We start from the raw sequence: 57,671 nt of genomic DNA on the forward strand, positions 1-57,671 counted from the left end.
GCACCCGGTCCGGATCGGGTTCGGCGAGGAATTCGGTGGCGATATCGCGGGTCGCCTCGATCCACGCCTGCCTGGTGCGGGCGGATTCGTATAGTCGCGCGTTGTCCACCGCGATACCGGCCGCGGCGGCCAACGCCTGCACCAGCACCTCGTCGTCCTCGGTAAACGGTTGTCCGCCTGCCTTTTCCGTGAGATAGATGGCGCCGAACACCTCGTCGCGGATGCGCACCGGGACGCCGAGGAAACTGTGCATCGGCGGATGATGTGGCGGAAAGCCAACGGAGGCAGGGTGTTTCGTCAGGTCGTCGAGGCGCAGCAGCGTCGGCTCGTCGAAGACGACGCCGAGTACGCCGTGCCCCTGCGGCGCCGCGCCGATCCGCTCCCTGATCCGGTCGTCCATCCCCTCGTCGATGAACTGGACCACCTGCCGGTCGTGTCCGAGCACCGCGAGCGCGCCGTACCGCGCGTCGACCAAATTCGTTGCGGTGCGCACGATCGCGGTGAGCGTCTCGTCCAGATCCAGGCCGGAGGTGACCGTCAGCATCGCCTCGACGAGACCGGCCATCCGGTCGCGCGAATCGATGATGATCTCGACGCGTTCCTTGACCTCGGTGAGCAATTCGCGCAGACGCAGTTGCGAGAGCGTGTCGCGCACCGAGTAGGGACCGGTGTTGTACTCCTCGGTCATGTCGGATCCCCTGCATAGCCGGCGCTGAACAGCGCCTCCGCCAGTCTAGTTCGCCGATCGGGGACTTTCGGCCCTGTTCGCGGTGGCATTGCGGTGATGGCATGGGCGCATGATTTCGACGCGGACGCTGGAACCCGAACTAGCCGTCACCACCCGGGGCGCGGTGCCGCCGCGGGATGTCACCAGGGCGGTGCGCGCGATCGGGTTGATCCTGCGTCGTCACCGGCTCGACAGCTCGGTGCGGGTTCGCGTCACCGCATCCGAGGGCGCCGACGAACAGACCTTGGTACAGGCCAACATTCGCTTTCGCGGTGCGCCGAGCCGGGTGCAGGTGAGCGGTCCGCGCGGGTTCGCGGTGACCTTCGCCGCCGAACGGCTGGACCGGCAGATCGCCAGGCTGGCCACCAGGAAGTCGCGGGAGTGGCCGGATCCGGCGCGGCCGCCGCTGGCCAGGGTCACCGAACCGCGCCCGATCACCCGGCGCAAGACCTGTGCGCTGCTCACCGGAACGCCCGCCGAGGCCACTTCGGTGCTCGACGCGATGGATTACGACGCTTATCTGTTCACCGACGCCGAAACCGGTGAGGACGCCGTCGTGCACTGGGCGGATCCGTTGGGTGTGCGGCTGATCCGTCAGCGCGACACCTCGGCGCCGCGGGCGGTGCCGAATTCCCTTCCGGTGACGGTACATCCGGAATCGGCCCCGACACTGTCCGAGCGGTCCGCGGCGGAGCGCCTGTGCCGAGCGGGTCTGCCGTTCGTATTCTTCACCGACGCCGAGAGCGGCCGGGGCCGACTGCTGTACCGCCGCTACGACGGCGATCTGGCTGTCGTTACGGCGGGCCGCCACACCGTTCGATCATGAATCGCTAGGCCTCGCGGAGTTTGGAGGCCAGCACCGCGGCCTGGGTGCGCCGTTCCATGCCCAGTTTGGCCAGCAGGCGGGAGACATAGTTCTTGACGGTCTTTTCGGCCAGGAACATTCGCGCGGCGATCTGCCGGTTCGTCAGGCCCTCGCCGAGCAGGGCGAGCAGTCTGCGTTCTTGATCGGTGAGTCCGGCCAGGGCGCCGTCGCTCTCGGTGCTGCGGCGCAGCCGTTCCCGAAGTGTGATCGCGGCACGGGTATCCAATAACGACCGACCGGTACCAATTTGTTTGATTGCCTCGGCCAGTTCCATACCCTTGATATTTTTTACGACGTAACCGCTGGCGCCCGCCAGGATCGCGTCCATCATCGCCTGTTCGTCGGTATAAGAGGTCAGGATCAGGCAGCGCAGGCCATCGAATTCGGCCAGTAGATCCCGGCAGAGTTCGATGCCGTTGCCGTCGGGTAGTCGGACGTCCAATACGGCGACATCGGGACGCAGTGCGCGAATGCCGGTCATTGCCTGGGCGACATCCCCCGCTTGCCCGATCACATCGAGTTCCGGATCGCCGTCGAGCAGATCGATCAGGCCGCGTCGCACGATTTCATGGTCGTCCACCAGGAAAACACTGATCACGCCCGGCCTCCCGCCTTTTGTCTTTTCGCACGTCCGGCGGCCGACTTCGCCGCGCTGCATTGTTTTGCCGGACCGCACTCCGTTCAAAGTAGTCGTCGCGGGGTATCCGCACCACTGAAAAGTCCGGAAAACCGAAGCCGACCAGGAGGTTCCGAGTATGATTGCAATGAAGTCGATCAGAGAGGGCTTTGGGGCAGTGCGGCCAGACGGGCCCGTGAACGAGGTTCCTCCCATGAAGTATTCAGCTACTTTAGATTTCGGCGCGGTCTTCGGATTTTCGCAAATCTGTCCGGGTTGTGGATCCGCCGCCATTCGACGTTCTCCCTATCGGGAGTTGTTGCACTGCACCGTTTGCGGTGCGGAATGGGGTCCTCCGAGTGCGGTTTCGGAGGACGTCGACGACGAGCAACCCCGATGAGGATCGGGCTGATCGTCCCACCCTGGGTCCCGGTACCCCCGCCTGCCTACGGCGGTACCGAAGCGGTGGTTGGAAATCTGGCGGAGGGTTTGAAAACCCTCGGGCACGATGTACATCTCTTCACCGTCGGTGATTCCACCTGCCCGGTGCACCGGTATCACATCTTCGACCACCCGACGGCGCAAATCGGCGTCGGGGAGGCGGAATTGATGCATGTGCTCGCCGCCTACGACGCACTCGCGGATATGGACATCATTCACGACCACACCTCGCTCGGCCCGTTCATCGGGGCGGGCGCGGACGGTCCGCCGGTGGTGGTGACCAATCACGGGCCCTTTACACCGATGCGTCAGGAATTATTCCGGTCGATGGCGCGGACCGCGCATATCATCGCGATCTCCGAATCGCAACGACAGGCGGCGGGCACCGTGCCCATCTCGGCCGTCATCCATCACGGAATCGATTTGAACGCATACAGATACGGGCCCGGTGGCGGCGGCTACCTGGTGTTCGTCGGCCGGATGAATCCGGAGAAAGGGGTGCACCGAGCCGTGCAGGTGGCGCGGTTGGCGCGGCGGAAACTGGTGTTGATCACCAAGATCCGCGAACCCGCCGAGCGGGCCTACTACACTGAGCGCGTGCGTCCACTCATGGGACCTGACGACCCCGAACCCCGCGAACTGCCGCTGGAGCCACGCGTCGAGGTGGTGCGGCATGCCGATGCGCTGATCAACCCGATCGAATGGCCCGAACCATTCGGTCTGGTGATGGCGGAGTCATTGGCTTGCGGCACACCGGTACTCGCCTTCCCCAACGGCGCCGCGCCCGAGATCGTCGAGCACGGGCGCACCGGATTCCTGTGCCGCGACGCCGACGCCATGGTCGACGCGCTGGATCAGGTGCACCTGCTCGATCGGCGCGACTGCCGCGACGCGGCCGAACGCCGATTCGGGCGGCTGCGGATGGCGCGCGATCACGAACGGCTATACCGAACAATCCTGACGGGCGAACGGACGAGCCGGGCGGTCGAGCCCGCACCGGTTTCGTGACGCGGCCGTGGGGTGACGGCGCGGATACCGGGACACCGGCCGCGCTCGGCGGTGGCGTGACGCTGGTGGAGGGTTCCACCTTCTGCATCAGCGAAACCGGCGGCACCGTCAGCGCGGACCGGCCCGAGGGTCTGTTCGTGCGCGACACCAGGGTGCTTTCGCACTGGCGGTTGACGGTGGACGGTCAAGTGCCGCAAGCGCTTACCGTGCAATACGCCGCGCCGTACAGTGCGACCCTGCTGGCCAGGACCATGCCGAGGGCGGGCCGGGCCGACAGTACGGCGCTGGTCATCGTCGGACGGCACGTCGGCGACGGGATGCGCGAAGACTTGATCGTGCGCAACCTGTCCGCCGAGCCGATGCGCTCCACGGTGGTGCTCGCGGTGGACGCCGATTTCGCCGACCTGTTCGAGGTGAAGGAGGGTCGCGCGGGCGAAGGCGTGCACACCGACACCAGGAGCGGTGCGGGCGCGGTGCAGATCAGCAGGCCGGAGCTGCAGCTGGCGGTGACCGTCAGCGGCTCCGGCGCGCATGCGCACGACCGCGAATTGCGTTGGGAGATAGAGCTTCCCGGGCGCGGGGAGTGGACCGCCTGCATCGAGTACCTGCCCGCGTTCGACGCCGACGCGCAGGAGCCGCGCTATCCGTGCGGCTCCCCGGTGAGCCGCAGCGCACCCGCGCAACGACTGCGGGAGTGGTACGAGAATTCGCCCACCGTGCACACCGAGGACGAGACGCTGGCCGCGGTGCTGCAGCGCACCGTCGTCGACCTCGGCGCGCTGCGGATCTTCGATCCGGATCATCCGGAGCGCGCGGTGGTCGCCGCGGGCGCGCCGTGGTTCATGGCGCTGTTCGGCCGCGACTCGCTGCTCACCTCGTGGATGGTGCTGCCGCTGGACCGCCGGTTGGCGGTCGGCACGCTGCAGAGCCTCGCGGGCTTGCAGGGCAACAGGATTCGCACCGCCACCGAGGAGGAGCCGGGACGCATCCCGCACGAGGTGCGGTTCGGCCGGGCGGCGACGCTCCTGCTCGGCGGCGATACCGTGTACTACGGAACCGCCGATGCCACACCGCTTTTCGTCATGCTGCTCGGCGAGCTGCACCGCTGGGGCCTGGACGCGAAGACCCGCGACGAACTGCTCCCGCACGCCGACCGGGCGCTGGAATGGATCGAGAAGTACGGCGACGTGGACGGCGACGGATTCGTCGAATACGCCCGCGCCGCCGAACACGGGCTGGCCAATCAGGGCTGGAAGGATTCCTGGGACGGTGTGAATTTCGCGGACGGCGCCATCGCGACCGCGCCCATCGCCCTGGCCGAGGTGCAGGGTTACGTCTACGCCGCGTACATGGCGCGCGCGACGCTGGCCTCCGGCGTCGGCGATCACACGCTGGCCGAGCGGTGGCGGGCCAAGGCCGCCGCGCTGAAGACGGCGTTCAACGAAACCTTCTGGCTGCCGGAAAAGGGCTGGTACGCAATCGGTTTGGATCGCGACAAGCGGCCGATCGACGCGCTCACCTCGAATATCGGGCACTGCCTGTGGACCGGGATCGTCGACGGTGACAAGGCCGGACAGGTCGCCGACCGGCTGCTCTCCCCGGAAATGTTCAGCGGCTGGGGAATTCGCACACTGGCCACATCGATGGGCGCGTACAACCCGGTCAGCTACCACAACGGGTCGGTGTGGCCGCACGACAACGCGATCTGCGCCGCCGGGCTCATGCGCTACGGATACACCGAGCACGCCACCCGGGTGGTCGACGCGGTACTCGACGCCTCCACCCGATTCGGGTATCGGCTCCCGGAACTGTTCTGCGGTTTCGATCGCGCCGAATTCGACGTGCCGGTGCCATATCCCACCTCCTGTTCACCGCAGGCGTGGGCCGCCGCCGCGCCGCTGCTGTTCCTGCGGACGCTGCTGCGGCTGGAACCGAGCGTGCCCGAGGGGGTGCTGTCGGTCGCACCGGTGGTGCCGGAGCGGTATCTGCCGTTGAGCGTCAGCGGGTTGCGGGTCGGGTCGAACGCGTTGACGGTGTACGTGGATGCCGAGGGATGGCATGTGCGTGGGTTGTCCGGTGATCTGCGGCGCGCCGACCATTGAATTGGAGTGTCAGGACACGGCCGTGTCATCTGACGAGTAGCCGGTCGCGCCTGTCGTAGTGCTCCGATAGCCTCGTCGCATGGGGAAGGACGAGGAGTTCGAGGCGCGCATCAGCGCATTGGAAGGGGAGGTCGCGATGCTTCGGCGAGTGGAGGAGGAGATTCCGGCGCTGCGGCGGGAAACCGTGGAGGCCGTACGCAATGCGTCGGCGGCGCAAGTTTTGGCTCAGGCCGCCGATCGTGATGCGGCGGATGTGCGTGTCGTGTTGCGCGGTCAGCAGCGATTGCTGAACGCGTTGCGCGAGACACAGGTGGAACAGGGCCAGAAGATAGATGGGCTCTTATCGCGCATGGGTGACTTGGATGCGCGCGTCGATGGGCTGGAGCACGAGATGCGTGCCGGTTTCTCGATGACCCACACCGGCATGGCGCAGATCACGGCGATGTTGACCATCTTGATGAATCGTGAAGACGAAGGGCAACCGAACGAAGCCGGAGCAGAACGAGCGCAGGGAGGCGATTCAGCCGAATGAATCTGCGCTGGTAGAAAGCCCGTGACCACTTCGCCGGGCGTTGTGGCGGTCACCTCGTCGCGGCGCCCGGCGAAACTTGTCGGTGGGTCGGCCTAGCATGGCGCGCGGGGGACTGTCCGGACGATGAACACGATTGGGAAGGGACGGCCGGTGGCGGAACGCCTCACTGTGCGCGGAGCTCGGGAACACAACCTGAAGGGGGTCGATATCGATCTGCCCCGCGACAGCCTCATCGTGTTCACCGGGCTGTCCGGCTCGGGCAAATCCAGCCTCGCCTTCGACACGATCTTCGCCGAGGGGCAGCGCCGCTACGTCGAATCGCTGTCCGCGTACGCCCGCCAGTTCCTCGGTCAGATGGACAAGCCGGATGTCGACTTCATCGAGGGTCTCTCGCCCGCGGTCTCCATCGATCAGAAATCGACCAACCGGAACCCGCGCTCCACCGTCGGCACCATCACCGAGGTCTACGACTACCTGCGTCTGCTCTACGCGCGCGCGGGCACGCCGCATTGCCCGGTGTGCGGTGAGTTCATCGCCAAGCAAACCCCGCAGCAGATCGTCGACCAGGTGCTCGCCATGGAGGAGGGCATCAAGTTCCAGGTGCTCGCGCCGGTGGTGCGCACCCGCAAGGGCGAATTCGTCGATCTGTTCGATCAGCTGAATTCACAGGGTTATTCGCGCGTGCGGGTCGACGGCGTCGTCTACCCGCTGACCGATCCGCCCAAGCTGAAGAAGCAGGAGAAGCACGACGTCGAGGTGGTGGTGGACCGCCTCCAGGTGAAGCCGAATTCCAAACAGCGCCTGACGGATTCGATCGAAACGGCGCTGCGGCTCGCCGACGGCATCGTGGTGCTCGACTTCGTCGACCGCGACGAGCACGCACACGATCGGGAGCGCCGCTTCTCCGAGCGGCTGGCCTGCCCGAACGGCCATCCGCTCGATATCGAGGATCTGGAACCGCGTTCGTTCTCCTTCAACTCGCCATACGGCGCCTGCCCGGACTGCACCGGCCTCGGCATCCGCAAGGAGGTGGACCCGGATCTGGTGGTCCCCGATCCGGAGCTCAGCCTCAACGATGGCGCGATCGCGCCGTGGTCGCGCGGGCAGACCGCCGAATACTTCACCCGCCTGCTGTCCGGACTCGCCGAATCGATCGGGTTCTCCATGGATACGCCGTGGCAGGATTTGCCCGCCAAGGCGCGCAAGGCCGTGCTGGAGGGCAGCTCCGATCAGGTGCACGTCTCCTACACCAACCGCTACGGCCGGAAGCGTTCGTACTACGCCGATTTCGAGGGCGTGATGCCGTTCCTGCAGCGGCGCATGGAGAGCACCGAATCCGAGCAGATGAAGGAGCATTACGACGGGTACATGCGGGATATCCCGTGCCCCGTCTGCAAGGGTGCGCGGCTGCGGCCGGAGATCCTCGCGGTGACGCTGTCCGCCGACGGTGGCCGCAAATCCATTGCCGACGTGAGCGATCTGTCCATCGGCGACTGCTCGAAATTCCTCAACGCGCTCACCCTCGACGATCGGCAGGCCGCCATCGCGGGTCAGGTGCTCAAGGAGATCCAGGCCCGGCTCGGCTTCCTGCTCGACGTCGGCCTGGAATACCTGTCGCTGTCCCGCGCCGCCGCCACCCTGTCCGGCGGTGAGGCGCAACGCATCCGGTTGGCCACCCAAATCGGCTCGGGTTTGGTCGGTGTGCTGTATGTGCTGGACGAGCCGTCGATCGGCCTGCATCAGCGGGATAACCGCCGCCTCATCGAAACCCTCACCCGGCTGCGCAATCTCGGCAATACGCTGATCGTCGTCGAACACGACGAGGACACCATCCGCGCCTCCGACTGGGTGGTCGATATCGGCCCGCTGGCCGGCGAGCACGGCGGCCAGGTGGTGCACAGCGGCACGTACCAGGATCTGCTCACCCACCCGAATTCGCTTACCGGCGCCTATCTTTCGGGTCGTGAGCGGATCGAGGTGCCGCTGGTACGCCGCCCGGTGAACAAGAAGCGCCAGCTCACCGTCGTCGGCGCCAACGAGCACAACCTGCGGGGCATCGATATCTCGTTCCCGCTCGGCGTGCTCACCTCGGTCACCGGTGTTTCCGGCTCCGGTAAGTCGACGCTGGTCAACGACATCCTGGCCACCGTGCTGGCCAATCGGCTCAACGGCGCGCGTCAGGTGCCGGGGCGGCACACCAGGGTGAACGGCCTCGACCACCTGGACAAGCTGGTCCAGGTGGACCAGTCGCCGATCGGCCGCACCCCGCGCTCGAACCCGGCCACCTACACCGGCGTTTTCGACAAGATCCGCACCCTGTTCGCGGCCACCACCGAGGCCAAGGTGCGCGGCTATCAGCCGGGGCGGTTCTCGTTCAACGTGAAAGGTGGCCGCTGCGAGGCGTGTTCGGGTGACGGCACGCTGAAGATCGAGATGAACTTCCTGCCGGACGTCTACGTGCCGTGCGAGGTGTGCCACGGCGCCCGGTACAACCGGGAGACCCTCGAGGTGCACTACAAGGGTAAAACCATCGCCGAGGTGCTCGATATGCCCATCGAGGAGGCGGCCGAATTCTTCGAGCCGGTCACCTCGATCCATCGTTACCTCAAGACGCTGGTCGATGTCGGGCTCGGTTACGTCCGGCTCGGCCAGAGCGCGCCGACGCTGTCGGGCGGTGAGGCGCAGCGGGTGAAGTTGGCCGCGGAACTACAGAAGCGATCCACCGGACGCACCGTCTACATCCTCGACGAGCCGACCACCGGCCTGCACTTCGAGGACATCCGCAAACTGCTCACCGTGATCAACGGCCTGGTCGACAAGGGCAATACGGTCATCGTGATCGAACACAACCTGGACGTCATCAAGACCTCCGACTGGGTGATCGATATGGGGCCGGAGGGCGGATCCGGCGGCGGCACCGTGGTGGCCGAGGGCACCCCGGAGGATGTCGCCGAGAACGCGTCCAGCTACACCGGGCAGTTCCTGCGCGAGGTGCTGGCCCAGCCCGCCGCGCCGAAAAAGGTTGCGGCCAAGTCGGCTACGGCCAAGAAGACTGCGGCCAAGAAGGTTGCGTCCGCGGCCAAGGAGACGTCCGACGCCGCAGCCGCGGCCAAGGCGGCCAAGCGGGCATCGCGAAAGGCGGCCGCGCTGCGCTGATTCGGTTGACGGCGCCGTCCGGTGCGGGCGGCGCCACCGTATTTCTCAGCGGTTGGTGACCTGGTCGATCAGCTCGGCGAGCTCCTTCGGCCGGGAGAACTGCGGCCAGTGGCCGGTGGGCAGTTCGAGATAGTCGGCGTCGATCCGCCGCAATTCGTCGAACAGCCAGGAAGGTTCGCTCGATTGCAGTTCCCGCCGAACCTGTTCCGGGGTGAACGTGCAGCAGATGACCGTCGACGGGATCGTCAACCGGTCGGCGTGTTCGCTCAGCTTGAGCGGGACGGCCGCGATGGTGGCCGGTTCGGATATCGCGTTGGCGCGGAAGCGTTCGAGCATCGCCTCGTCGAGTCCATCGAGCACACCGGGCATTCGCTCGGTGAATTCGGCCCAGCTCGGCAGCTCCCATTCGCGTAGCGCCGGATCCAGCGCCGGATTCACCGCGAAACCCTCGTGCGCGGGCGCGGTGTCGACATAGACGACGCGCAGGAACCGCTCCGGGGCGATATCCGTTGCGAGATAACCGGTTACGGCCGCGCCACTGTGCAATACCAGGATCACCTGCTCGTCTTCGGACACCGCGTCGACGATGCCCTGCGCCTGCTCGTCCAGCGTGACGGTGAGCCGGTCCGGATCGGCCGGGTCCATACCGCGCGGGGTATGGGCGATCACCTCGTGCCCGCGGGCCCGCAGTTCGGCGGCCACCTCGTCCCATGCCCACGCGCCGAGCCAGAAACCTGGCACGAGCAGTATCCGAATTGTCATGATACCCCTGTCATTTCGGTTGATCCCTGCCTTGACCGGCTTATCTGCGGCGCCGAAATCGACGGGACGGGCGCGGTTCGCGGCCCACCGGGACACTTCGCGATGCACAACGAAACCTCAACCATGACACCGTTCATGGCGGACATCGTCGTCGCGGATAGCTCTCGAACCCACATATTTCCATCGATTGCCAAGTGCCGCAGGAATTTCGATGGACATAGCCGGTTGCTGTCCAAGGTATTTCGTGGCTACCGCGACCTCGGCGCGAACTGTTCGAAATGCGGGCTTATCAGTAGACGGGGCCGGTGTACTTCTCGCCGGGGCCCTTGCCGGGCTCGTCCGGATGCGCGGAGGCCTCGCGGAACGCGCGCTGCAGCGACTGCAGCCCCTCGCGGATGGGTCCGGCGTGCGGCCCGAGGTATTCCACCGACGCGGTGACCAGTCCGGCCAGTGCCGTGATGACCCGGCGGGCCTCGTCGAGATCGCGGTGCGGGCTGTTGTCCGGATCCGGATCGGCCAGGCCGAGCTTCTCCGCCGCCGAACTCATCAGCATCACCGCGGCCCGGCTGATCACCTCGACCGAGGGGATATCGGCAAGTTCGCGAACATCGGCGTCACTCATGTCCATGAGCATGGCAAAAGGATGCGCGGACGGCGTGGCCGGGCCGCCGATTCGGCGATAGCGGACGTGAATGTTAGACTATCCGGCGACGACCGCCCCAGGCTTGCTTGGGGCATATAAGTGGAGCCCGACTCCCACCGTTGCCGGCGAGCGATCGTACAGGTCAAACGGTCCGGTCACCCGCCCTTCCGGGGGCGGGTTTCTTGTGCGAGGGATTCTCGATGGAGATCCGCGACGCGCGAGGATCGCGAATGCGGTCGACCGGTCGACATCGGGCCCCGAGGCGGCGAAATACCGCACCGGGGCCTTTGTGTTGAACAAGGGGTTGCAGTTATTGCGTGCGGTCGTTAGACGACACCGCTTGACCTAGGAGGCCCCATCAGCACTGAGACCCGCATCAACGATCGCATCCGCGTTCCCGAGGTTCGACTCATCGGACCTGGCGGCGAGCAGGTTGGGATCGTGCGTGTTGAAGATGCACTACGCGTCGCCATGGAGGCGGATCTCGACCTGGTCGAGGTCGCTCCGGATGCACGTCCACCGGTCTGCAAGATCATGGACTACGGCAAGTTCAAGTACGAGACGGCGCAGAAGGCGCGCGAATCGCGAAAGAACCAGCAGCAGACCGTGATCAAGGAGCAGAAGCTCCGCCCGAAGATCGACGACCACGACTACGAGACCAAGAAGGGCCACGTACTGCGCTTCTTGGAGGCCGGGTCGAAGGTCAAGGTGACGATCATGTTCCGCGGTCGTGAGCAGTCCCGGCCCGAGCTCGGGTTCCGGTTGTTGCAGCGACTGGCCTCCGACGTCGCCGAACTGGGTTTCGTCGAAACTTCGGCCAAGCAGGACGGCCGAAATATGACCATGGTCCTCGCACCGCACAAGGGTGCGAAGACGCGGGTGAAGGCACAGCAGGCGGCCACGACCCGGCCGGGCTCCGCGCCCGCCGCGGCGGAGGCCCCGGCCACCGAGGCCGAGTCGGCCACCCCGCAGTAATACCGATCAGCACCGGCGGTCGGCGACGACCGCCGGCACGACAGATATGAGGAATCCATGCCGAAGATGAAGAGCCACAGCGGCGCCTCGAAGCGTTTCAAGGTTTCGGGCCGTGGCAAGCTGCTGCGCCAGCAGGCGAACCGTCGCCACCTGTTCGAGCACAAGCCAAGCCGCCGGACTCGTCGTCTGGACGGCACGGAGGTCGTCGCGAAGGCCGACGTCTCCCGCGTGAAGAAGCTGCTCGGTATCTGACGCGCACAGCGCGGCACCACCGAACAGCACACCGCGCCGGAACTTCCGGCATTCCCGACCAACTCTCGGGCGCCCAGCGCCCCCAGATCGACAGGACTGACCAGTGGCACGCGTCAAAAGGGCCGTGAACGCTCAGAAGAAGCGCCGTTCCATCCTCGAGGCCTCCAAGGGTTACCGCGGGCAGCGCTCGCGGCTGTACCGCAAGGCCAAGGAGCAGCAGCTGCACTCGCTCACCTACGCCTACCGGGACCGCCGGGCGCGCAAGGGTGACTTCCGCAAGCTGTGGATCGCCCGCATCAACGCGGCGGCCCGCGCCAACGACATCACCTACAACCGCTTCATCCAGGGCCTGAAGGCCGCGGGTGTCGAGGTCGACCGCAAGATCCTGGCCGAGCTCGCCGTCTCCGACGCCGAGGCGTTCGCCGGCCTGGTCGCGGTGGCCAAGGCGGCGCTGCCGCAGGACGTCAACGCGCCTGCCGCCTGATCCGGCCTGCGTGACGACAAAACATCCGGAACGACCCGCGGACGCGCTCTCCGAGCGCAATCCGCGGGTCGTTTCCGCTGTCAAGCTCCATCGTGCGGCGCAGCGCCGCAAGACCGGGCTCTTTCTCGCCGAGGGCGCGAATTCCGTTGCGGCGGCGCTGGATACCGAGCGGGTCGCGGAGCTGTTCTACACCGTCGGCGCCGCGGCGCGGGAGACCGAGCTGGTGGCGGGCGCCGCGGCGGCGGGGGTGCGCACCACGCTGGTGAGCGACCGGGCCGCGCAACAGCTGGGGGAGACGGTGACGCCGCCCGGGCTCGTCGCGGTCTGCCATCAGGTGGATGTGCCGCTGGCACAGGTACTTTCCGGTGCGCCGGGCATGCTGGCCGTGCCGGTCGAGATCGCCGATCCGGGTAACGCGGGCACGCTCATCCGGGTGGCCGACGCGGTCGGCGCGAACGGTGTGGTGCTGGCCGGTGATTCGGTGGATCCGCACAATGGGAAGTGCGTAAGGTCTTGTGCCGGAAGCCTTTTCCATGTTCCGGTGGCCCGGGAACGCGATATCGACGCGGTGCTGACCGGTCTGCGTTCGGCGGGGATCACCGTATTGGCCACCACCGCGAAAGGTGAAGTGGATCTCGACAATTCGGACGAGATCCTGCGCGGGCCGGTGGCCTGGCTGTTCGGCAACGAGGCGCACGGCCTCGACCCGGAGGTGGCCGCGCGCGCCGATCATCGAGTGCGGATCCCGATTCACGGGCGCGCCGAAAGTCTGAATCTGGCCGCCGCCGCGGCCATCTGCCTGTACGCGAGCGCACGGGTCCAGCACGCCGAATAGTTCCGCGGTTCGTTCGCGGGGTGCGGTGCCATGCCGACTATGTTGTGCGGATGGACAGGCGTCGCGTGTTCGGCATCGCCCGGGTCGGTGGGCATATGTGTTGGTGGGTCTTCGTGGTGGCGATGCTGATCGGCGGCGGGTTCACCTGGCTCGGCGCCGAGGCGCGGCGGGCCGGATTCGCCGGTGTGGGGAGTGAATGTGGTTGGCGGACAAGTGGGTTCGTGGCCGGTGTGCCGCGTCGATACGCCGACTACCTGCCCAATGATTCGATCAATGTGCTGACCGAGCCCGCCACCTACGGGTTGATCGCCTTCGGTCTCGTGGTGCTGGCGGCGGTGGTCGAAGCGGTGCTGTGCCGTCGACTGGTGGCCGGACTGGTCACGGTCGCGGTGCCATTGGTCTCCGGGGTGGGGATCGCCTTCGCCGCGCATGGATTGGGCGCGGGTCTGGAATTCACGCCGATCCTCACCTTGGTGATCGTGCTCGCGGCGGTCGCGCTGCGCGAGGTATGGATGAGGGCGTTCGCGCCTGCGGTCCCGATGCCAGGACCAGAGCGCAGCGGGGAGGGCGCGTAGGCGTACCGCCGATGACCTGCGGTGTCGCGGTGGATTGTGGCCCGGATACCGGTGATTTGGCGCGCCGTGGCGCGGCGCGAGGGTAATCGGTGTGAATCGGATACCGCCCATCCAATAGGATTCCACCAGCAGCAATGTGGGTCGGCGACACGGCCCGCGAACCGATCCCCAGGGGAGAGACGAACGATCGTGGCCGACAACGACGGAGCCGGAAACGGCGCAGCCGAGCAGAACGCGGTGCTGACCGAGTCGGCGCTGGCCGCCGCGGCGGCGGAGGCCGAGAAGGCGTTCGCGGCGGCCGCCGATCTGGACGCGCTCGCGGTCGCGAAGACCGAACATCTCGGCGGTAAGGCGCCGCTCGCGCTGGCCCAGCGCGCGCTCGGCGGCCTGCCCAAGGACCAGAAGGCCGACGCGGGCAAGCGGGTGAACGTGACGCGGGCCCGTATCTCCGAGGCCTTCGAGGCTCGCCGCGCCACGCTGCTCGCCGAGCGCGATGCCGCCGTGCTGGTGGCCGAGGCCATCGATGTGACGCTGCCCGCCCGGCGCACCGCCGTCGGCGCCCGCCATCCGATCACCGTCATCTCCGAGCAGATCGCCGACGTCTTCGTCGCGATGGGCTGGGAGGTCGCCGAGGGTCCCGAGGTGGAGACCGAGCACTTCAACTTCGACGCGCTCAACTTCCTGCCCGACCACCCGGCCCGCACCATGCAGGACACCTTCCACATCGCGCCGGAGGGTTCGCGGCAGGTGCTGCGCACGCACACCTCGCCGGTGCAGGTGCGCTCGATGCTGGAGCGGGAGCTGCCGATCTATGTGGTGTGCCCGGGGCGGACCTTCCGCACCGACGAGCTCGACGCCACCCACACCCCGGTATTCGCCCAGGTGGAGGGTTTGGCCGTGGACAAGGGCCTGACCATGGCGCATCTGCGCGGCACGTTGGACGCGTTCGCCCGCGCGCTGTTCGGGCCGGACACCCGTACCAGGATGCGCCCCAACTACTTTCCGTTCACCGAGCCGTCGGCCGAGGTCGATGTGTGGTTCCCGGACAAGAAGGGCGGCGCGGGCTGGGTCGAATGGGGCGGCTGCGGCATGGTGAACCCGAAGGTGCTGATCGCCAGCGGGATCGATCCCGAGGTGTACAGCGGGTTCGCGTTCGGCATGGGTCTGGAGCGCACGCTGCAGTTCCGCAACGGCATTCCGGACATGCGCGACATCGTCGAGGGTGACGTGCGGTTCACGCTGCCCTTCGGTATCCGGTCCTGACCTTCCTTCGATCGAGAGAGCGAAACGTCAAGTGCGAGTAGCGCAGTCCTGGCTGACCGAAATCATCCGGCGCACCACCCCCGACTGGTCGGTGACGCCGGAGGAACTCGACGCCGGCTTCGTCCGGGTCGGCCTGGAGGTCGAGGAGGTCGACAAGCTGCGGCGGGTGTCCGGCAGCATTCCGAAGCCGCTGGTGGTCGGCCGGGTCGCCGAGATCACCGAGCTGACCGAGTTCAAGAAGCCGATCCGGTTCTGCAAGGTGGATATCGGTAATCCGGAGCTGCAGGAAATCATTTGCGGCGCACGGAATTTCGCGGTCGGTGACCTGGTGATCGTGGTGCTGCCCGGCGGCGTGCTGCCCGGCGGGTTCGAGATCACCGCGCGCAAGACCTACGGGCATATCTCCAACGGCATGATCTGCTCGGTCGCCGAACTCGGTATCGGCAAGGACCATTCCGGCATCCTGGTGCTCGAGCCGGGCACCGCCGAACCGGGCGCCGACGCCAACGAACTGCTCGGCCTCGACGACACCGTCATCGAGCTGAACATCACCCCCGACCGCGGCTACTGCTTCTCGGTCCGCGGGCTGGCCCGCGAGCTGACCTGCGGATTCGATCTGGAATACCCCGATCCCGCCGTCCGCTCGCTGCCCGATGCGCAGGCCGAGGCCTGGCCGATCAAGGTCGAGCCCAGCTCGCGGTGCACCCGGTTCGGGGCCCGGCGGGTCACCGGCATCGATCCGAAGGCGGTGAGCCCCTGGTGGTTGCAGCGGCGGCTGCTGCTGTCCGGTGTGCGGCCGATCTCGCCCGCCGTCGACGTCACCAACTACGTCATGCTCGAACTGGGCCAGCCGCTGCACGCGTGGGACGCGGCCAAGGTGACCGGGACCCTGGTGGTGCGCACCGCGAACAAGGGGGAGACGCTGCGCACCCTCGACGAGGTCGAGCGCACGCTCGACGCCGAGGATGTGGTGATCGCCGACGATTCGGGCGTGGTCTCGCTGGCCGGTGTGATGGGCGGTGCGAGCACCGAGGTGAGCGCCGAAACCACCGATGTGCTGTTCGAGGCCGCCATCTGGAATCCGCTCGCGGTGTACCGCACCGCGCGCAGGCACAAGCTGGTTTCGGAGGCTGGTAAGCGCTACGAGCGCGTCGTCGATCCGGAGATCAATATCGCCGCACTCGATCGCGCCGCCACGCTGCTCGCCGAAATCGCCGGTGGCACCGTGGAATCCGAGCTCACCGATATCCGGCTGCCGCTGCCGCCGGTGGAGCCGATCCGGATCGATATCGATCTCGCGGACCGGGTCGCCGGGGTCACCTACCCGACCGGGACGTCGGCGCGGCGGCTGTCGCAGATCGGCTGTCATGTCGAGGTGGGGGTCAACGAGGAGACCGGGCACGGTCAGCTGGTCGTCACCCCGCCGAGCTGGCGACCCGATCTGGCCCAGCCCGCCGATCTGGTGGAGGAGGTGCTTCGGCTCGAGGGGCTGGAGCAGATTCCGTCGGTGATCCCGACGGCGCCCGCCGGGCGTGGTCTCACCGCGGCGCAACGCCGTCGCCGCGCGGTGAGCCGCGCGCTGGCCTTCTCCGGTGCGATCGAGGTGCCGCCGCCGGTGTTCCTGCCCGCCGGTGTCTTCGACGTATGGGGTCTGGACGCCGACGATTCGCGCCGCAACACCACCAAGGTGCTGAACCCGCTCGACGCCGAGCGGCCGGAGCTGGCCACCACGCTGCTGCCCGGTCTGCTGGAGGTGGCGCAGCGCAATATCTCCAGGGGCGCACGGGATCTCACCATCTACGGCATCGCCCAGGTGGTGCTGCCCGGTCCGAACACCCGCCCGGTCGCCGAACTGCCGGTGGACCGTCGCCCGACCGACGCCCAACTCGCCGAACTGTTCGACTCGCTGCCCGCGCAGCCCGTGCACGTCGGTGCGGTGCTCACCGGCCGCCGCGATCCGCGCGGACCGTGGGGGCCGGGCCGGGCCGCCGAGGCTGCCGACGCGTTCGCGCTGGCCGACGCGATCGCCGATGCGGCGGGCGTCGGCATCGAGCGCCGCCCCGCCGCGCACCTGCCGTGGCATCCGGGCCGCTGCGCCGAGCTGGTGGTGGACGGTGTCGTCGTCGGATATGCCGGTGAACTGCATCCGGCGGTGCTGGAACGGTCCGGTCTGCCGCCGCGCACCTGCGCGCTCGAACTCGATCTCGACGCGCTGCCGTTGCGCGAATCCCGGCCGGTCCCAACGGTTTCCCCGTTCCCGGCGGTGCTGCAGGACGTCTCGGTGAGCGTTCCGCGCACTATCCCGGCCGCATCGGTCGAATCGGCCCTGCGTTCCGGCGGCGGCGAACTCCTCGAGGACATCTCCCTCTTCGACGTCTACGAGGGCGCTCAGGTGGGCGAGGGTCGCAAGTCGCTCACCTACGCGCTGCGATTCCGCGCGACGGATCGCACGCTGACCGAGGACGAGGCGAGCGCCGCCCGCGACGCGGCGGTCGCCGCCGCGGCCGAATCCGTCGGGGCCGTACTGCGTTCCTGAAGGTTGAATCCGCCGTAGGCAGTTCGGCTTCCCGCGCAGGCTGTAAGCGTGTGCGGGAAGCCGAAGCGGTTCCGCGGAGTGCGGGTGATCGACCTACCGATACATCTGTCCGATGCGCGGGCGAATGTTACTGTCGGTTGTGTCAACGCCCGTTCACAGAATGTGAGTGCCCGTTGGGTCGGATCAACAGCATCTTGTGTGTGCTGGCGCTCGTGACAGGTGTTTGCGGCGGGGGCGCGGCTACGTCCACTGCCGCCCCGGCCAGCGAAACATTCACTCTCCCATTGGTTTCCGATGCGGCGAAGAGTCTCGCATCGGGGCTGCACCTGTCTGTGTCCATCGCCGGTGGTTCGGACAAGATCGTCGAGGTCGACACCGGGTCGCGGGGCGTGGTGGTGGCTCGCTCGGCGATCGGATCCCAAGCCGTCGATACCGGCCAGCAGGGTTGGCTCGAATACACCAGTGACGGGCTGATTCTTTCCGGAGAATACTTCCTCGCTCCGATCACATTCCATACCGCTCAATCGACGGTGGAGACGATTCCCGTACGCGTCCTGGGTGTCGAAACGAGCAGCTGCGACAGCAAATATCCACACTGTACCCCCGAAACGAATATCGACCGTATCGGGATGCTCGGCGTCGGCTACGGCGAGTACGCCAAGACCAGCGATACTCCGACGACCGAAGTCAATCCCTTCCTGGAGTTGCGGGCCATGCAGTCGGGCGCTGCCCGACGCGGCTATGTCATTACGCGCAACGGCATCACGCTCGGCCCAACGGCGGACGACCTGGCCTCGTTCAGACAGATCCCGCTGCCGAAGCCCGACGGGCCGTCGGCGGGTCCGGCGGGTTTGCCCGGCAGTTGGGGAGCGGCGCCGGGCTGCTTTGCCCTGCCCGAGAACGGCAACGAAACGCACTGCGGGACACTACTGTTCGATACCGGAATCGGCACGATGATCGTCGGCCTCGATGCCGCCCAGCGACCGTCGTCCCTGCACGACACCATTCCGAACGGCACGCGGATCCATATCGGCACACCGGATTTCACCGACCCCGCACTCGACTATTCGGTCACCACCGGCGCGGCCGACGATCCTCTCGCCCCACAGGGCAATCCGGCCGCCCGCTGGTCGCGATCGGGCCCCTTCGTCAATACCGGCCGACACCTGCTCGCCGGTTACGACTACCTTTTCGACGCCGACGCCGGACGCATCGGCTTCCGAAAAGATCCGGGCTGAGCCTGCTCGGTCCCGGCGCGGAAAGCGGTGCGTCCAGTTTCGTCCGGTAGCGTGGTCGAAGGGTTTCATTCCTGCGGCGTTGGAGGTTCGATGCGGGCGACGTGGCACGGCGTGGTGTCGGCCGAGAGCGATGACACCGTGGTGGTGGTCGCGTTCCGGCGCGGCGTCGTGATCGGCTAGCTCCGATGCGGCATCCGGCCAGCCCGATCCTGAACGCACTCACCTACCTGCCGGAAAAGCTGATCGTGCAGGATCCGTCGCTGCTCGGCATGGACTTTCGCGAGCTGAGCATGCGCACCACCGACGGGGAGATCGTGCACGGCTGGTGGTTACCCGCGCGAAATCCGGTGGGGCACATCCTGTTCGCACACGGTAACGCGGGCAATATCGGCGACCGGGTGCCGATCCTGGCGCTGCTGGTGCAGGCCGGATTCGATGTGCTCGCCTTCGACTACCGCGGCTACGGGCGCAGCACCGGCAGACCCACCGAGGCGGGCACCTATCTGGATTCCCGTGCGGCACTGCACACCCTGCGCGAGCGGCCGGGCGTCGATCCGAAACGCATTGTGTACCTGGGGAAATCGCTGGGCGGCGGAGTGATGACCGAATTGGCGGTCGCCGAACCGCCCGCCGCGCTGATCCTGATGTCCACCTTCACCGGCATCAGGGACGCCGCGCGCTCGGTGTATCCGTTCCTGCCTTCGCCGTTCGTGCCCGACGCCTATCCGAGCCTGCGCCGGATCCGGCGGCTGCGCGCACCGGTGCTGATCATGCACGGCGATCAGGACGAGCTGCTGCCGCTGCGCCACGCCGAACGGCTGTACGCCGCCGCCCCCGAGCCGAAGAAACTGGTGGTGTTCCCCGGCGCGGGCCACAACGACATCATCGCGACGGCGGCCTCGGCTTGGCTGGCGCTGATCCAGGACTGGACCGCGCAGTACCTCGGCAGGGCGTGACCGCGGGTCGGATATTTCGGCCGACCCCTCGATTTCCCGGTCTGGCAACGACTTTCATCTTCCGGTTAGGCTCCGTGCCGCAGCCTGGTCAACCCGGCTCGACGCGGTGGGCTGCGAATATGCCGAACGGGAGGGGATGGCGATGACCGAGATCAAGCGGTTCTGGTCGGGCGCCGCTGTGCTGGCAGTGGCAGTAGGAATTGCGGTTGCGACGGCGGCGTCCGCCGCGGCAGGTGTGACGGATCCGTTGGACCCACGGGTTCTGCCGCATGGGGTGCCCACAGGCGGCGTCTACGCCATCGGTTGCTGGACCGTGTTCGCCCCACCGAACCCCCAAGGCGGACGCCTGGAACACTTCTACGCGAACTGCGACCGGAACAGAGAAGTCCGCGTGTGCCCAGCTGTCGACTACCAAGGCCATCGCACCATCTATGCGGAAGAGGCCACGAGGACCGGCGCATACGATGGCGTCGCCGATGGCACAGACACCGTTGAATGGGTCTATAACGAGACTCTTCCAGCCGACGCCGTATATACGACCGTCTTCTGCTGACGTCTACAGCGCTGGCTGACGACCCGCCCACCGCTGCGTAGCTTGGAAGGGAACCGTGCGGCGATATCCGCACGGCCCGCAATCGAGCGGAACGAGGCAGGGGCATGAGTGATACCAGCGAGATAACCTCCCAGCTAGCCGCATTACCCGATGCCGAACTGGCGGCCGTGCTGTTCACCGTCACCTCGGGGCGTCCGGCGTTCTGGGCGGTGCGCGCCGCGCTGTCGGAATTGGCCGGTGTCGGCGGTCATGTGCACACGGGTGAGTATGTGACTCCGGACACGTCGAAGCCGCCGGGTGTCGCGCCGGAGCCGAATCCATCGGCATCGGGGCAGGTGGGTGGGGTCGTTCCGGTGGTCGGTGTGCCGACTTCCGAAGCGCTGGGCGGATATTCGGCGGGCGGTGTCCCTACTTTCGAGTCAGTTCGCGATAAGGTCGAGCGACGCTTCGGCACCGCGCAGGGAATGGGCGAGCTCGACCGGCAGACCCCCGTGGGCCGCAGTGCCGACGAACAGTGGCAGGCGCGGGAGCAGGCGGCCCGCGAGCGTCTGGAACAGATTCGGAAGTCGGTGCACGGCAAGGATATCGGCGCCACCGAACCGTAATCTGGCCGGGCGCGCCGGATTACGAGGTGGGATTTATGAGCACTGCATCGACGGGTGGGCGCGAACCCCGCGAGATTGCCGAACGGCTGCTGGACGCCCAGGTGGAGTTCATCATCGGCGAGGTCACCGGCGACCGCTTCGCCGAGGTGGTCGCCCGGGACGTGGCCCAGACCATCGAGGTGGCCGACACCCTGATCTTCCGCGATGTGGTGCGGGTGGATCAGGCCAAACAAACCGTGGCCACCATCATCGATCTGATCGGCGGCAGCCCGGTGCTCGCGGATATGGCCGGGGTCTTCGCCGACGCGATCTACGACAACATCGCGGCGAACAACGAGTACACCCTGGGCCAGGTGGTCGACCGGGAGCCGGTGGAGGCCTTGCTGGAGAAGATCTTCGGCATGCATCAGGCTCAGGAGCGGATTCTGGACCGGCTCACCGAGAGCCCGCTGGTCGCCACCGTCGCCTCGAAATTCGTCGATAAGCTGATCTCCGACTTCATGGAGGCGAACAAGCAGATCGCCGGCAAGATCCCGGGCGTATCGTCGCTGATCTCGATGGGGCAGAGCGCGGCGAAGACCGCGCGCAAGGCCACCGAGAGCACCTTCATCGGCGATATGGCCGGTAAGGGCGCGCTGTTCGCGCTCAAGCGCACCAATAATGCCATCCGGGAGATGTTGCGGGACGCGCCGGTGCACGACGCGGCGATGGAGTTCTGGGATCTGCACGCCGACGAGCCGGTGAGCGGCCTGCGGGACTACCTGTCCCAGCGCGATCTGCGTGAATTGGTGCTCATCTGCTATGAGATCGCCGTCACCACAAGGGAAAAGGAATTCCTCGGCGTGCTCGTCGACGAATGCGTCGAGGTGTTCTTCGCCAAGTACGGTGACTACACCCTCGGCGCCATGCTGCCCGAACTGGGGCTGACCGGCGAGGATATCGGTGCGGAGATCCTGCGCTACGGGCCCGCGGTGGTCGAGGGCGCCAAGCGGAACGGGGTGCTGGCCAAGCTGATTCGGGAGCGGCTGGAGCCGTTCTACTACTCCGAGGCCGTGCTCGGCATCCTCGGCGGGGCCTGAGCGATCGGTCGCGACGATCACCCGCCGCCGAATCCCGTTCGGCGGCGGGTGATTTCGTGTGTCCACGATGTTTCGGTAACGGTTCGGTAGCGGGTCACAGATAGCTGGAAACTGACCAGTCGGTTGCTGATTGTTTCAATCCGATTGAAAAGTATGAACAAAGGCTTATATGTCCGGTTCTCGAGTTGACGGGGGAACGGGCATATGGGATTTTGCTCCGTGACTTCCCGTGCGCTCGTCGTGGAGCTGTCACGGCTGGCTTTTCGGAGGAGTAGCAGGTTCGTGCGTCAACGTCTACGGCAACAGAAGTCCGGGGACATAACCGTTCTCGAGCCTGCGGCCTCGCCTGGGTCCCGGCGAGTATCGGCGGGTAGCGTGCTGCGGCCACGCACGATCGCGGGCCAGCTGGCCCGAATTCTGGTGCTGGCGCTCGCGCTCGCGCTGGTGCTGCTCACGGTCACGGTCTACAACGAGTATTCCGACTATCGCGAGGCCGACAACGCGGTGAGCGGTGTCTCGCTCGCGCTGACCGCGCAGGACCTCATCCACGAGGTGCAGCGCGAACGCGGACTCAGCAGCGGTCTGCTCGGCGGCGACAACCGGATGCAGCAGCCGCTCACCGAATCCCGCGCCCGGGTCGACCAGCGGCTGGAAGAGCTGCGCAAGGCCGCGTCCGGCGATACGCCGGGTTCGGATCAGGTGAACGCCGCGCTCACCCAGTTCAACGTGCTGAAGAGCACTCGGGCCCAGGTGGATTCGCGCCGCACCAGTAGGCAGGCGTCCTTCCAGGCGTACACCGACGCGATCGGCGCGCTGAACAACCTGAACCTGGGTCTCGACCAGGCGAGCGACAATTCGGTCCGACGCGGGCTGCAGGCGCTGTACGCGCTCGGCACCGCGAAGGAGCAGGCGGCGCAGGAGCGCGGCTTCCTCGCGGGCATCTTCGCCTCCGAGGGCTTCAACGGCGGGGAATACCTGCAGTTCATGGAGATTCGCGCGGCGAAGCTTTCGGCGCTGGCCAGCTTCGCGCAGTACGCGACCAAGAGCGAGCGGGCCCAGCTCGACGTCTCGACGCTCAGCGATAACGCGACGAAGGCCGAACAGGCCGAGAACGTCGCCCTCACCTCCAGCGAGGGACAGCTGGCGCGCCGGGTCGACTCGATGGCCTGGTTCAACCAGATGACGGGTGTCATCGACGATCAGCGCGCGGTGCAGCAGACCGTCGGCAACGACGTGAAGACGCGCGCCGACGATCTGCGCGGCACCGCGCTGTTCAACCTCATCGCCTTCCTCATCGGCGCCGGTCTCGCGATCATCGCGATGATCGTGCTGGTGGTGATGTCGGTGCGCGGTATCCAGCGCCCGCTGGCCATCGTGGCGAGCGAGGCCGAGGACGTGGCCGAGCGGCGACTGCCCGAGGTCATCGACGCGTGGCTGAAATCCGGTGACAGCTACCCGGATCCGCCCGCACCGGTGCGCACCCCGGCGGGTTCCAGCGTCGAGATCGAGGCCGTGGCGAGCGCACTGGACAACGTGCAGACCACCGCGTTCGAACTCGCCTCGCAGCAGGCGCTGATCCGGCGCAACACCACCGAATCCATGGCGAACCTGGCCCGGCGCAACCAGAACCTGGTGCGCCGCCAGCTGAACCTGATCTCCGAATTCGAGCGCGAGGAACTCGATCCGAAGGGTCTGGCCAAGCTGTTCGAGCTGGACCACCTCGCGACCCGTATGCGCCGCAACGCGGAAAGCCTGCTGGTGCTCACCGGTGAGGGCAGCCCGCGGCGGTGGGCCCAGCCGATCCCGCTGACCGACGTGATCCGGGCCGGTCTTTCCGAGGTCGACGACTATCGCCGGGTCGCGCTGCGCCGGGTGGACGACGTCGAGATCCAGGGCGCGGTGGTCAGCGAACTGGCCCACCTGTTCGCCGAACTCATCGAGAACGCGCTCGCCTTCTCGCCGCCGGATCTGGAGGTCGAGATCTACGGCCGCAAGGTGCCGGGCGGCTATCTGCTCGCGGTGGTCGACCACGGTGTCGGCATGCCGCCGGATCAGCTGGCGACGGCCAACGCCAGGCTGCGCGGTGAGCAGGACTTCATCGTTTCGCCGTCGCGTTACCTCGGCCACTACGTGGTCGGCCGGCTGGCGCAGCGGCTCGGCGTCGAGGTCGAGCTGAACGTCTCGCCGGTCAGCGGCATCGTGGCCCGGGTCTTCATGCCGACCGCGGTGCTCGCGGTGGACCAGGATCCGTTGGCGCCCAAGCCGACTGCGGTGCCGGCGGGTCCGTCGCCCGCGCTGCCGTCGCCGCCGCCGAAGGTCGCCCGTCCCGCCGAGCCGGCGTACTCCGAGCCCGCACTCGCGGTGCGCGATGACGCGATCGACGTACACGAGGTGCCGGGTCTGGCCGGGGCCGCCGGACCGGCGGGCGGTTCGGTGCGCAACGGACACGAACCCGAATTCGTCCGTGCCGCAGAGCATTCCGGCGCATACCCGATCGTTCCGGAGCGCCGTACCCCGGCCCATGCCGCGCACCGCGACGAACCCGGCTACGAAACCGGCGAGCTGCCGAAGCTTTCGGATTCGGCCTTCGACACCTCGGCGTACTCGCATTTCGTCTCGCCGGTCGATCCGCCGACCGGCGCGCAACCGGTGCTGCCGAACGACAGTTCGCAGTGGCGCATCCCGCAGTCGGACAGCGCGACGGCAAGATCGGGTGTAAATTCATCGAACGACATGGGGGTGCAGCGCACCCGCAACGGACTCGTCAAGCGCAACAAGCGATCTCGCGGCTCCGGACCGGACACCGAGGTCTCCGGGACGACCCGCCCGGCCGCGTCGGGGGCGCACGCGGATCGCGGGCCAGCTCCCGATCGCACACCGAACGACGTCCGCAGCATGCTCTCGTCCTTCCGGGCCGGTCATGAGCGTGGTGGGACCACCCCAGACACCGACAGCAGCGCCACGGATTTGGCGCAGAACTGGCCCGAGCCGTGATCGCAGGAGGAGAATCGGTGACCCCCCATTTACAGAGTGCCGACCCGCACACGTTCAACTGGTTGCTCGCCAACTTCGTGCGCAACACCGACGGTGTCCGCGACACCGTCGCCGTCTCCTCCGACGGGCTGCTGATCGCCATGTCCGAGGGTTTGGACCGCACCGGCGCGGACCGGCTGGCCGCCATGGTGTCCGGCCTGGCCAGCCTGGCCAAGAGCGCATCACGCAGCTACCAGTTCGACGGGCTGAAGCTGATCATGATCGAGATGAAGCGCGGCTTCCTGCTGGTTTCCGCGCTCGGTGACGGCAGCTGCCTCGGCGTGATCGCCGACGGCGGTTGCGATGTCGGACTGGTCGGCTACGAGATGGCCGTGCTCGCCGAACGGGCCGGTGCGCTGCTCGATCCGGCACTGATCTCGGAACTCAGAGAGACGTTACGCAGATGAGAGATCCAGACCGGCCACGGGTGCCGGATCCGCGGATGATCCCCCCGCCGCCACGTTTCGGCTGGTTCGGCGGCGATCAGCCGGTGCAGCGCAACGAGGAGCCGGAACCGGTCGACGATCCCGCCGACCGGTTCGTCCGGCCCTTCGTCGTGACGGCAGGCCGCACCATCCCGCTGATGGACGGGTTGCGGATCGAAACCCTGGTGCACGCACCGCCCGCGGCGCTGTCCGCACCGCTGCAGTTCGAGCAGCGGACCGTGGTGCAGCTGTGCCAGAAACCGCATTCCATCGCCGAAATCGGTACGGCGCTTCATGTTCCGGTCGGCGTCGCGAAAGTGATCGTGAGCGATCTCGCGGCGGCCGGGCACGTGACGGTGCGCGACGCGCCGGAGCTATCCACCGCAGCCATCGAGAGGATCAGGGACCTTGTACGGGCACTCTGAATATCGCACGCCCGAGGTCGAACGCCCCATGCCTTCTTCGGTGAAGATCGTGGTGAGCGGGGGTTTCGGCGTCGGGAAGACGACATTCATCGGGGCCATCTCCGAGATCGAGCCGCTGGTCACCGAGGCGGCGATGACCGAGGTCGCGCTCGGCATCGACAACCCGGGCAGGCGCGCCGAGAAGACCGAGACGACGGTCGCGCTCGACTTCGGTCGTATCACCCTGGACAGCTCGCTGATCATGTACCTGTTCGGCACGCCGGGCCAGGACCGGTTCGTCTTCCTGTGGGACGACCTGGTGGACGGCGCGCTCGGCGCGGTGATCGTGGTGGACACCAGCCGGGTGGAGGACTGCTACCCGGTGCTGGACTACTTCGAGGAGAAGAACACCCCGTTCGTGGTGGTGGTCAACCGTTTCGACGGTATGGCCCAGTTCGACCTGAACGAGGTGCGCGAGGCGCTCGATCTCGACGAGTGGATTCCGGTGCTGGATTGCGATGCCCGGCAACGGGAATCGGTGAAGGATGTGCTGGTCGCGCTGCTGGAGCAGGTGCTGTTCCACCGGCTCTCGGCCGAACACCGGGTCGTCAGCTAACGCGGAGGTGGCGGCGGATTCGGTAGCGCCGCCGTCACTTTCGTCGGGTTTTCGCCGAAACCTCATGGCGTTTCGGCGCGTATACGCTGGGCGCGGTGGGTGAACAGAAGGCGCGGATGCTCCGCGGGGAGTTGTACCGGGACAGCGATCCGGAATTGGTGGCCGAGCGGCTGCGCGCGCAGCAATTGTGCGACGAGTTCAACCGGCTGGGTCCGGCGGAAACCGAGCGGCGCGATGCCGTATTGCGCGGCCTGCTGGGCAAATTGGGTGACGGATCGTGGATCATGCCCCGATTCCAGTGCGACTACGGATATCTCATCGAGATCGGGTCGAACAGTTTCCTCAATTACGATGCGATCCTGATGGATTGCGCGCCGATCGTCATCGGTGACGACGTATCGATCGGGCCGCGCTGTCAGCTGCTGACCGCGCTGCATCCGCTGACGGAGCACGACTTGCGCAGGCAGCGTTGGGAGTCGGCGGCGCCGATCCGGATCGGGAACAACGTGTGGTTCGGCGGCGGGGTGATCGTCTGTCCCGGGGTGACCGTCGGCGACGATACGGTGGTCGGCGCGGGCAGCGTGGTGACAAGGGACCTTCCGCCCAGAATATTTGCTGCGGGTAATCCGGCGCGGGTGTTGCGGGAGCTGTGAACCGGCGGATTGTCATAGCTCGCGGATAGCCTGGGGCCATGCTCACCACCCTCGCCGTGCAGAACTACCGGTCGTTGCGGCAGTTGGTGGTGCCGCTCGGGCAGTTGACGGTCGTCACCGGGGCGAACGGCAGCGGTAAATCGAGTATGTACCGGGTGCTGCGGCTGCTGGCGAACTGCGCGGGGAACGGCGCGGTGGCCACGCTGGCCAGGGAGGGCGGGCTGGATTCCACGCTGTGGGCCGGGCCCGGCCGCACGGCGCGCAATGAATCGCTCGGGCTTCGAGTCGGTTTCGGCGGCGACGACTTCGGTTATGCGGTCGATCTCGGAATACCGGTCCCCACCGGCTACACGCGCGATCTGCCATCTATGTTCAACCGGGATCCGGAGATCAAGGCCGAGGCGGTGTGGGCCGGTCCGGTGCTGCGGCCGTCGACAATGCTGGCCGAGCGCGGCGGGCCGGTGGTCCGATTGCGCGGCGGCGAAGGCGGCTGGTCGATGGTGCCGCATCCGATGAAGTCGTTCGACAGCATGCTCAGCGAACTCGCCGACCCGCAGAACGCACCCGACCTGCTGGTGCTGCGAGAACGGATGCGTTCATGGCGCTTCTACGATCATCTGCGCACCGATGCCGACGCGCCGGCCCGTTCGCCGCAGGTCGGCACCCGCACCATGGCGCTGGCACACGACGGCGCGGATCTGGCCGCCGCATTGCAGACCATCCGCGAGATCGGCGATGCCGACGGCATGCGGCAGGCGATCGATAACGCGTTTCCGGGCAGCGAGATCGATATCGTCAACCAGGACGGCCGGTTCGCGGTGGCCCTGCACCAGCCGGGCCTGCACCGTCCGCTGGACAGCGCCGAATTATCCGACGGCACACTGCGATACCTGCTGCTGGTCGCCGCGTTGTGCACACCCCGCCCGCCGGAGCTGCTGGTACTGAACGAACCGGAGACCAGCCTGCATCCGGAACTGCTGATTCCGCTCGGCATACTCATCGCCGCCGCGGCCCGCGAGACGCAGATCGTGGTGGTGACCCATTCGCAGCCGTTGATCAACGCGATGGCGCACGGCGAGGTCGAACCGCACACCATCGAACTCGTCAAGGAGAACGGCGCGACAACCGTTGCCGAACAAGGAATCCTGGACGCGCCCGCCTGGCATTGGCCGAAGCGATAGCCGGATGTGGGCGGGGTCGCATACCGAGCGCGCCGGGCCCGCAATAGGGTCTGTTACATGGGCGAATCGAGAATCGAGACCGAGCAGGACGCGATCCGGCCGCTGCGCGACGATATCCGGTTCCTCGGCGGCGTACTCGGCGACACCATCCGCGACCACGAGGGCCCCGAGGTATTCGACCTGATCGAGCGGGTGCGGATCGAGGCGTTCCGGGTGCGCCGGGAGGAGGTCGGGCGCAGCGCGGTGGCGCGGATGCTCGACGGTGTCGACATCGCGGTCGCGCTGCCGTTGATCCGCGCGTTCAGCCACTTCGTGCTGCTGGCGAATCTGGCCGAGGATATCCAGCGCGACCGCAGGCGGGCCGCGCACATCGCCGCGGGCGAGCCGCCGCAGGATTCCTCGCTGGCCGCCACCTACCGCAAACTCGACGCGGCCGAACTCGACGGCGACGCGGTGGCCGATCTGCTCACCGACGCGCTGGTGTCGCCGGTGATCACCGCGCACCCCACCGAGACCCGCCGCCGCAGCGTCTTCGACGTGCAGACCAGGATCACCGAGCTGATGCGGCTGCGCCAGCGGTATCCGGAGGGTGAGCGCGGCGAGTTGGAATCGCGGATCCGCGGGCAGGTTCTCACGCTGTGGCGAACGGCGCTGATCCGGTTGGCGCGCTTGCGGATCCAGGACGAGATCGCGGTGGGGCTGCGCTACTACGATCTCACGCTGCTCGAGGTGATCCCGCGAATCAACGCCGAGGTGCGCGCGGCGCTGCGGTCCCGCTGGCCCGGCGTGGAGCTGCTGCCGCGGCCGATGCTGCGGCCCGGCTCCTGGATCGGTGGTGACCGCGACGGAAACCCCTATGTGACAGCCGAAGTCGTGCGGCAGGCCGCGTATTCCGCATCGGCCGTCGCATTCGGGCACTATCTGCGCGAGCTGGTCGAACTGGAGAAATCGCTGGCGCTGTCGGCGCGTCTGGTGCCGGTGACGCTCGAGGTCGCGGCGCTGGCGGCCGCCGGATACACCGATCCGGCGCCGCACGCGGACGAACCGTATCGCCGTGCGCTGCACGGGATCCGATCGAAGTTGAGGGCGACGGCGCAGCGCGCGCTCGGCGGCATCCCGGTGTCGGGAGACGAGCGCACCAGCGGCGCAAAAGGTTTCGTCGTGCCGACGACGGGACCTGGTGGCCTGCCGGACGCGCCTGCCGCCCAACCGTATACGGATCCGCAGGCGCTGCTCGACGACCTGGACGCGATCGACGCCTCGCTGCGGGCCAGCGGTGACGGCCTACTCGCCGACGATCGCCTTGCGGCGCTGCGTCATTCGATCGAAACCTTCGGCTTCCACCTGCAGAGCCTCGATATGCGGCAGAACTCGGAGGTGCACGAGCAGGTCGTCGCCGAACTGCTGGCCTGGGCCGGCGTGCACGACGACTATGCCGGACTGCCGGAAGCGCAACGGGTGGAACTGCTTTCGAACGAACTGCGCACCCGTCGCCCGCTGCTCGGCCCGCACGCCCGGCTCAGCGAGCTGGCGGCCAAGGAACTCGGCATCGTCCGCGCCGCGAAGGAGGTGGTGGACACCCTCGGCGCCGCCGCGGTACCGAACTACATCATCAGCATGTGCACCTCGGTCAGCGACATGCTGGAGGCCGCACTGCTCTTGAAGGAGGGCGGGCTGCTGGATCCGGGCAGCGGGCCGGACGCGTCGCCGAGCTGTCCGGTCGGCATCGTGCCGCTCTTCGAAACTATCGAGGATCTCCGTGCGGGCGCCGCCACGCTGGCCGCGACACTGGAGGTGCCGGTGTATCGAGATCTGGTGGCGGCCAAGGGAATGCGTCAAGAGGTGATGCTCGGGTACTCCGATTCCAACAAGGACGGTGGGTATCTGGCCGCCAACTGGGCGCTGTACCGGGCCGAACTGGATCTGGTGGAGGTGGCCCGCAAGATCGGCCTTCGGCTGCGGTTGTTCCACGGTCGCGGCGGTACGGTCGGTCGCGGCGGCGGGCGCAGCTACGACGCCATCCTCGCGCAGCCCGCCGGGGCGGTGCGCGGATCGCTGCGGCTCACCGAACAGGGTGAGGTGATCGCCGCCAAATACGCCGAACCCGGTGCGGCACTTCGCAATCTGGAATCGCTGATCGCCGGGACACTGGAATCGACACTGCTCGACGTCGAGGGTCTCGGCGCGGACGCCGAACCGTCCTACGAGCTGATGGACGAGCTGGCCGCCCGCGCCCGCGCCGCATACGCCCGCCTCGTGCACGAAACACCCGGATTCGTCGAGTATTTCCGGCAGTCCACTCCGGTGGCCGAGGTCGGCGACCTCAATATCGGCAGCCGCCCGGCATCCCGCAAACCCACCAGTTCGGTATCCGATCTGCGCGCGATCCCGTGGGTGATGGCCTGGAGCCAGGCCAGGGTGATGCTGCCCGGCTGGTACGGCACCGGAACGGCGCTCGAGGAGTGGGTCGGCAGCGATCCGGAGCGGCTGGCCCGGCTGTCCGAGCTGTACCGCCGTTGGCCGTTCTTCCGCACCGTGCTCTCGAACCTGGCGCAGGTGATGGCGAAATCCGACCTCGACATCGCCGCCCGCTACGCCGAACTGGTCGACGATATCGCCTTGCGCGAGCACATCTTCGGCATGATCCGCGACGAACACGCCCGCACCGTCCGCATGCACGCCGCCATCACCGGCAACGACCACCTCCTCGCCGACAACCCATCCCTCGCCGAATCCATCCACAACCGCTTCCCCTACCTGGAACCCCTCAACCAGATGCAGGTGGAGCTGTTGAAACGACTGCGCGCGGGCGACGATTCAGAACTGGTCAAGCGCGGAATCCTCTTGACCATGAACGGTTTGGCCACGGCACTGCGCAATTCGGGTTAGGGCAATTCGGGTTAGCAGCGGCAATTCCGGTTGGCGGCGGCATATCCGGCCCGTGCGCGAGCGGCTTGCGCGTGCGTTGGGGCGGTGAGCCGGATAGTGTTGCCGGACAACCGATCAGTGGAACCGAACTATGAAAATCGTGCAGCACGAAGGGCTGAGCCGACGCCAGTTCTTGGGGGGAGCGGCCGTGATGGCGGCGAGCCTGTCAGGCGGTCGCGCGGCCGCCGATCCCGGACAAACCGTGCCTGATTTCGCACGCTGGCTCGGGCGGGCGGCGCAGGTGACGATCACCCGCGATGACTGGGGGATCGCGCACATCTACGGCAGGACCGATGCCGATGCGGTGTTCGGGATGATGTATGCGCAGGCCGAGGACGATTTCAACCGGATCGAAACCAACTATCTGACCAACCTCGGCCGGCTCGCCGAGGCCGAGGGCGAGGGTGCGATCTGGCAGGACCTGCGTCAGCGGCTGTTCGTCGATCCCGAGGCGCTGAAGAACGATCTCTATCCGAGTTGCCCGGCATGGTTACGCGAGCTCATGGAGGCCTGGGCGGACGGGCTGAACTATTACCTCGCGACGCACCCTGCGGTAAAACCGCGCGTGCTGACGAGATTCGAGCCTTGGATGGCGCTGAGCTTCACCGAGGGCAGTATCGGCGGCGACATCACGCGAGCGTCGCTCACCCGACTGCAGGCCTTTTACGAGAACCGAGCGGCGCCCACCGATGCCGGATCCGGGCCGCCGCGCGAACCCACCGGCTCGAACGGCATCGCGATCGCGCCGAGCCGCACTCGGGACGGCAACGCGCTGCTGCTGATCAACCCGCACACCACCTTCTACTTTCGCTCGGAACAGCAGGTGACCAGCGGCGAAGGGCTCAACGCCTACGGTGCGGCCACCTGGGGGCAGTTCTTCATCTACCAGGGCTTCAACGAGAACGTGGGCTGGATGCACACCTCGACCGGCGCCGATAACGTCGACGAGTTCGCCGAGACGATCGTGACGGCGACCGATGGCGGCCTCACCTACCGGTACGGCGCCGAGTCGCGGCCGGTGACCACGAAGACGATCACCTTGACCTATCGCACGGCCAATGGTGGGCAGGCCGATCGCGGTTTCACCACCTTCGCGACGCATCACGGCCCGATCGTCGGCGAGGCGGATGGCAAATGGATCGCGTTCGCGCTGATGAACAAGCCCGTGGCGGCGCTGCAGCAAAGCTATTTACGTACCAAGGCAAGGGATTACGCGGAATACATTCGGGTGGCGGAATTCAAGGCCAACAGCTCGAACAACACGTTATTCGCGGATTCGAAGGGCACCATCGCCTTCCTGATGCCGCAGTTCATGCCGATCCGTGACGATCGCTTCGACTACCGGAAGCCCGTCGACGGCAGTGATCCGGCGACCGACTGGCAGGGGCTGCACAATCTCGAGGATATGCCGCAGGCGGTGAATCCGGGGAGCGGCTGGGTGTTCAACTCGAACAACTGGCCCTGGACCTGCGCGGGCCCGGCGAGTCCCGAATCCACCAAGTATCCACGGTATTTCGATCAGGTCGGCGAGACCGAACGCGGGCCGCATGCCGTCGAATTGCTGAGCGCGCAGCAGGTCTTCACCCCACAGACGTTGCGCGACACCGCCTTTGATTCCCACATCCCCGCCTTCGCCCCCGATGCGGGTGACGGGGAGCCGGTGCGCGGGGTCATCCCGCAGCTCGTCGCGGCGTGGGACCAACTGCCCGAGGGCAATTCGCAAAAGGCGAAGCTCGCCGAGCCGATCGGCCTGCTGCGCGGCTGGGACTATCGGTGGGGGACGGATTCGACCGCGACGTCGCTGGCCATATTCTGCGCCGAGGGGCCGCACGACACCGATGAGCGGCGACTCGCCTCGCTCGAGGCGGCGATGGAGCGGCTCACACAGGATTTCGGCAGCTGGCAGGTGCCATGGGGCGAGATCAACCGATTTCAGCGCCTCGACGACGCGATCGACCAGACCTTCGACGATACGAAGCCCAGCACGCCGGTGCCTTTCGTGTCCGCGACGTGGGGGTCCCTCGCCTCGTACGGTGCGAAACGCCAACCGACACCGGATGGCGGCACGACCAAGCGCTACTACGGCACCAGCGGCAACACCTTCGTCGCGGTCGTGGAATTCGGGCCGAGGCTGCGTGCCATGGCGGTGCGAGAGGGTGGCCAGAGCGGCCACCCCGACTCGCCACACTTCACCGACCAGGTCGAACGGTATGCGAGCGGCAACCTCCGGCCCGTCTATTTCTACCCCGAGGACCTCGACGGCCACATCGAGCGGAGCTACCACCCCGGCATGTGATCGAACGCCGAAAAGTGAAGTCCGCCCAAGGAATACCTACTCCGCGACGATGGCTACGGCGTCGATTTCGACGAGCATTTCGGGGCGCGGGAGGCCGGTGAAAACCGTTGTGCGGCAGGGGAGTACGTCGCCGGTGGTGTTGGCGGCGACGAATTCGCCGTATGCGTCGTTCATGGGGCCGAAGTCGTCGCGGGTGGTGAGGTAGACGCGCAGCATCACGATATCGTCGAAGGTGGCGCCGGACGCATCGACGATCGCCTTGACGTTCTGGAGGGTCCGGATCGTCTGTGCCGCAACATCACCGGGGAACAGGTACTGGTTGGTGGCCGGATCCACCGGACCCTGACCGGAGACCTGGACGAATGGGCCCTTGCGCACACCCTGGGAGAAGGTGTGTGCCGGTGCGGGCGCGAGTTCGGTACGGACAGCGATCTTTTCCGACATGGTCAGCCTTTCGTGGTGGTGTCCCGGCCTGCGGTCCAGCCGAGTTCGATGGAGATGGCGTCGGCGGCCGCGCGCACCTGGGGGAGTGCGGCGAGCACCTGGTCGTGGTCGAGCAGCATGTCCGGCACCGACATCGACACCGCCGCGATCACCGCGCCGGTGCCGTTGCGCACCGGGACGCCGATGCAGTTGACGAAGGTTTCGTGCTCCTCGTGATCCTCCGCATAACCTTGTGCGGCAACCATTTCCAGCTCCGCCAGATATCGCTCGGGGGTACGGATGGTGCGCTCGGTGAACGGGTGGTAGTCGATCCGGTCGGCGATGGCCCGGCGCTCGGCGGGCGGTTGCGCCGCGACGAGCACCTTGCCGACGGCCGTGCAGTGCAGCGGAGCGGGCCGTCCGATCCTGGAATACATTCGCACGCTGTGGATCGCATCGATCTTGTCGATGTAGATGACATCGCCGGATTCGTAGGTGGCCAGATGGATGGTCTGCCCGGTCTGGGCGTTCAGCTTGGCCAGATGCGGGCGGGCGAGGGCGCGGACATCGCGGTGCTCCAGCGCCTGATTCGCCAGTTCGAACAGCCGGGAGCCGAGTGCGTAGCGGTGCTGGCTGTCGTGGGTGACGAAGCGCTCGGACTCCATGGTCTGCAGCAGCCGCAGCACGGTGGATTTGTGGACGCCGAGTTGGGCGGCGAGCTGATCCAGCGACTGGGTGTCCGTGCCCAGCGAGACGAGGATGGTGAGTGCGCGCAGCAGACTTTGACTCATATCTCAGCCTTATCGCATGCCGGGTCGGAAAGCACGGCGCCACCCGTGACGGCGGCGGCGTAATCGATACTGGTCCATTGCTTTTCGTCGACGGCCGCCAGCGCGGCCAGCACCTCCGGCGCGGGTAGCCTCGCGGCGTCCCCGGTTCCGGTGAGTGCCGCCGCCGCGCACAGGTGGCCGTAGCGCAGGCGCTGTTCGAGCGGACGGCCGTGCAGCAGCGCGGCGAGGTAGCCGCCGGCGAAGGCATCGCCCGCGCCGATCCGCTCGGCCACCTCCACCCGCAGCGCGGGCACCGAAACGCGCTGTGCGCCTTCGTATCCGATAACGGCGTTGGCGTCGTCCTTGATGACGAGGCTGCCCGGTTCCGGGAACAGCGCGCGCAGCCGGTCCGGATCGTCGGTGCCGAATACCTCGCCCGCCTCGTCGGCGCCGATGAACACCACATCGCTGCCGCGCACCTGGCGGGCCAGTACGTCGGCGGCCTGCTCGCGGCGGCCCGCCCACAGTCGCGGCCGGTAGTTGAGGTCGAAGCTCACCAGCCTGCCGCGGCGCGGGAGGGCGATGAGCGCGTCGGTCAGTTCGGTGGCCGAGGTCGAAAGCGCCGTGGTGATACCGCTGAAGTGCACCAGGTGGCAGCGGTCGAGCAGCTGCGCGGCGGCGGGTGCGGACAAATCGGCGGCGGACAGTGCGCTGGCCGCGGATCCGGTGCGGTAGTACAGCATTCGGCTCTGCTGCTCGGCCAGATCGGTGGCCTTGCCGGAGCCGCTGCCGCGCTCTTTGACGTACACCGCGGTGGCGCGGGCCGGATCGGCGACCACCGCGGAGACGTCGACGCCCTGCGCCGCGAGATTTCCGATGAGATACCGGCCGAAGCCGTCGTCGCCGACCCGGGAGATCCAGGCGGTGTCGACGCCGAGCTGGGCCAGGACCGCTGCGACATTGGCCTCCGCACCGCCCGCCGTGCGCTCGAAGGTCTCGGAATCCTCCAGCGGGCCGGGATGTGCCACCAGTACCGCGAGGCCCTCGCCCACGGTCACCGCGATCCGTCTCTCGGACCCGTCGACGTCGCCGCCTGCCATCCCCGGGGGCCGTAGCGACGTATGCCGCGTCACACCGAACTCCTTCCGTCGCTTGCGGTAATCGGACAGTACGTGCAGAATAACCACACCAAACACGATGTGCAACACTGATTGCATATTATGCAATGCACGGAGGCTATAGCTCGGCGGGTGTGTATCCGCGGGAAGGATCGGCCGTGGCGATCGACAAGGAAGTCGTTGCAGCACTGGACAGTCGGACGCTGGGTCCGGAGCACAAGGGGCTCCCGCCCGCGGCCTGGGGTCGCACCGTGCGCGAATTCCTGGCCACGGCACCACGTCTGGCTGATCTGGTCACCCCGGTATTCACCATCGACCGGGCCGCCGTCGCGAATAATGTCGCGGTGTACGCGGATTGGACGCGGTCCAACGGCGTTCGGCTCGCACCGCACGGGAAAACCACGATGGCACCGCAACTTTGGGCCCAGCAGCTGGAGGCGGGCGCATGGGGTATCACCCTGGCCACGCCCTGGCAGGTGCAGGTGGCCCGCTCCTTCGGAGTGCGGCGCGTCCTGCTGGCCAACGCGCTGGTCGACCCGGTCGGATTGCGGTGGGTGGCGGCGGAATCGGCGCGCGATCCGGAATTCGAATTCGTGAGCTGGGTGGACTCGGTCGATACCGTGCGATGGATGGACCGGCACCTGAGCGATGCGCCGTGCCGGGTGCGGGTGCTCGTGGAACTCGGTGGGCCGCACGGCCGTACGGGTGCGCGCAGCGTCGAGGCCGCACTCGAGGTGGCCGGGGCGGTCACCGAATCCGCACGGCTGGAGCTGGCCGGGATCGCGGGTTACGAGGGTGCGCTCGGCCACGACCGCGGTACCGCCGCGATCGACACCATCCGCCACTACCTCGGCGAAATGGCGCGCCTGCACCGCGAACTCGCGGCGCGCGGCTGGTACCGCGACGCCGCCGTCGTCACCGCGGGCGGCAGCTCCTATCCGGATCTGGTCGTACAGGGCCTGGCGGAACTCGCCGACGAGGAAGGCGCACAAGGCGTTCCGACCACGGTGGTGCTGCGCTCCGGCGCCTACATCATCCACGACGACGGCTTCTACGCCGGTATCTCGCCGCTGGCCGGGCGACTGCGCTCGGCCATGCACGGCTGGGCCCGCACGGTCTCCCGGCCCGAACCGGAGCTCGCGCTGCTCGACGCGGGAAAGCGCGACTTCCCGTTCGACGAGGGCCTGCCCGCGCCGCAGCTGCTCGTGGGAGCTGGAACGGCGGTGCTGAATCCGGCCGCGACCGTGAGCGCGCTCAACGATCAGCACGCTTTCCTGCGGCTGCCGGGCGGCGACACCGCCGACGTTCCGATAGGCAGCGTGCTGCGACTCGGACTTTCGCATCCGTGTACCGCCTTCGACAAATGGCGGCTCATTCCGGTCGTCGACGACGCGAGCGCGGCGGATCCGCGCGTCGTCGATCTCGTGCACACCTTCTTCTGAGCCGGAATGCCATGACCGATCTATTGATTCGCGATATCGACATCATCGACGGTACCGGTGCGCCCGGATTCCGCGGCGATGTGCGCGTCAGCGGCGACCGGATCGCCGAGCTCGCCGCGCCCGGAACCTTGGACGCCGCTGGGCGTTCCGTCGTCGAGGTGCCGCCGGGCACCGTGCTCGCCCCCGGATTCATCGATATGCACGCGCATTCCGATCTGCACCTGCTCACCGAGCCCGGGCATCTGCCGAAGATCAGCCAGGGCGTCACCACCGAGGTGATCGGGCAGGACGGACTGTCCTACGCACCCATCGATGCGGCGGCACTCGCCGTGCTGCGCCGCCAGATCGCCGGGTGGAACGGCAATCCCGCCGGACTCGACTTCTCCTGGCGCACCGTCGCCGAATATCTGGACCGGCTCGACGAGGGCATCACCCCGAACGCGGCCTACCTGGTGCCGCAGGGCACCTTGCGCCTGCTGGTGGTCGGCCCCGAGCAGCGCCCGGCGACGACGGCCGAAATCGACCGCATGCGTGAGCTTTTGGCGCAGGGACTGCGCGACGGCGCGGTCGGCATGTCCAGCGGGCTCACCTATACACCCGGAATGTACGCCGACACCGGCGAATTGGCCGCGCTGTGCGAGGTGGTGGCCGAATACGGCGGCTTCTACGCCCCGCATACCCGCTCGTACGGCAAGGGCGCGCTGGACGCGTACGCCGAAATGATCGGGCTGGCCCGCGCGACCGGCTGCGCACTGCACCTGACCCACGCCACCATGAACTTCGGCGTGAACCGCGGCCGCGCACCGGAATTCCTCGCGCTGCTCGCGGCGGCCCGCGCCGACGGCTGCGATATCACCCTCGACACCTACCCGTATCTGCCCGGGTCCACTACACTTTCGGCGCTGCTGCCGAGCTGGGCGATGTCCGGCGGCCCGGACGCCGCGCTGGCCCGGCTCGCCGATCCGGCCGAGCGCGCGCGAATCACCCTGGACGTCAACGTGCACGGATCCGACGGCTGCCACGGGGTGACCGTCGAATGGGACACCATCCAGATCAGTGGCGTCGGCAACGACGAGTTGCGTTCCGCCGTCGGCAAGACCGTCGCGGAGCTGGCGGCCGAGCGCGGGGCCGAGCCGGTGGCGGTCTTCTTCGACCTGCTGCGCCGGGATCAGTTGGCCACCACCATCCTTCAGCACGTCGGTCACGAGGAGAACGTGCGCGCCATCATGGCCGATCCGGGCCATATGGGCGGCAGCGACGCGCTGCTGGTCGGCGACCGGCCGCACCCGCGGGCGTGGGGCACCTTTCCCCGCTACCTCGCGCGGTACGTGCGCGAACTCGGCGTGCTCGGGCTGGCGGAATGCGTGCACCATCTGACCGGCCGTCCCGCCCAGCGACTCCGGCTGCGCGAGCGCGGGCTGATCCGCGCCGGATACGCGGCCGATCTCGTGCTGTTCGATCCGGCGACGATCACCGACACCGCCACCTTCGAGAATCCGAAACAGCGGGCGCGCGGTATCGCGCACGTCCTGGTCAACGGCCGGTTCGCCATCGAAAACGGCACGCCGACCGGCATTTTGGCCGGCCGCTCGCTGCGCATGGACGCCTCGCGAAAGGAGACCAGATGACCGCCGCAGCGACGGCGCTCGACATCATCCGCGCCGACCGGGTGCTCACCGTGGTGCGCGCCCCGCACATCCCGGATCCGGTCGCGCTCGCGGAAGCGTTGGCGCACTCCGGGATCCGCACCCTGGAACTCACCTTCACCACACCGGGCCTGCTGGACTACCTGAAGCGTGCGGGCGCGGCGGCCGATGCGCTGCTCGGCGTCGGCACCGTGCTCACCGGTGAGCAGGCCCGCGCGGCCATCGACAACGGCGCGCGGTTCCTGGTCACCCCCGGGCTGCGGGCCGAGGTGGCCCAGGTCGCCGTCGCCCGCGAAATCCCCGTCATCATGGGCGCTTTCACGCCCACCGAGGTGTTGCAGGCGCTCGATCTCGGCGCGGCCGCGGTGAAGATCTTCCCGGCCCGCGCGCTCGGGCCCGGATACCTGAAGGACCTGCACGGGCCCTTCCCTGATGTGGCGCTCATCCCCTCGGGTGGCGTCAACGCGGGCAATGCCGCCGACTTCCTCGCCAACGGGGCGGTCGCCGTCACCGCGGGCACCGATGTCGTGGCGCCCGCCGATGTCGCCGCGGGCCGATGGTCCGATATCGCCTCGCGCGCGGCCGCTTTCGTTCGATCCATGAAGTAAGGGGTACCCGATGGGGACCACTGTCGACTGGCTGCGCACCTCGACGCCCGGGTTGCTCGTGCTCTGCGGGCTGGCGATCGCCGTACTGCTGCTGGCCATCATCAAGATCAAGCTCGAGCCGTTCATCGCGCTGCTGCTGACCGGGCTCGCGCTCGCGCTGGCCGCCGGGCTACCGGTGAACAAGATCGTCGGCACGGCGATCAAGAGCGGGGATTCGCTGCTGGAGACCGGCTTCGGCGGCATCCTCGGCCATATCGCCGTGATCATCGGCCTCGGCACGGTGCTGGGCGCCATCCTCGAAAGGTCCGGCGGCGCCGATGTTCTCACCGGCAAGCTGCTGAACCTGTTCGGGCCCAAGGGCGCTCCGATCGCGATGGGTCTGCTCGGCCTCATCTTCGGCATTCCGGTCTTCTTCGATATCGGCATCTTCGTGCTGGCCCCGCTGATCTATGTGGCGGCCAAGCGCGGCGGGCGCTCGCTGGTGCTCTACGCCATGCCGATGCTGGCGGGCCTGTCGATGACGCACGCCTTCCTGCCGCCGCATCCGGGTCCGGTGGCCATCGGCGGCCTGCTCGAGGTGAGCCTCGGCTGGCTGATCCTGATGGGATTCATCTGCGGCATACCGGGATTCATCGCCGCGGGCCTGGTGTGGGGCGCCTGGATCGGCAAGCGGATCCAGGTCGAGGTGCCCGAGGAATTCCTGGTGCGTAAGGAGGGCAACGGTGACGGTCCCGGCGCGGCGACCGCACCGGCGCGGACCGCCGAACGCGGTGCGCCCTCAGTGTGGACCATCGGCGGAATCATCGCGGTGCCGCTGGTGCTCATCCTCGGAGCCACCTTCGGATCCCAACTGCTGGACAAGAATTCGCAGCTGCTGCAGGTGCTGACCTTCCTCGGCACCCCGGCGGTGGCGCTGCTCATCGCGGTGCTCATCGCCTTCTACCTGCTCGGTGTGCGGCGCGGCTCCAGCGTGCAGGAGCTGAGCGCGCTCACCGCCGAATCGCTGCGCCCGGTCGGCATGCTGCTGCTGGTGGTCGGTGCGGGCGCCTTCTTCGGAAAGATCATCGCCGCAACGGGTATCGGCACCGCGCTCGCGAATACCATGTCGGACGCCGGACTTCCGGTGATGCTGCTCGCCTACCTCATCAGCTGCGGGCTGCGCATCGCGCAGGGGTCGGCGACGGTGGCCATCGTGACCACCGGAGGTATCGTCGCGCCGCTGGTGGCCGGGCACGGCTACTCGCAGGCCTCGATCGCCTTGATCGCCATGGCGATCGCGGCCGGTTCGATCATCCTCAGCCACGTCAACGACGGCGGATTCTGGATCATCCAGAAATACTTCAACCTCACCGTCAAACAGACGCTGCAGAGCTGGACCGTGCTCGAGACGGCGCTGTCCGTCGTGAGCTTCGCGGTGGCCGCCGTGCTCTTCGCGATCGTCAGCTGAGCAGCGCCCGGACCATCCGGCTCACCGCATCGGCGACGTCGAAATCCGTTGTCGGGCTGGTGAGCTGGTGCAGGATCAGGCCATCCAGATAGTCGATCAACTGTTTGGCGGCGATGCGGGGCTCGGCGACGCCGAATTCGCCGAGCATCGCCGTCGCCCAGTCGACGATGCGCTCGTGCCCGCGCCGCAGTGCGAGCCGCGGCTCGGGCATGTGCCGCACCTCGAGCAGCAGCGCGTAGCGGGCCAGGGTGCTGGCCTGATTCGCGCCGATCATATCCTCGACGAAAGTTGTTGCGGCGTGCGCTAATTGATCGACGGTGTGCGGAGCGGGCGCATTGCCGTCCACCTCCCAATAGGCGTAGTCGTGCTGTTCCAGCCGTTCCACGATGCCGATGAGCAGCGCCTCACGGGTGCGGAAATAGTTCGACGTCGACCCGGCGGGTAGGCCCGCGAGTTCGTCGACGGCGCGATGGGTGAGGGCGCGCGGCCCCCTGGTGCCGAGGAGTTCGATCGCGGCGTCCAGGGCGATGTCGCGTTTGGTCGGCATGTGCCGATACTACATAAGTAGTGATTCACACTACAGGTGTAGTAATGCAATGCTCGCGCGAGTAGCGTCGGCGGCAGGAGCGAGTTCACCGGGAGGGGTGCGATGCCGAAGGCGATAATCGTCGGTGCCGGTATCGGTGGCTTGGCCACCGCTGTCGCGTTCATCAGACAGGGCTGGGATGTGGAGGTGCTGGAACGGGTTCCGCGGATCCGCGAGGTCGGTGCGGGATTGTCGGTGTGGCCCAACGGGCTTCGCGCGCTGGCCGCGCTCGGGCTCGCGGATGCGGTGCCCGCACGGGAATCGGGCGCTGCGGGGATCCGGGATACCGACGGGCACTGGCTGAGCCGGTCGGACGTGGCACTGCTCAGATCGAAATACGGCCTGCCGCAGATGATGCACCGCGCCGAGCTGCACGAGGTCTTGCGCGCCGCCGTTCCGGAATCCATGCTGCGCACGGGAATCACGGTGACGCGGGCGCATCCCGACGGCACCGTGGAACATTCCGCGGGCACCTCGGTAGGGGAGGTGATCGTCGGCGCGGACGGTATTCGGAGCGTGGTGCGCCGCGCCGTATGCGGTGTGATCGAGCCCCGCTACAGCGGCTATGTGACATGGCGGATGGTGGTCACGCCGACCGAGCCGGTAGGTGAGATCGCCGAGATCTGGGGCACCGGCGAGCGATTCGGCTATGGCGTGCTGCACGATGGCCGGGTCTACTGCTTCGCCGTAGCGAATAAGGCGGCGGGCGCGGAGGATGGCGGGCTCGGCGAGCTCCGGCGGCGCTTCGCGGACTGGCCCGCGCCGGTGCCCGCGCTGGTCGCGGCGGCCACCGAGGAAGACCTGCTCAAACACGACATATATGACCTGCCGCCGTTGAAAACATATGTGGCCGAACGCATCGCGCTCGTCGGTGATGCGGCGCACGCGATGACGCCGAATCTCGGGCAGGGCGCCTGTCAGGCGCTGGAGGACGCGGTGGTGCTGGCACGGATCGCGGCCGACGGGAACGGACTGGCGCGGTACGACGCCGAACGCCTGCGGCGTACGCAGATGATACGTGTTCGTTCGCGACAGATCGGAGCCATCGCGCAGTTGTCCTGGCGGCCCGCGGTCGCGGTGCGCAATGCGGTGATGCGGCGGTTACCCGCCGAGGCGCAGGCGAAAACCCTTGCTGCCGCAGTCGATTGGCAGCCCTGAGGAGCGGTCGGTTCGGCGCCGGGCGCTCACGATTGGGTCAGCGGTGCGGTACGTTCCGCACCGCGGCCGCGCAGCGCGCCGCATGCGCCCGTAGTGCCGCGACCAATTCCGGTGGCCCGCTGACGAGTTCGAAGTCGAGATCCACCGAGGTGATCATCCACACCAGCGACCACGGCGTATCCGCGCCGACGCGCAGCAGGCAACCGTGCTCGTCGATCGCCTCCAGCACACCGGTACCCGGCCAGACGCGTTCGGCGGCCGCCTCGGCCGATACCGGCAGCCGAACGGTAGCCTGGAACGGCCAGGCGTGTACCGAGAGTCTGCGCGAAAGATATTCCGCCACATCGCCTTCGGGAATTTCCCTGGGCGAGAAGCGGGGTCCGGTCGGTATCTTCGGCGTCATCCGGTCGACGCGGAAGGTGCGCCAATCGGCGCGGTCGGTGTCCCACGCGACCAGATACCACTGGCGGTCGAAGTTGACCAGGTGGTGCGGTTCCACTGTGCGCCTTGCGGTTCGGCCGTTGTGGTCGCGATAGTCGAAGCGGAGCCGCTCGTGCCGTCGCACCGTCTCGGCGATCGCCATCAGCGCCTCGGCGTCCACCGCGGCTCCCGGCGCCGCGACCCGGACGGTCGCCGCCCGCAGCGTCTGGACCCGATGGCGCAGGCGCGGCGGCAGCACCTGTTCGAGTTTGGTCAGCGCGCGCAGCGACGCCTCCTCGATGCCGCTCGAGCCGCCGGACGCGCCGCGCAGCCCGACCGCCACCGCGACCGCCTCCTCGTCGTCCAGGAGCAGCGGCGGCAGTGCGGCGCCCGCGCCCAGCCGGTAACCCGCCGTGCCCTGGGCCGCGTGCACCGGATAGCCCAGGTCGCGGAGGCGGTCGATATCCCGGCGCACGGTGCGGCCGGTGACGCCGAGCCGCTCGGCCAGCTCCGCACCGGACCAATCGCGATGGGTCTGAAGTAGGGCGAGCAGTTTGAGCAGCCGCGCGGAGGTTTCCAACACGATCTCGATTCTGCCATTCAGTTAGGAACGAGACTGTCCTAAGCGGCCTCTAGCGTCGTATTCATGAGCAACGAGAACATCCGACCCTTCCGCATCGAGATCCCGCAGGCACGGCTGGACGATCTGCGCGCACGGCTCGGCGGTGTCCGCTGGCCGGATGAATTGCCCGGCGTCGGTTGGGATTACGGTATGCCGGTGTCGTATCTGCGTTCGCTGGCCGAATATTGGCGCGATCAATACGACTGGCGCGCCGTGGAAAAGGAACTCAACGAGCTACCGCAGTTCGTCACCGAAATAGACGGGCAGCAAATGCATTTCGTACACGTGCGGTCGCCGGAACCGGATGCGCTACCACTGGTGCTGAGCCACGGCTGGGGGAGCACCTTCACCGAATTCCTGGAGGTCATCGGTCCGCTGAGCGATCCGCGCGGGCACGGCGGCGATCCGAAAGACGCCTTCCACCTGGTGATCCCATCGCTTCCCGGCTTCGCCTTCTCCGGTCCGACGCATCGTGCCGGGGATGCGGGCACGGAGAACGGGGCGCGGCTGATCGCGCAGCTGATGACCCGGCTCGGCTACGAGCGATACGGCGCGCAGGGTGGCGACGCCGGGCAGTTCGTCTCCGCTGAGCTGGGACGGATCGCGCCGGACCAGGTCGCGGGCATCCATCTCAACGGCCCGATAACGTTGCCGTCCTGGGACGGCGGCGAATCCGATGTGGAATACAGCGAATCCGATCTCGAGCGGCTGGCCGAACTCAACGGTTCGAATAGCCAGACGAGATACGACTACGCGATGGTGCATTCCGGGCACCCGCAGACCCTGGCCATCGGCATGCACAATTCTCCGGTCGGCATGCTGGCCTGGATGACCGATATCTACCAGCGTTTCACGAATCCGGACATCGAATTTCCCGATGCCGCGGTCGGCCGCGACGCGCTGCTCACCACCGTCGCGATCTATTGGTTCACCGAGACCTTCGCCTCCTCGATCCGGGTGTACCGGGAATCGAACGTGTGGGGTGTGCGGCTGCCGAAATCCGGCGTGCCAACCGCGGCCGCGAATTTCGCGGGTGAGCGCCCGATCCGCGCCATCGCCGAACAGGAACACAATATCGTCCGCTGGACCGAATACGACCGCGGTGGGCATTTCGCGCCGCTCGAGGCGCCCGATTTGCTGATCGAGGATGTGCGGGAGTTCTTCCGCACGGTCCGGTAGTTCCGGTGGCACGTGGTGGCGGTGAAACTGCGCGACGGTCCGCCACCACGTCGGCCGCTGATAATCGCCGCGGCCAGCCGATAAGTCTCCATCGTCAATGTGAATAACGCGAATGCATCCTGGCCGCGGTTTCGGCGAGCCGGGCCCGCAACTCCGGCGGGTCCAGCACCTCCGCGTACTCGCCCAGCGGCAGAATCCCATGTGCCAGTACCTCATACGATTCCGAAGGCAATACGACCTCCACCCAGCCCTCGGCGTCCGGCTCGGTCGTCGTGGCCAGTGCCGCGGTGACCGCCGCCGGATCGTTGGTCAGCCGGAGGAACCGCAGATGGGTTGGCGCGATGCGGATCCGGGCCCGCACTCGCAACATCGACCGGGCGAATTCGTCCGCCGCGACGGCCCAGTGCGCGGCGAGATCGAAATCCGCTGGCCGCGTGAATATTTCGTCTGTCGGGACGGCCTCGATGATCCGGCCCACCCGGTACGAGCGGATATCGGTGTCCTGCCGGGCTACCAGGTACCAGTTGCCCGCTTTCAAGACGAGTCCGAGCGGGTCGATCGTGCGCCGCACCTCTTTATCCTTGCGGCCGTAGCGAATCGAGAGCCTGCGGTCGTGCCACAGAGCTTCGGCCACCACGGCCAGGGTGGGTGTCTCGTCGGGCCGATGGAACCAGCCCGGCGCGTCGATATGCACCCGGTCCGCGATACGCGTTGCGCGGCCCCGCAATTCGGGTGGCAGCGCGGCGAGCACCTTGAGCTGTGCGGTGGCCAGTACCGTGCCGAGGCCCAAATCCGCTGCCGCGCCGGGCAATCCGGCCAGCAGCACGGCGTCCGCCTCCTCGGTGGTCAGGCCGGTGAGCCGGGTCCGGTAACCGTCGACCAGCCGGACGCCACCCGTGCGCCCCTGTTCGCAGTAGACCGGGACGCCCGCCTCCGACAGCGCATCGATATCCCGGTAGACGGTGCGCACGGAAACCTCCAGTTCGGCGGCCAGCTGCGCGGCCGTGGTCCGGCCGCGCGTCTGCAACAGCAGCAGCAACCGCACCAATCGACTCGCCCGCATATCGGCCAGCCTATTCGAAAAACCTGACAGAAGATGTCCAGTATCGGCGCTACCGTCGAGGTCATGACCACCTGGACCCAATTCACCGTGGAAGCGCCGCATATCGCCGCGATCTTCGAGCGCAGGCACAAGGCCGCCGGCAACCTGTGTCTGCTCGGCACCGTGCGCGCCGACGGTTCACCGCGGATCAGCCCCATCGAGCCGCGCGTCTTCGAGGGCATGCTGGTGATCGGGGGCATGCCGAACACCACCAAATTCGCCGATCTGGCCCGCGATCCGCGGTTCTGTCTGCACACCGCGACCGTCGACACCCACGTCGGCGACGGTGACGCCAAACTGTTCGGCGCCGTCACCAACCGCCCGGACCGCGACCTACACGTACGATTCGCCGAAAACCTTTACCAGGAAACCGGATTCGATATCCGCGGCGAGGAGTTCGACCACTTCTACGTGGCCGACCTGACCGGCGCGTCCACGGTGGAGGTGATCGATGACCACCTCGACATCACCATCTGGAAACCGGGCCGGGGCGAACGAGTCGTCCGCAAGCACTAACGGGATAGCGACGCTTCCGCGCGAACCTTGCCGGACATCACGGCGTGCAGCCCAGCCGTGAAGCGCCGGTCGCGGTCGCCGGTCATGATGGCGATGATGTCACCGGATTCGTCGGCCCGCGCGGTGCCGTCGGCCGAAATGCCGTGCACCAGATCGTCCCATTCGTCCGCGCCGACCAGTTCCAGATAGGCCTGTTCCTCGATGACGAAACCCGTTATGTAGGAACGCAATACCAGCGCGATCTCGCCGGGGTCGAATTCCGGCACGGTGACGGCCCGCAGCAGGGCGAACAGCGTGGCCGATACCCGCACGGTCGCGGTGGACGGTGAATACGAGCCGGCGACGATGCGCCCGCCGTCCCGGAATTGCAGCATTGCCGCGCGAATCCGCTCACAGCATGCGATCACCTGGCCCGCGTCGGGGTCACCGGTGTCGAGGCCGTCGAGGTCGACGGCGCCGAAAATCGTGTCGGCCATTGCCCGTTGCAGATCCTTGCGGTCGCGCACATGTTTGTACAGCGCGCCCGGTGACACCTGCGCCGCGGCCGCCAGCCGGCGCATGGTGAGCGCGTCGAGTCCGTATTCCGAGACGTATTCGTGAGCGATGGCGGCCAGCCGGTCTCGGGTCAATCCGCGCCTGGTCGTCGCCATCGGTTCCAACCCCTTTGTGCCTGACTGAATTACGCGGCCGAACTGAATCGGTTGGCCGCACGCTGCCGCACGGCCAACCGATATCACACATCAGACCAGCGTCATCGTCCGGTCCGCCGCCTTGGCCTCGATGGCGGCGATGATCCGCGGCCGCAATTCGGCGGCGCGGACCACGGCGTCGACCGAACCGACCTCGACGGCGCGCTGAATGCTGTGCACGCGGTCGAATTCGGCGGCCACATCGGCGAGCTTCTCGGTGCGTACCGAGGCTCGCAGCTCGTCGAGTTCGGCGGTGAGCGCGGCCCGGTCGGCGCCGGCGGCGGCCGCGGCGCGGGCCTCCAGATCGCGCACCCGTGGATCGGATGCGGTACGGGCGGCCACGTCGGCGGCGAAGACCACCGCCGCGGCCGGAGCGCCGCCGAGCACCGAAGCGAACGCACCCTCCACCGCGAGCACCGTCATCTCCGGGTTGAGCGTCTTGGAGAACACCACGAACGCGCCGCCGTGGTATCGCGAAAGGACGCAGAACACGATGGGTCCGCGGAAATTCACGATGGCGCGGCCGATTTCGGCGCCGTACTCCAGCTGCAGCTTCCGCAGCGACTCCGGCGATCCGTCGAAGCCGGACAGGTTCGCCAGCACCACCAGCGGCCGGTTGCCGCTGGCCGCGTTGATCGCCCGCGCGGCCTTCTTCGACGACTGCGGGAAGAGCGTGCCCGCGGTGTAGGTGTCGGGGCCGTCGGTGGGCGGGAAGCCGCGCCGGGCCACCGGACGCGACTCGATCCCCAACGCGCACACCGGAATACCGCCGAGGTGCAGATCCTGCACCACCGCGGTCTCGGCGTCGGCCATGCCCGCCCAGCGCTCCAGCACGGGATGGTCCTGATCGGCCAGCGCCCGCATGACGGTGCGGATGTCGAACGGCTTCTTGCGGTCCGGATTCGCGGTGGCGGAGAAGATTTCGCCGACGGTGCGGAAATCGCTGTCCCCGACCGGGTGCGGGTAGTCACAGATGTCGCGGTCGATGGGGTCGGTCGTCGCGACGCGGCGCGGACCCTGTTCGCCGGGTACCACATAGGTGTGCTCGTAGTGCGACATCAGAATGTCGCGTGCCGCGGTCAAATTCGGCGCCCAGTACTGCGCCTGGCCGTTCGGCCCCATGACCCGCTCGTAGCCGCCGATGCCGAAATTGTCCTCGGCCGAAACACCGCCGGAGAAGTCGAGCGCCTGTTTACCGGTGAGCACCATCGCCGATTCCGGCGTCATCACCAGAATGCCCTTGGTGTGCATGAGCATTGTCGCCTCGGCGTTCCAGTACGGCTGCGCCCCGACGTTGATGCCCGCGACGACGATATTGATCTCCCCACCGTCCTGGGTGAATTCGACGATGCGCTTCAGCGCGGCGGCCACCCAGTCCATATTCTCGGTGCCCGACTGCATGGAGATCCTGGCGCCGGACGAGAGCGCGTACCACTCCAGCGGCACGCCCAACCGCTCGGCGAGATCGAGTGCGGCGATGATTCGGCGGCACTCCGGTTCCGACAGCGCGCCAAGGGATTTCGTCGGGTCGCCGAGCAGCGCCACCCTGCTGACACCCTCCGGATGCCGCCTGGTCGCGGTGGTGACGACACCCGCGACGATCGCCGCGGAATTGCGGCCCTTCGGCCGGTCCACCGGTACCAGCGCGTGCTTGTCGTCGAGGTCGTATTCGGCGAATTCGCCCAGCAGGTCGGTCAATTCGTACGGGTACACGGTATTGCGGATGCTGGCGCGCAGCACCTTCAGCCGGTAGTCGTCGAGCGGTTCGATCTCCTCGGTCGACGGCTCGCCGAGCACGAGTTCGGTGCCGCCGGTGGGGTCGAACCGGAAGTGCACCGAAATCTTGTGCAGCTCACCGGTTTTCCGGTCCCGCTGGCGCGCGATGAACTGGATCTCCTCCAGGCCCGCGCCCGCGGCGGTCGGCAGGATGCGCGCGGCGATGATATCCATTTCCGCGCGGGTGATCTCGCTCGGCGGCCACACGTACACGACGATCCTGTTGGTGTTGAACCGCTTTGCCGTCGGCCGCTGCGACTGCGCGCGCCGGATCGAGTCGAGGCAGGTGGCGAGCGTGTTCTCCGCGGTCGGCAGCGCGACCAGCTGTCCGTCGTGATCGCGCAGCTCGGTCAGATCACGGACCTGCGCGAACGCGATGAGCCGGTCGTCGGACGGGTTGTCCTTCGCGACGGCGCGGAACAGGTAGACCTCGTCGTCGTCGGAGGACGAGACCCGGGTGAGGTCGAATTTGCTCAGCCGCTGCATCTGCATGCGCTGGGCGATGTAGGGATGCAGGCCGCGGATCAGCCGATCCTCGGCGAATCCGGCATCGGACGGCTGGAAGGTGAAGTGGTGGTGCATCACCGCGGCCTTACTTCCGGCGACGGCGATGGTGACCCGGCCGACCTGCTCGGGCAGCGGCACCGATCGCACCACCTCGTGCAGCGCGGCGGCCATCGCGTCGAAATCCTCCGGCTGCTGTTCCCAGCGCAGGTAGATATCGACGACGACCGGATGTTCGACGGTGATCAGATCGGTGAGCGCGTGCAGCGCGTCCCCGAGTTCGGCCATGCCGACCGCGCACGAAACCACCAGCGAATCGGCGCGTTCGGCGATGACGAAGGTGCAGCCGGAGATCTCGCTCGCGCGCAGGCTGGTGAGGCCTTTGTTGCCGTAGTAGCGGCGGGTGAGCACCTCGAGCAGTACGGCGCTGTTCAGATCGGGCCGGGCCAACCGCTGGCCGAGCAGGCGCACGAGAGGTTCGGTGCTGCGCACCATTTCGGCGATGCGTTCCGCGCGGTCGGCCGCGTCGGGCTGAATATCCAAGTGCCGCAGGTGCCTACGCACGTCGGTGTAGACGCGGGCCCGGTTGCGGCGCAGCAGCGGCTGACCGAACCAGGCGTAGGCGACCCCGCGGGCGAGGTCGGCGACGACCGGGAAACGCACCTGGGTGGCGGCGACCAGCCGGGCCAGCGCCAGACCGATGGGCTCGCGCACGGACTTCTCGGGCACCGGCTCGCGCAGCCATTCGCGCAGCAGCGCGGCGAGCAGCGCGGCATGTGCCGACGCGCGCTGCTGCGCCAGGAAGATGCGGAACACCGCGGCCTCCAGCTCCGGCGAGCGCGGCAATTCGGTGACGCCGTAACGGCGCAGCGCGTTGCCGAGTTTCGTCTGGAACGATTCGGGCAGCCCGGCCCGGTCGACATCGAGGCTCTGCAGGTAGACGTGGAAATATTCGCGGGCGCTGTGGATATGGCCGCCGACGTGTTCGTCCGCGGGCCGGTTGTGGCTCAGCTCGGCGAGGTCGGTGAAGATGTCGATGAGCTCGAGCTCCTCGGCGAGCGTCCGCTCGCCGTTCGCGCCGAGCACCTGGCGCGCGAGGATATAGTCGTCGAGCACCCGGCGTTCGTCGTGCGGGTCGACGTCGAAGCCGAGCAGCAGGCTGCGCAGATCCTCCTGACCCTGCCGGGCCCGCTGCGCCGCGGGCACGGAATCGGGGCCGGCGGGCAGATCCAGCTCGACCGGCGCGGCGGCGGCCTGGTCTTGCTCGTCGTCGGTGGCGAGCGGTTCCAGGCGCAGCAGCGGCGCGCCGGTCTCGACCTGGGTGCCGACCGATACGTGGGATTCCTTGAGGCGCGCGGCGAACGGCGCACGCAGCACCGTCTCCATCTTCATGCTCTCCAGGACGAGTACCGGCGCACCGGCCTCGACCTCGGCGCCGACCGCCAGCGGAGTGGCGACGACGAGGGCGGGCGCGGGCGCGCGGACGACACCGCCGTCGTCCCGGTTGATCCGGTGCGTCACACCGTCGACCTCGACCAGGTGGATGGGGCCGAAGGTGCTGGTGAGCAGCCGGTACCGGGTGCCGTTGACGATGATCTGCCCGGTATTGCGATCGAAGCGGTTCAATTCGATATCGGCCGTGCGGATTTCGCCGCCCGCCTCGATGACGACCCGGAACCGGTTCGCGCCGACCCTGGCGACCCGCACGCGATAGCCGACGCCGCGCAGCTGCAGATCCAGCGGCCTGCCGCTGTCGTGCTGCACCTGCGGGCGGCCACCGAACGCGGTGGTCAGCAGCCGCTGCTGTTCCGCGCGCTCGGCCTCCTCATATGTTTCGATGGCCGCGGCGGCGAGGGCGACGGCGGTGTGCCGATGCGATATCAGCCTGCCCGCCGCGCGGGCGCGGTCGATCCAGCCGGTGTCGGCGGTGGCGTCGATGATCTCGGGCTGGTCGAGCAGGTCGAGGACGAAACTCTTGTTCGTGACGCCGCCCTCGATGACGACCGTCGTCTGGGTCATGGCCTGGCGCAGCCTGCTCAGGGCCTCGGTCCGGTCGCGGCCGTAGGCGATGATCTTCGCGATCATCGAGTCGAAATCGGCCGGGATGGTGTCACCCTCGCCGACACCGGTGTCGACGCGGATACCGGGCCCCGCGGGCATGACCAGCCGGGCGATCCGGCCGGGCGCCGGCGCGAAATCGCGGTCCGGATCCTCGGCGTTGAGCCTGGCCTCGACGGCATGCCCGCGTTCGACGGGCGGCTCGCCCTCCAAGCGGTTGCCGGACGCCACCCACAGCTGGGCCTTGACCAGGTCGAATCCGGTGGTCGACTCGGTGATCGGATGTTCCACCTGCAGGCGGGTATTGACCTCGAGGAAGGCGAACTGCCGCTCACCCGGGTGGTAGAGGAATTCCACCGTCGCCGCGCCGCGGTAGCCGACCGCGAGCGCGAGCCGTTCCGCGGACGCCTTCAGCTCGGCCGCCTGCTCGGCGCTGAGCACCGGCGAGGCCGACTCCTCGATGATCTTCTGGTTGCGCCGCTGCACCGAGCAGTCCCGGACGCCGAGCGCCCATGCGGTTTCCTGGCCGTCGGCGATCACCTGCACCTCGACGTGCCGCGCGCCGGTGACGAGGCGTTCCAGGAATACGACGCCGCTGCCGAAGGCTCGTGCGGCCTCCTGGCTGGTGCGTTCGTACGCGTCGATCAGTTCGGCCTCGCTGGTGATCACCCGGATGCCGCGACCGCCGCCGCCCGCGGTCGCCTTGAGCATCAACGGATAACCGATCTCGGCCGCGGCCGCCTTTGCGGCGTCGAGGGTTTCGACCGCGCCCCGGCTCCACGGGGCGACCGGCACGCCGACCTCCTCGGCGATCAGTTTGGCGCCGATCTTGTCGCCGAGTTTGCGCATGGCCTCGGCGCTGGGTCCGACGAAGGTGACGCCGATTTCGGCGCACAGCTCCGCGAACGCCGGGTCTTCGGCGACGAAACCCCAACCGACCCAAGCGGCGTCGCATTTCGTCTCGACCAGCGCACGGCGCAGCGCGTTCAGGTCGAGATAGGGGCGCGCGGACGCGGGGCCGAGGTTGTAGGCGATATCAGCCTGGCGCACGAATGCGGCCGTGCTGTCCACGTCGGTGTATAAAGCGACGGTTTCGATCGGGGTCGCGGTCTCGGCGGCGAGTTCCCGCACCGCGCGGATGAGCCGCATCGCGGACTCTCCCCGGTTGACGATTCCGATACGTTCGAACACTCGAAGGTCCTTCTCTCCAAGGCACCGGCCTGGCCGACTGGATGGCTCGTTGCTCACAATTCCGCGTATGTTCCGTTGCCGCGCATCGCCTTTTGGTTCACGAGGCGGGACGGCGGGTGCGGTGCCGCGAGGTGCGGCGGGCGGCGACCGTGTCGAGCGGGACGGCAGGTCGCACCATCACCAAGTGGTGAGCACTGTTCACCGGATGGAGGCTAAACCTCCACCCGAAGCCCGTCAACCGGTGGGGAAGCTACTTCCGAGTTCGGTTTTTCCGGTGTCGCGGCGCCGGTGTCGGCGTGCGGCCGGCGGCGCGAATTCCATTGTAGGCGAAGGCCTTTGGCATCGGATCGGACCTACTGGCCGGTAACGAATCCCGCGTCGCCGACTCCCCGCCCGACAGTGGATCTCGCTATGGTGCGATCGGAAACCGGTGATCCGCAGGTTTTCAGAAGGCGAAGCGGTTCAGCACGTCGTATCTCTTGGCGGGCGTTCTGTACATCAGCTGATATAAGAGCCGCATAGGCGTGGCGGGGATTTTCGCGCAGCCGTCCATCGCCGAGGTCTGCTCGAGGAAACGGAGCCGCGGATTCCACAGCGCCAACTCGCGGGCGTCGCGGATGCCCCACTCGACGATGCCCTTGGCGAAGAGCTTCGTCAGAGTCGCCCCGATCGGAGACTGCGTGTCGAACAGCATCTCTCCCTCGGCGAACCGATCCGTCAGGCGTTGCAGCAGCGCGCGCACCTCGGCCTGCGGCAGATACATCAGTAGACCTTCGGCGATGATCAAGGTGGGCCGATCGGCGGGAGTCTCGTCCAGCCAGGCGGTATCCGTCACCGAGGAGCCGATCATCCGGTACCCTTCTCGCTCGTCGTACAGCTTGCGCCGCAATGCGATGACGTTCGGCTGGTCGAGATCGAACCACCGCACGGTCCGCGGCGGCCGTAGCCGGAACGCTCGGGTATCCATGCCGCAGCCGAGGTGCAGCACGATGGCGTCCGGATGGCGGTCCAGGAAGTCGGCGCTCCACCGATCCAGCCGAGCGGCCCGCAGGGCGACCAGCCACTGGTTCGACCTCGGTCGCATATAGCGGTGCATTCTGGCCCAGTCGTATTCGATCCGGTTCACCGCCGCCGCGGCCGCACTGTCGCCGAGAATCGGCCGCGGCGAACGGCTTTCGCAGGCCCGCAGGTACAGCGTGCCGAGATTCGTCCATTCGACCGAGCCCCACCGCACCTCGCCGAAATCGAACTTCTCCGTCGGCGTCACAACGGCCTCCCGGATGTGCGGCGTCGATGCCCGACTATACGCCGGGGCCGAACATGTTGCGGTACAACAGGATCAGGCGGCGCGCGCGGCGCGGCGGGCGGCGATCAGCAGCAGGATATCGGCGATGAGCAGGATCGGCCACGGTGACGGCGTGAGGATCACGGCGACGGTGATCGTCCAGATTCCCAGCGTCCACGCGATGAAGGGGGGTGGGGTGATGCCGCGGCGGTCCAGCCACAGCACGGCGAGGCCGAGGATCACCAGCGGTATGCCGAAGCTGTTCAGCGTCAACCAGTATGCGCTGTTCGCCGGGGTCATCGCGGTGAGGTCGTCGCTCCAGAGTCCGCCGCTGAACCACGTTCCGGCATAGCGCGCTGCGCGTAAGAACGTCAGGGCGAGGATCGTGTGCGCGGCGCCGAACAACACGATGAGTCCGCCTGCCCACTTGATCATCGGTCCGCCCCGTTCCGGGACGCGGGACCGCGGTTGAGCCACGCGCGTTCCCATTGGCGGGTCAGGGCCGGGTAGACGATCAGGAATCGGAATGGTCCGATCCCGGCCATATATAACCGTCCGAACAGGCCATTCGGTTTGACCAGCACCGCCATTCGGAGCTCGTATTCACCGTCGGCGGCCGGAACCCAACCTAGGTGCATGACCGTGTGGACCGTCATATTCGCCATCTCGTTGGCGGCTTCGTCGTGGAGTTCGTACATGGTGGTGAACGGGGTGTCCGGCAGCGGGCCGCCGTCCGTGGTCGCGCGCAGGTCCTGCGGTAACCGGTCGCGCAGTGCCGGAATTCGCCGTCCGATGGCCGCATCCGGACCGTCCCAGCCGAACAGTGCGCCCAGTCGCCAGCGCACGGCGAACAGCAACCGGACCAGCGGGGGTTGATCGCTCGGCCCGCCGGTTGCCCGCAGCGCGGCGAGCATGGCCGGGAAGTCGTCGGGCCCGGCGCCGGGGGTGCGGAACGACCACACGTCATAGACCTGGAAGTCGGGTGCGATCTCGTGGATCCGCCACGGGCGGCCGGTGTGCTCGGTTACCGGGAGTCTCATCGTCGTCACTGCCCTCTTTAGCTATACGGTAACGTATAACCTGAGGTTAGACCTGTTATACGAACCCGTACAACGGGTTTGGGAAGTGAGGTGGACCACGTATGGGCGCACTGCGCACACCGCGCGAAGCATGGGTCGAGGCGGGGCTGCGGGCACTGGCCGACGGCGGCGTCGACGCGGTACGGGTCGAGGCGTTGGCCAAGACGCTCGGCGTGACGAAGGGCGGGTTCTACGGCTACTTCGCCGACCGCGACGCGCTGCTCACCGCGATGCTCGACGTGTGGGAGCGGGAGAGCACCGATGATGTCATCGCCCGCCTCGAACAGGCGGGCGGCGACGTGCTGGACCGGGCGCGGTTGGCAGGCAAACTCACCTTCTCCGGCGACCGCCTGCTCCCCATCGACCTGGCCATCCGCGACTGGGCCCGCCGCGACCCGGCCGTCGCCGAACGCCTGCGCCGCGTCGACAACCGGCGCATGCAGTTGCTCCGCGACGCGATCGGCACCATCTGCACCGACCCCGACGAGGTCGAGGCGCGCAGCCTGCTCGCCTTCTGCGCCGCCATCGGCAGCCATTTCCTGGCCGCCGACCACCCCGGCCGCACCCGCGCCGAGGTCATCGCCCGCGCGGGCGATTTCCTCCTCGACCGATCGCCGGGTGACTGCGCTCGGTGAGTGCGTTCGGCCGCTTGACCGCAGGGCGAATTTCAACTAACGGCCTACGAATTCGCTACTGCCGCAACAGGTTCAGTGTACGAGACGGTGCAGCGCGGTCTCTCGCTCCGTCCGGGAAAGCTTGGCGGGGTTGCGAACCGCGTACAGTCCGCTGACGAGCCCGTCGTCGATCCGAACGGTCAGAATGGTGTCGACTCGGCCATCGATCCGCACGACGAGGGCCGGATGACCGTTGATCTGCTCGGCCCGCAGCAGTGCGGTGCCCGCGATCCGGCCGACCACTCGGGCCACCGGATCGGCTCCCACGATCGGCTCCAGTGCGGCTTGTACGACGCCACCACCATCGGTCAGCAGGACCACGTCGGGCGCCAGCACATCGAGCAGATTCTGTAGGTCGCCGGTTTCGATCGCGCGCTGGAAAGCTGCGATGGCGGTTCGGGTTTCGGCCGCGGAGACCGCGCCGCGTGGGCGACGCGCGGCGACATGCGCCCTCGCCCGGTACGCGAGTTGGCGCACCGCGGTGGGAGTCCGGTCGACGGCGGCGGCGATCTCTTCGTAGCCCAGATCGAAGACCTCGCGCAGCACGAATACCGCCCGCTCGATCGGTGCGAGCGTTTCCAGCACCAGAAGCATTGCCACGGAGATGCTTTCGGCCAGCTCGACATCCTCGGCCACATCGGGGGCGGTGCGCAGCGGTTCGGGCAGCCAAGGGCCGACATAGGATTCGCGGCGGCGGCCGAGTGAGCGCAGCCGGTCGAGCGCCTGGCGAGTGGTGATCCGAATAAGATACGCGCGCTGATCCTGGACCGTGTCGAGGTCGACGCCGGTCCACCGCAGCCAGGTTTCCTGGAGTACGTCCTCGGCGTCGGCGGCCGAGCCGAGCATTTCGTAGGCGACGGTGAACAGGAGATTGCGGTGGGCGATGAAGGCCTGGGTGGCCGGGTCCGGTCGATCGCCGCGGTCCTCGGGCACTGTTGCGGCCATGGGTGACTCCTGTCTTCGCTTGCGGATATCACCTCACCAGACGCCGGTTCGCCCTATTTCGTAACACCGGCGGTGTAGTGGCGCTCGTCACACGATGATGCCGTTATGCGGATCCGGTCACGGTCGTCTCTTGGTCGTTCAATTCAGTAACCCGAGTGAGGAATTCGATGATGGAACCCCGTTTCGACCTGAACGGCAACGAGTTCGGCGCCAAGATCGGCAAGCGGTTCGCCAATACCAGCATGGCGATCATGGGGTCGTCGCTGCCGAAGTCGCTGCAGGAGTTGGTGGAGTTGCGCGCCAGCCAGATCAACGGCTGCGGTTACTGCGTCGACGCCCACAGCAAGGAACTGGCGGCCGCGGGCGAGCCGCCGGTGCGGATCAATCTGGTCGCCGCCTGGCGCGAGTCGACCGTATTCACCGAGGCCGAATGCGCCGCCTTGGCACTCGCCGAGGAGGGCACCCGGCTCGCCGACGCCAATCATGGTGTGTCCGATGAGACCTGGGCTCAGGTGCGTAAGCACTACGACGACGATCAGGTCGCCGCGCTGGTCTATCTGGTCGCCATGATCAACGCCGCCAATCGGCTCCTGGTGATCACCCGGACAAAGGGCGGGTCATACGAACCGGGCACTTTCGACAGCGTGGCGAGCTGAGCCGAATCGCGACCTACTCGCCGGGCTCCGGATTCGGT

General features: G+C 67.4%; 51 protein-coding genes (2 of these 51 running past the window's edge). 34 read left to right on the forward strand and 17 right to left on the reverse strand.

The genetic code is table 11. The annotated features are described in order from the left end of the window. Window positions 1-688, reverse strand: partial view of a GAF domain-containing sensor histidine kinase gene (locus LGY53_RS27090; RefSeq protein WP_225729534.1) — the 5' end (the start) only. 1,046 nt of this gene lie to the left of the window's left edge; only the first 688 of its 1,734 coding nucleotides appear in the window; it begins with the start codon at window positions 686-688; its stop codon lies off the left edge, out of view. A gap of 109 nt (window positions 689-797) precedes the next feature. Here LGY53_RS27090 and LGY53_RS27095 point away from each other — a divergent pair, with 109 nt between their 5' ends. Further along, complete coding sequence (locus tag LGY53_RS27095) at window positions 798-1,553, forward strand: sigma 54 modulation/S30EA ribosomal C-terminal domain-containing protein (RefSeq protein WP_225729535.1); 756 nt, start codon at window positions 798-800, stop codon at window positions 1,551-1,553. 4 nt (window positions 1,554-1,557) lie between these two features. On the opposite strand, the gene LGY53_RS27100 is transcribed toward LGY53_RS27095, so the two are convergent. Then, a complete protein-coding gene (locus tag LGY53_RS27100) occupies window positions 1,558-2,190 on the reverse strand; it encodes a response regulator transcription factor (protein WP_225729636.1) in 633 nt (210 codons plus the stop codon). 414 nt (window positions 2,191-2,604) lie between these two features. Between LGY53_RS27100 and LGY53_RS27105 the strand changes: the two genes are divergently transcribed. The 4 genes from LGY53_RS27105 (at window position 2,605) to uvrA (ending at window position 9,447) form a co-directional block, all read left to right on the forward strand. After that, window positions 2,605-3,657: a glycosyltransferase family 4 protein gene (locus tag LGY53_RS27105; protein ID WP_225729536.1), complete on the forward strand. Its 1,053-nt coding sequence runs from the start codon at window positions 2,605-2,607 to the stop codon at window positions 3,655-3,657. Further along, window positions 3,654-5,759, forward strand: a complete 2,106-nt coding sequence (locus tag LGY53_RS27110) for a glycogen debranching N-terminal domain-containing protein (RefSeq protein ID WP_225729537.1) — start codon at window positions 3,654-3,656, stop codon at window positions 5,757-5,759. Before LGY53_RS27105 ends, LGY53_RS27110 begins: the two co-directional genes overlap by 4 nt. A 79-nt stretch (window positions 5,760-5,838) precedes the next feature. Beyond that, the gene (locus tag LGY53_RS27115) at window positions 5,839-6,291 is read left to right on the forward strand and encodes a hypothetical protein (RefSeq protein WP_225729538.1); all 453 of its coding nucleotides are present in this window, start codon (window positions 5,839-5,841) and stop codon (window positions 6,289-6,291) included. 150 nt (window positions 6,292-6,441) lie between these two features. After that, window positions 6,442-9,447 (forward strand): excinuclease ABC subunit UvrA, encoded by a 3,006-nt coding sequence (gene uvrA, locus LGY53_RS27120; protein ID WP_225729637.1) that lies wholly within the window; start codon window positions 6,442-6,444, stop codon window positions 9,445-9,447. A gap of 45 nt (window positions 9,448-9,492) precedes the next feature. On the opposite strand, the gene LGY53_RS27125 is transcribed toward uvrA, so the two are convergent. Further along, the gene (locus LGY53_RS27125) at window positions 9,493-10,209 is read right to left on the reverse strand and encodes an alpha/beta fold hydrolase (RefSeq protein ID WP_225729539.1); all 717 of its coding nucleotides are present in this window, start codon (window positions 10,207-10,209) and stop codon (window positions 9,493-9,495) included. Window positions 10,210-10,498: 289 nt separating this feature from the next. Beyond that, window positions 10,499-10,837 (reverse strand): DUF1844 domain-containing protein, encoded by a 339-nt coding sequence (locus LGY53_RS27130; protein ID WP_167479256.1) that lies wholly within the window; start codon window positions 10,835-10,837, stop codon window positions 10,499-10,501. A gap of 372 nt (window positions 10,838-11,209) precedes the next feature. Between LGY53_RS27130 and infC the strand changes: the two genes are divergently transcribed. From infC to LGY53_RS27230, 20 genes are all read left to right on the forward strand, one after another. Next, window positions 11,210-11,827, forward strand: coding sequence for a translation initiation factor IF-3 (infC, locus tag LGY53_RS27135; RefSeq protein ID WP_167479257.1), 618 nt, complete (start codon window positions 11,210-11,212; stop codon window positions 11,825-11,827). Window positions 11,828-11,884: 57 nt separating this feature from the next. After that, window positions 11,885-12,079 carry a 50S ribosomal protein L35 gene (gene rpmI, locus LGY53_RS27140; protein ID WP_167473994.1) on the forward strand — a complete coding sequence of 65 codons (195 nt, stop codon included), beginning with the start codon at window positions 11,885-11,887 and terminating at the stop codon, window positions 12,077-12,079. A 103-nt stretch (window positions 12,080-12,182) separates the two neighbouring features. Next, entirely contained in the window at window positions 12,183-12,563 is a 381-nt protein-coding gene (gene rplT / locus LGY53_RS27145) for a 50S ribosomal protein L20 (protein ID WP_120044844.1), read from the forward strand. Window positions 12,564-12,573: 10 nt separating this feature from the next. Continuing rightward, window positions 12,574-13,398, forward strand: a complete 825-nt coding sequence (locus LGY53_RS27150; protein WP_225729541.1) for an RNA methyltransferase — start codon at window positions 12,574-12,576, stop codon at window positions 13,396-13,398. Between the two features lie 50 nt (window positions 13,399-13,448). Beyond that, entirely contained in the window at window positions 13,449-13,973 is a 525-nt protein-coding gene (locus LGY53_RS27155; protein WP_225729542.1) for a hypothetical protein, read from the forward strand. A gap of 189 nt (window positions 13,974-14,162) precedes the next feature. Beyond that, window positions 14,163-15,236 (forward strand): phenylalanine--tRNA ligase subunit alpha, encoded by a 1,074-nt coding sequence (pheS, locus tag LGY53_RS27160; RefSeq protein ID WP_167473998.1) that lies wholly within the window; start codon window positions 14,163-14,165, stop codon window positions 15,234-15,236. A gap of 31 nt (window positions 15,237-15,267) precedes the next feature. Next, the gene (gene pheT, locus LGY53_RS27165; protein ID WP_225729543.1) at window positions 15,268-17,772 is read left to right on the forward strand and encodes a phenylalanine--tRNA ligase subunit beta; all 2,505 of its coding nucleotides are present in this window, start codon (window positions 15,268-15,270) and stop codon (window positions 17,770-17,772) included. Between the two features lie 284 nt (window positions 17,773-18,056). Continuing rightward, the gene (locus LGY53_RS27170) at window positions 18,057-19,010 is read left to right on the forward strand and encodes a hypothetical protein (RefSeq protein WP_225729544.1); all 954 of its coding nucleotides are present in this window, start codon (window positions 18,057-18,059) and stop codon (window positions 19,008-19,010) included. 185 nt (window positions 19,011-19,195) lie between these two features. Continuing rightward, window positions 19,196-19,966, forward strand: coding sequence for an alpha/beta hydrolase (locus LGY53_RS27175; protein ID WP_225729545.1), 771 nt, complete (start codon window positions 19,196-19,198; stop codon window positions 19,964-19,966). Between the two features lie 142 nt (window positions 19,967-20,108). Continuing rightward, window positions 20,109-20,519, forward strand: a complete 411-nt coding sequence (locus LGY53_RS27180; protein ID WP_225729546.1) for a hypothetical protein — start codon at window positions 20,109-20,111, stop codon at window positions 20,517-20,519. 104 nt (window positions 20,520-20,623) lie between these two features. Further along, window positions 20,624-21,124 (forward strand): PspA/IM30 family protein, encoded by a 501-nt coding sequence (locus LGY53_RS27185; protein ID WP_225729547.1) that lies wholly within the window; start codon window positions 20,624-20,626, stop codon window positions 21,122-21,124. 35 nt (window positions 21,125-21,159) lie between these two features. Beyond that, window positions 21,160-22,203, forward strand: coding sequence for a hypothetical protein (locus tag LGY53_RS27190; protein WP_167474013.1), 1,044 nt, complete (start codon window positions 21,160-21,162; stop codon window positions 22,201-22,203). Window positions 22,204-22,578: 375 nt separating this feature from the next. Next, entirely contained in the window at window positions 22,579-25,197 is a 2,619-nt protein-coding gene (locus LGY53_RS27195; RefSeq protein WP_225729548.1) for a nitrate- and nitrite sensing domain-containing protein, read from the forward strand. Between the two features lie 17 nt (window positions 25,198-25,214). Further along, on the forward strand, window positions 25,215-25,643 hold the full coding sequence (locus tag LGY53_RS27200) for a roadblock/LC7 domain-containing protein (protein ID WP_120044852.1): 429 nt from the start codon (window positions 25,215-25,217) through the stop codon (window positions 25,641-25,643). Then, window positions 25,640-26,086, forward strand: a complete 447-nt coding sequence (locus LGY53_RS27205) for a DUF742 domain-containing protein (protein ID WP_225729549.1) — start codon at window positions 25,640-25,642, stop codon at window positions 26,084-26,086. The genes LGY53_RS27200 and LGY53_RS27205 overlap by 4 nt, the downstream gene beginning before the upstream one ends. 49 nt (window positions 26,087-26,135) lie before the next feature. Continuing rightward, window positions 26,136-26,681: an ATP/GTP-binding protein gene (locus tag LGY53_RS27210; RefSeq protein WP_374111243.1), complete on the forward strand. Its 546-nt coding sequence runs from the start codon at window positions 26,136-26,138 to the stop codon at window positions 26,679-26,681. Window positions 26,682-26,776: 95 nt separating this feature from the next. Continuing rightward, complete coding sequence (locus LGY53_RS27215) at window positions 26,777-27,334, forward strand: sugar O-acetyltransferase (protein WP_225729550.1); 558 nt, start codon at window positions 26,777-26,779, stop codon at window positions 27,332-27,334. Window positions 27,335-27,372: 38 nt separating this feature from the next. Next, window positions 27,373-28,515 (forward strand): AAA family ATPase, encoded by a 1,143-nt coding sequence (locus LGY53_RS27220; RefSeq protein WP_225729551.1) that lies wholly within the window; start codon window positions 27,373-27,375, stop codon window positions 28,513-28,515. 57 nt (window positions 28,516-28,572) lie between these two features. After that, on the forward strand, window positions 28,573-31,404 hold the full coding sequence (gene ppc / locus LGY53_RS27225; protein WP_225729552.1) for a phosphoenolpyruvate carboxylase: 2,832 nt from the start codon (window positions 28,573-28,575) through the stop codon (window positions 31,402-31,404). A 130-nt stretch (window positions 31,405-31,534) separates the two neighbouring features. Further along, complete coding sequence (locus LGY53_RS27230; protein ID WP_225729553.1) at window positions 31,535-33,739, forward strand: penicillin acylase family protein; 2,205 nt, start codon at window positions 31,535-31,537, stop codon at window positions 33,737-33,739. Between the two features lie 36 nt (window positions 33,740-33,775). Here LGY53_RS27230 and LGY53_RS27235 read toward each other — a convergent pair whose 3' ends face one another. Genes LGY53_RS27235 through LGY53_RS27245 form a run of 3 tightly spaced genes read right to left on the reverse strand, consistent with a single transcriptional unit; the run spans window position 33,776 to window position 35,990 of the window. Next, complete coding sequence (locus LGY53_RS27235) at window positions 33,776-34,183, reverse strand: RidA family protein (RefSeq protein ID WP_225729554.1); 408 nt, start codon at window positions 34,181-34,183, stop codon at window positions 33,776-33,778. Window positions 34,184-34,185: 2 nt separating this feature from the next. Next, on the reverse strand, window positions 34,186-34,953 hold the full coding sequence (locus LGY53_RS27240; RefSeq protein WP_225729555.1) for an IclR family transcriptional regulator: 768 nt from the start codon (window positions 34,951-34,953) through the stop codon (window positions 34,186-34,188). Further along, window positions 34,950-35,990: a sugar kinase gene (locus tag LGY53_RS27245; protein ID WP_225729556.1), complete on the reverse strand. Its 1,041-nt coding sequence runs from the start codon at window positions 35,988-35,990 to the stop codon at window positions 34,950-34,952. Before LGY53_RS27245 ends, LGY53_RS27240 begins: the two co-directional genes overlap by 4 nt. A gap of 167 nt (window positions 35,991-36,157) precedes the next feature. On the opposite strand from LGY53_RS27245, the gene LGY53_RS27250 reads away from it, so the two are divergent. The 4 genes from LGY53_RS27250 to LGY53_RS27265 are packed head-to-tail and all read left to right on the forward strand — an operon-like array spanning window position 36,158 to window position 41,193. Further along, entirely contained in the window at window positions 36,158-37,492 is a 1,335-nt protein-coding gene (locus LGY53_RS27250; RefSeq protein WP_255664552.1) for an alanine racemase, read from the forward strand. 11 nt (window positions 37,493-37,503) lie between these two features. After that, window positions 37,504-39,120 carry an amidohydrolase family protein gene (locus LGY53_RS27255; RefSeq protein WP_225729558.1) on the forward strand — a complete coding sequence of 539 codons (1,617 nt, stop codon included), beginning with the start codon at window positions 37,504-37,506 and terminating at the stop codon, window positions 39,118-39,120. Beyond that, complete coding sequence (locus LGY53_RS27260) at window positions 39,117-39,746, forward strand: bifunctional 4-hydroxy-2-oxoglutarate aldolase/2-dehydro-3-deoxy-phosphogluconate aldolase (RefSeq protein ID WP_225729559.1); 630 nt, start codon at window positions 39,117-39,119, stop codon at window positions 39,744-39,746. The genes LGY53_RS27255 and LGY53_RS27260 overlap by 4 nt, the downstream gene beginning before the upstream one ends. 10 nt (window positions 39,747-39,756) lie before the next feature. After that, entirely contained in the window at window positions 39,757-41,193 is a 1,437-nt protein-coding gene (locus LGY53_RS27265; RefSeq protein ID WP_225729560.1) for a GntP family permease, read from the forward strand. On the opposite strand, the gene LGY53_RS27270 is transcribed toward LGY53_RS27265, so the two are convergent. Next, window positions 41,186-41,740, reverse strand: coding sequence for a TetR/AcrR family transcriptional regulator (locus LGY53_RS27270; protein ID WP_225729561.1), 555 nt, complete (start codon window positions 41,738-41,740; stop codon window positions 41,186-41,188). The two genes, LGY53_RS27265 and LGY53_RS27270, sit on opposite strands and share 8 nt — an antisense overlap. Before the next feature lie 102 nt (window positions 41,741-41,842). Here LGY53_RS27270 and LGY53_RS27275 point away from each other — a divergent pair, with 102 nt between their 5' ends. Then, entirely contained in the window at window positions 41,843-42,937 is a 1,095-nt protein-coding gene (locus LGY53_RS27275) for an FAD-dependent monooxygenase (RefSeq protein ID WP_225729562.1), read from the forward strand. A gap of 37 nt (window positions 42,938-42,974) precedes the next feature. Here LGY53_RS27275 and LGY53_RS27280 read toward each other — a convergent pair whose 3' ends face one another. Next, entirely contained in the window at window positions 42,975-43,940 is a 966-nt protein-coding gene (locus LGY53_RS27280) for a YafY family protein (RefSeq protein WP_225729563.1), read from the reverse strand. Between the two features lie 63 nt (window positions 43,941-44,003). Between LGY53_RS27280 and LGY53_RS27285 the strand changes: the two genes are divergently transcribed. After that, window positions 44,004-45,158, forward strand: a complete 1,155-nt coding sequence (locus LGY53_RS27285; RefSeq protein ID WP_225729564.1) for an epoxide hydrolase family protein — start codon at window positions 44,004-44,006, stop codon at window positions 45,156-45,158. 94 nt (window positions 45,159-45,252) lie between these two features. Here the strand turns inward: LGY53_RS27285 and LGY53_RS27290 are convergent, their stop codons facing one another. Beyond that, entirely contained in the window at window positions 45,253-46,221 is a 969-nt protein-coding gene (locus LGY53_RS27290; RefSeq protein ID WP_225729565.1) for a YafY family protein, read from the reverse strand. 63 nt (window positions 46,222-46,284) lie between these two features. Between LGY53_RS27290 and LGY53_RS27295 the strand changes: the two genes are divergently transcribed. Further along, complete coding sequence (locus LGY53_RS27295) at window positions 46,285-46,776, forward strand: pyridoxamine 5'-phosphate oxidase family protein (protein ID WP_225729566.1); 492 nt, start codon at window positions 46,285-46,287, stop codon at window positions 46,774-46,776. Here LGY53_RS27295 and LGY53_RS27300 read toward each other — a convergent pair. The 5 genes from LGY53_RS27300 to LGY53_RS27320 form a co-directional block, all read right to left on the reverse strand. Next, entirely contained in the window at window positions 46,773-47,426 is a 654-nt protein-coding gene (locus LGY53_RS27300; RefSeq protein ID WP_225729567.1) for a TetR/AcrR family transcriptional regulator, read from the reverse strand. The two genes, LGY53_RS27295 and LGY53_RS27300, sit on opposite strands and share 4 nt — an antisense overlap. Before the next feature lie 90 nt (window positions 47,427-47,516). Continuing rightward, window positions 47,517-52,994, reverse strand: a complete 5,478-nt coding sequence (locus LGY53_RS27305) for a carboxyl transferase domain-containing protein (protein WP_225729568.1) — start codon at window positions 52,992-52,994, stop codon at window positions 47,517-47,519. Between the two features lie 445 nt (window positions 52,995-53,439). Next, a complete protein-coding gene (locus LGY53_RS27310; RefSeq protein WP_225729569.1) occupies window positions 53,440-54,261 on the reverse strand; it encodes a class I SAM-dependent methyltransferase in 822 nt (273 codons plus the stop codon). A 72-nt stretch (window positions 54,262-54,333) separates the two neighbouring features. Next, entirely contained in the window at window positions 54,334-54,714 is a 381-nt protein-coding gene (locus LGY53_RS27315; protein ID WP_225729570.1) for a DUF6463 family protein, read from the reverse strand. Continuing rightward, window positions 54,711-55,319: a DUF2867 domain-containing protein gene (locus tag LGY53_RS27320; RefSeq protein ID WP_225729571.1), complete on the reverse strand. Its 609-nt coding sequence runs from the start codon at window positions 55,317-55,319 to the stop codon at window positions 54,711-54,713. The genes LGY53_RS27315 and LGY53_RS27320 overlap by 4 nt, the downstream gene beginning before the upstream one ends. Before the next feature lie 101 nt (window positions 55,320-55,420). On the opposite strand from LGY53_RS27320, the gene LGY53_RS27325 reads away from it, so the two are divergent. Then, window positions 55,421-55,993 (forward strand): TetR/AcrR family transcriptional regulator, encoded by a 573-nt coding sequence (locus tag LGY53_RS27325; protein WP_225729572.1) that lies wholly within the window; start codon window positions 55,421-55,423, stop codon window positions 55,991-55,993. A 72-nt stretch (window positions 55,994-56,065) separates the two neighbouring features. Here the strand turns inward: LGY53_RS27325 and LGY53_RS27330 are convergent, their stop codons facing one another. Next, window positions 56,066-56,977, reverse strand: coding sequence for an RNA polymerase sigma-70 factor (locus LGY53_RS27330; protein WP_225729573.1), 912 nt, complete (start codon window positions 56,975-56,977; stop codon window positions 56,066-56,068). A gap of 170 nt (window positions 56,978-57,147) precedes the next feature. Here LGY53_RS27330 and LGY53_RS27335 point away from each other — a divergent pair, with 170 nt between their 5' ends. After that, entirely contained in the window at window positions 57,148-57,633 is a 486-nt protein-coding gene (locus LGY53_RS27335; RefSeq protein ID WP_225729638.1) for a carboxymuconolactone decarboxylase family protein, read from the forward strand. A gap of 13 nt (window positions 57,634-57,646) precedes the next feature. Here LGY53_RS27335 and LGY53_RS27340 read toward each other — a convergent pair whose 3' ends face one another. Further along, a protein-coding gene (locus tag LGY53_RS27340) for a Clp protease N-terminal domain-containing protein (RefSeq protein ID WP_225729574.1) crosses the window boundary here: on the reverse strand, window positions 57,647-57,671 show its 3' portion. Its footprint extends 746 nt past the window's final position; 25 of the gene's 771 nt are visible here — the last part of the coding sequence; its start codon lies off the right edge, out of view; it ends in the stop codon at window positions 57,647-57,649.

The sequence above is a fragment of the Nocardia sp. JCM 34519.1 genome (assembly GCF_020361265.1).
Classification (GTDB): domain Bacteria; phylum Actinomycetota; class Actinomycetes; order Mycobacteriales; family Mycobacteriaceae; genus Nocardia; species Nocardia arthritidis_A.

Coding starts and splice junctions, on each gene's coding strand:
- LGY53_RS27175 (WP_225729545.1), top strand. CDS start 19,196: ATGCGGCATCCGGCCAGCCCGATCCTGAACGCACTCACCTACCTGCCG.
- LGY53_RS27205 (WP_225729549.1), top strand. CDS start 25,640: ATGAGAGATCCAGACCGGCCACGGGTGCCGGATCCGCGGATGATCCCC.
- rpmI (WP_167473994.1), top strand. CDS start 11,885: ATGCCGAAGATGAAGAGCCACAGCGGCGCCTCGAAGCGTTTCAAGGTT.
- LGY53_RS27255 (WP_225729558.1), top strand. CDS start 37,504: ATGACCGATCTATTGATTCGCGATATCGACATCATCGACGGTACCGGT.
- LGY53_RS27295 (WP_225729566.1), top strand. CDS start 46,285: ATGACCACCTGGACCCAATTCACCGTGGAAGCGCCGCATATCGCCGCG.
- LGY53_RS27275 (WP_225729562.1), top strand. CDS start 41,843: ATGCCGAAGGCGATAATCGTCGGTGCCGGTATCGGTGGCTTGGCCACC.
- LGY53_RS27190 (WP_167474013.1), top strand. CDS start 21,160: ATGAGCACTGCATCGACGGGTGGGCGCGAACCCCGCGAGATTGCCGAA.
- LGY53_RS27185 (WP_225729547.1), top strand. CDS start 20,624: ATGAGTGATACCAGCGAGATAACCTCCCAGCTAGCCGCATTACCCGAT.
- LGY53_RS27300 (WP_225729567.1), bottom strand. CDS start 47,426: ATGGCGACGACCAGGCGCGGATTGACCCGAGACCGGCTGGCCGCCATC.
- LGY53_RS27105 (WP_225729536.1), top strand. CDS start 2,605: ATGAGGATCGGGCTGATCGTCCCACCCTGGGTCCCGGTACCCCCGCCT.
- LGY53_RS27315 (WP_225729570.1), bottom strand. CDS start 54,714: ATGATCAAGTGGGCAGGCGGACTCATCGTGTTGTTCGGCGCCGCGCAC.
- LGY53_RS27320 (WP_225729571.1), bottom strand. CDS start 55,319: ATGAGACTCCCGGTAACCGAGCACACCGGCCGCCCGTGGCGGATCCAC.
- LGY53_RS27095 (WP_225729535.1), top strand. CDS start 798: ATGATTTCGACGCGGACGCTGGAACCCGAACTAGCCGTCACCACCCGG.
- LGY53_RS27240 (WP_225729555.1), bottom strand. CDS start 34,953: ATGAGTCAAAGTCTGCTGCGCGCACTCACCATCCTCGTCTCGCTGGGC.
- LGY53_RS27230 (WP_225729553.1), top strand. CDS start 31,535: ATGAAAATCGTGCAGCACGAAGGGCTGAGCCGACGCCAGTTCTTGGGG.
- LGY53_RS27180 (WP_225729546.1), top strand. CDS start 20,109: ATGACCGAGATCAAGCGGTTCTGGTCGGGCGCCGCTGTGCTGGCAGTG.
- LGY53_RS27265 (WP_225729560.1), top strand. CDS start 39,757: ATGGGGACCACTGTCGACTGGCTGCGCACCTCGACGCCCGGGTTGCTC.
- LGY53_RS27115 (WP_225729538.1), top strand. CDS start 5,839: ATGGGGAAGGACGAGGAGTTCGAGGCGCGCATCAGCGCATTGGAAGGG.
- LGY53_RS27335 (WP_225729638.1), top strand. CDS start 57,148: ATGGAACCCCGTTTCGACCTGAACGGCAACGAGTTCGGCGCCAAGATC.
- LGY53_RS27125 (WP_225729539.1), bottom strand. CDS start 10,209: ATGACAATTCGGATACTGCTCGTGCCAGGTTTCTGGCTCGGCGCGTGG.
- LGY53_RS27290 (WP_225729565.1), bottom strand. CDS start 46,221: ATGCGGGCGAGTCGATTGGTGCGGTTGCTGCTGCTGTTGCAGACGCGC.
- LGY53_RS27220 (WP_225729551.1), top strand. CDS start 27,373: ATGCTCACCACCCTCGCCGTGCAGAACTACCGGTCGTTGCGGCAGTTG.
- LGY53_RS27130 (WP_167479256.1), bottom strand. CDS start 10,837: ATGGACATGAGTGACGCCGATGTTCGCGAACTTGCCGATATCCCCTCG.
- LGY53_RS27155 (WP_225729542.1), top strand. CDS start 13,449: ATGGACAGGCGTCGCGTGTTCGGCATCGCCCGGGTCGGTGGGCATATG.
- LGY53_RS27260 (WP_225729559.1), top strand. CDS start 39,117: ATGACCGCCGCAGCGACGGCGCTCGACATCATCCGCGCCGACCGGGTG.
- LGY53_RS27250 (WP_255664552.1), top strand. CDS start 36,158: ATGCACGGAGGCTATAGCTCGGCGGGTGTGTATCCGCGGGAAGGATCG.
- LGY53_RS27270 (WP_225729561.1), bottom strand. CDS start 41,740: ATGCCGACCAAACGCGACATCGCCCTGGACGCCGCGATCGAACTCCTC.
- LGY53_RS27325 (WP_225729572.1), top strand. CDS start 55,421: ATGGGCGCACTGCGCACACCGCGCGAAGCATGGGTCGAGGCGGGGCTG.
- ppc (WP_225729552.1), top strand. CDS start 28,573: ATGGGCGAATCGAGAATCGAGACCGAGCAGGACGCGATCCGGCCGCTG.
- LGY53_RS27285 (WP_225729564.1), top strand. CDS start 44,004: ATGAGCAACGAGAACATCCGACCCTTCCGCATCGAGATCCCGCAGGCA.
- LGY53_RS27235 (WP_225729554.1), bottom strand. CDS start 34,183: ATGTCGGAAAAGATCGCTGTCCGTACCGAACTCGCGCCCGCACCGGCA.
- LGY53_RS27330 (WP_225729573.1), bottom strand. CDS start 56,977: ATGGCCGCAACAGTGCCCGAGGACCGCGGCGATCGACCGGACCCGGCC.